The following is a 57,671-nucleotide window of genomic DNA, read 5'->3' on the forward strand; positions in this document are numbered from 1 at the left end:
TAATTAAAACCACCATTAAAGCCTGCATAAAATTTATCTACAAAGCCTTTTTTAGGTGCGTCATGGCCATCTGCGCTATGCTTGTTCTTTAAAAACAATGCTGCCAGGGCCGGGCTTAAGGTTAACGCGTTTACAGCCGATATAATAATAGCTATAGCCATAGTTAAGGCAAACTGCCGGTAAAATATGCCTGTTGAACCTACCATGAAACTAACCGGTAAAAACACCGCAGCCATAACCAGCGTAATAGATATAATAGCACCTGTAATTTCGTGCATGGCCTCGGTAGTTGCCGCCTTAGGGGTTAGGCTTGGGTCGTGTTCCATTTTGGCATGCACGGCCTCCACCACCACAATAGCATCATCCACCACAATACCTATGGCCAGCACCAGGGCAAACAGGGTTAAAAGGTTAACCGAGAAACCAAACAGGTTCATGAAGAAGAACGTACCGATAATAGCCACCGGAACAGCTATGGCTGGGATCAAAGTAGATCTGAAATCCTGCAGGAATATAAACACTACGATAAACACCAATATAAAAGCCTCCACCAATGTATGCTCAACCTGGTCAATTGACTCATCAAGATCGGTTTTGGTACGATAAAACTGATTGTATTTGATACCCGCCGGGAAATCTTTAGATAACTTAACCATCAGCTTATCAATCTCAATCTGAATTTGGTTGGCGTTTGAGCCCGACAACTGTATGATACCAATAATAATACCGTCGTGCCCGTTCAGGTTACTTACGCTATTATAAGAATAGGCGCCCAGTTCAACACGGGCTACATCTTTTAAATGCAATACAGAACCATCTGCGTTTGCACGGATAGCGATATTCTGATATTCCTCTGGTTTGGTAAGCTTACCTTTATATTTAATTACATATTCAAATGCCTCGTTACTGCGCTCACCAAATTTACCAGGCGCGGCTTCAAGGTTTTTGTCCTGTATAGCTGCCATTACTTCGGCGGGTGTAACTTTGTAAGTTGCCATTTGCGCAGGATTAAGCCAAACACGCATAGAGTAATCCTTAATACCACCAAATATACTGGCCGAACCTACACCCGTTATACGTTTAATTTCGGGCACAATGTTAATCTGTGCGTAGTTGGCTACAAAGGTCTGATCGTATTTTTTAGGATCTTCCGAATAGATGGCCATAGCACCAATGAAGCTGTTTTGCTGTTTGGTTGTGGTTATACCATATTGAACAACCTCGGCCGGTAACTGGCTTGTAGCCTGCGAAACACGGTTTTGAACGTTTACAGCTGCCTGATCGGGATTGGTACCCTGTTTAAAGTAAACGGTGATACCCAATGTACCATCGTTACTGGCGGTAGATGTCATATAGGTCATATTTTCCACACCGTTAATCGCTTCTTCTAATGAAGGCGTAACAGAACGTAAAATAGTCTCCGCATTAGCGCCCGGGTAAACAGCAGATACCAATACCGCCGGAGGGGCAATATTCGGAAACCGCTCCAAGGGCAGTTTTGTTAAACCAAGTACCCCTACTATCACCAATAATATGGAGATAACGGTTGAAAGTACCGGTCTTTCTATGAATTTTTGAAACATGATTTTAATTTTTTATTTCGGATTTCGGAAGTGCGATTTCGGATTTATTAGACGCCACCTATCATTTCGTAATTGAACGATACAAACGGCTACCAATTAAACCTTTCACCTTTGGCATTTAGCCTTTTACCTAAATCCTAACTCTTGATTCTTATTTATTAACTACAGCAGCAACCTTATCGGTAGCTTTTTGAGGTGCTATTACCATACCTTCGGCTAAGTGGTCCATGCCGCTTAGTACAATTTGGTCGCCGGCTTTAAGGCCATCTTTAACCAGGTAATTTTCGCCGCTTTTACCTACAATGTTGATAGGTACTTTTTTCACTTTATTGCTATCGGCAAGGGCGAAAACAAACACCTTATCCTGCATTTCGACAGTAGCCGACTCGGGCACTATCAATGCATCCGTATGTTGTAAGCTTAAACGTACTTTACCTGTATTACCGGCACGTAACAAACCATCGGGATTGGCAAAGTTTGCTCTGATGGTAATAGCGCCTGTGTTTTTATCAAACTGGCCGTCTATTACATCTATTTTACCTTGTTTGGCGTATTGGCTGCCATCGGCTAATAGTAATGATACGGTAGGCAAGTGCTGTAGTTTCTCTTTTAAAGTAGTACCGGGATACTGTTCTTTAAAGGCTACGAAATCTTTTTCGCCCAAAGAGAAATAAACATGCACATCATGCACATCAGACAGTTGGGTTAAAGCTTCCACGTCCTGCGGAGTAACCAGGCTTCCCTGCTTCTTCAGTAAACGACCGATATAACCGCTAACCGGTGCTTTTATTAAGGTATAGCCTAAATTAATTTGCGCGGTTGACACATTTGCCTTAGCCGATTCGATATTGGCTTTAGCAACCTGCAGGCTGGCTTTTGCGGTTTTTAACTGGTAATCAGATACTACCTTGTTTTCAACCAGCGGTGTAAGCTTGTCAACTTCAAGTTGCGCGTTACCTGCTGCTGCTTCGGCCGCGTGTAAGCTGGCCAGGGCGTTGTTTAAGGCTGCGCGGTAAGGCTGCTCATTTATTTTAAATATGGGCTGGCCGGCGCTTACAAAAGCACCTTCGTCAACAAATACCTTGTCTAAAGTACCGTTTACCTGCGGACGAACTTCTACGTTAACGGTACCTTCAATAGATGCAGGATATTCCTGGTAAGTAGTTTGTGTGCCCGATGCTATTGCGGCAACAGGTAGTGCCGGCGGTGGCGGTGCCTGCTGCGTTTGCGGCTTGGGCGAGCAACCATATAATGTGAGTGCTAAAAGCGCTAATGGGATAATTTTCATGATACTTAATTTTGAGGGTGATAGATTGTGATTCATTTTGTTGCCTTGCGGCGGGTAGATATATGTTGAGTTAATTGTTTTCATTGCTGAATTGATATATGTATGATTTTTATTGAAATGATAACCTTTGTTTTTAAGGCTATCGGTGGTGATTACTAACTGAGCTAACGTTTTGTAGCTAAATAGTTGCCGCGTTTTGTGTTTGATGACTTAACACTGTTTAGTAACGCTATGTAAAAGTTGATATCCATAGTTGTTTTATTATTTATTTGTTATTGAGTTTACTTTTATTTAACACTGTTAAATTATTTAACGATGTTATTTTCGAAGCAAAAAATTACTCAGGTTTTATCGACCTGATGATACCGGTAATGGCATCCATTAATACCTGGCGATTGATATCGTCTGATGAACCGCGCCGCAATAAGTTGATAGACACCAACCCATGTACAACAGACCAAAAAGTGTAATATTTAGTGCAAATAACATCCGATTCGGGATTGTCGATACGCATCACCTTGCCAATTACATCGGTGAACAAATCCCATGGCATCACAGATTCTTCCAGCTTGTTTATCTCGTCGCAACAGCAATTGGTAGTAACGCCAAACATAATCTGGTAAAGCTCTTTGTTGGCAAAGGCGAAATTCCAGTAGGCAAGCCACATAGCCTCCAGTTGTTTTTCTGGCAGCAAGTGTTGTTCGTGAGCTGTCCTAAGGTCTTTAGCTAATAATAAGTAACCTTTGCGGGCAAGTTCCAGCAAAATAGCTTCTTTATTAGCGTAATATTCATATATGATAGGTGCGGTGTATTCAATTACATCGGCAATTTTACGCATACTTAAAGCCTGCCATCCCTCCTCTTTAACAATCTGGAGCGCGGCATCCAGGATATTGATCCTGGTTTCGTCTTTTAAGCGTTGAATACGTTCTTTACTGGCCATTTTATTTACGCCTTAAATCATTTAACAGCGTTAAGCAAATATACAGCTGTTTATTTAGGCATAGTACCATCCATTTGTCAAATTGAGATCATGGAATTGTCAGGAGGAAGCCCCCTAACCCCCTAAAGGGGGAACTTTTTGATTTGCGAAGAGGCTTTTCTTAAAGCCTCCCCTTCAGGGGAGGTTTGGAAGGGCTATCTACTTTTTCACCAAATAGGCCAGTTGCCCCATGTGGTAGCCCTGGTGAACGGTTCTGTTGATGAGGATATTCAGTTTGTTGCGATGGGGTTCTTTTGCAAAATCTTCGGCAGGGATGGCGCTGTGTTTGGTAAACCAGTCTTCGGGCTGCATGGCATCAAATTTTTGTTTGAGGGTGGTGTTTACGTTGTGCCAGGCAGCTTTGATATCGGCTATCGGCGGTTTTTCCAGCCCGGAGGTATCGGAGTTTTTCAGGAAGATCTCATCCAGCTGCGGGTAAAGCCGCTCGCCAAGTTCTAAATAGGTAAAAAGGCCGTCGCTTACCGCGGTTAAATGCCCTAAAAGATAGGTGCCGCTATTACGGTCGGGCGCTGTGAAGCCGGCAATTTGCTCGTCGGTTAGTTTATCAAGCAACGCGTTAAGGCGGGTGTTTTGCAACTCCCAGTTTGATATGGCTATTTTAATGAATAAAGCGGTGGTTGTTTCCTGTTGAATTTCCATAATGGGATTTATTTTGATAAATATAAGGTTGTGTCACCGATAAATTGACGCTTATTCTTCAGCCCAATGTCACAAGTTGTAAGTACAGAAAAGAGACAGCTTTATGACTTCCGACTTAATGCCGTTGACTTAACAATAGATTATTTTGAAACTACCTGCCAGCCGTTAAATGGCTTTACCGTGGCGCAATTTGGGCTGCCGTCTTTGGCTGTTCCGGCTACGTTTGTTTTAAGCATTAACGCCGCATCTGCATTTAGCTGATCGATGATCTCCCAGGTTATTCCCGCCATCGGAATTTTGAGCCTCCTGTTCCAGGGGCTAACCTGCCCGGCCAGCGTGCCGATATCGAGGTAAATAAAGTTGCCCATGTATGGGCCTTGTATAAATGGCCCGCCAAATCTTGGCGAAGCATCTTTAAGCCTGTCGCCTTTTGTGGTTACCGTTAAATAAAAATTCAGGTCGCCCGAATCAGTTTTTTGGATTTGTACAGTTTCATATTTATTGCCCGATCCCTTTTGTAAACCAAAAGCTACCCCGGCAGTAGGTTTTTCGAGGATGATATGAAGCGATAGTTCCATGGTTTTATCAGATTTTGGTTAGTATCAATAAACAACGGTTAAGATACTGAAATCGCGAACTATATCTTTGATCTCTAAGCGTGATTTTGATATCATTCAATTTGTCTGAACCTGGATTAAGCAGATTCTTCAGATTTTTTGGATTTTAATTTTCTGTGAGAAAGGATCTGTTTTCAATAATCGTGGCCATCCCATAATCTGATAAATCGCGGTTCAGATAAAATCGTTTAATGTGTCCCTACATCATTCAATTTGTCTGAACTCGGATTAAGCAGATTCTTCAGTTTTTTTGGATTTTGATTTTTTTCACGGCCGTGAAACAAGCTATTTTTAAAAATCTGTGAAATCCAAAAAATCTGTTTAATCCGAGTTCAGACCAAACGTTTAATCGTTCAATCGCTTTATGTAATCTAAAAACATATACAACGCCTTCTTCTTCTCTTCGGTTAAATCAAAATCAATTTTTACCATCAGGTAATCAACTATATCAAAGTCATTGCGCATAGGCAGTTCTTTGAACAATTCTTGCCTATGGTCGAGGCCGTATTTAAGGGCGGCGTTAAATTCCTGCATAAAATCATGCGGGATTGGTTTGTTGGCTATCCAGCCTGCAAACATGAACGGCAGGCCGGTAAACTTTTGCCATTCTTCGGCCAAATCATATACATATTTATACTGGTCTTTTTTGCCAAAGGTACGGTCGCCAATTTGAACAAAAGCTGCATCTGGTTCGGTCGACAGGCCGTAGTTTGCTGCACCCTCAATTAACTCCGGACTTATTTTCCAATAGTTTTTAAGCAGTACACGCGCCAGGTTGTTAGATGAGCGAGATTCGGGATCAAGCTGCAGGTATTTAATATCGTGTACCGGGCAATTACTAAATATAAAAACCGAGTTTACCGCGCCTACGGCACCAATGCAGTAATCGGATACTATTTCCCAGTTGGGCAGGCTTAACGTGGCCGCCACGGGGATAAGGCCGATATCCGCCACGTCATCAATGAGTTTTTGGGCACAATCAGTCGGGGTGTCAAGGCTTAGTTCTATTTTGTCTACAAAACCGGTATGTTGAAGGCCGTATATAAAGGGTTTGGTATTAGTGTAGCTTACTGCTGATATTCTGATCTTTTTCACAAGAAACGTTCTCTTTCAGGATTGTTTTAAATGTTCGGCATTGTTAAAATCTACAATGGCAAATTGTTGGCCATCATAAACAACTTTGTATAAAACCAAATTTTGATGCGGAAAGTTATCCATTTCGCTTAGTGGCTTGCCGGTTAAAATACAAAGCAATAAACGCATGGCGCGGCCATGCATGCAAACCAGTACGGTTTTTTCTTCGGGATGGCTCATGATCACCTTCAAAGCCTCGCGCTGACGGATCTCTACTTCGTTAGGGCTTTCGCCGCCTTCAAATTTACTATCCAATTTTCCATCCAGCCAATCGCGCATAATTTGCAAAAAGGCTGCTTTATTTTCCGGCGTGGGCAGCTGACCTTCATGAATACCCCAGGCCAGCTCATCAAGGCCCGGAAGCTTTTCAAATGGCAATCCCCCATCCAAAAAAGGCTGAATACTTTGCTTTGTACGTTTTAGCGCAGATATATATGCTTTATCGAAAGGTACATCTTTATAAGCCGCAAAAAACAGTTGTGCCTGTTTGCGTCCCTCATCGTTCAGGTCGGTATCAACGCCCCTGCCCTGGATAATTCCCAATTTGTTGTATTCGGTTTGGCCGTGACGTACTATGTATAAGGTTTTTTGCATCTTTTAGCTGAAAGCTGAAAGCATAAGGCTTAAAGCTTTGTTATTGTTGTCGTATTAATTATGTTGAAAGCACAATGTTTCTCCTTCTTTTTTGCTTTCAGCTTTTAGCCTCCTGCTTTAAGCTTAGTTTATTACCGGCAGCTTGTAATATTGCGGCTTGGGCTGGGTTTCAGGAAATTCAAAATCATTGTAATCGGTAACTACATTATAAAGCGTATCGCGCTCAATAGGGTACCTGCCTACATGTTTAATCAGTTCCACCAATTGTTTGGTGCTCATGCCGGGGTGTTGCTCTTCGGCACCTGCCATCGAGTAAATTTTGGTGGTATCGTCAAGCGTACCGTCAATATCATCTACTCCAAAATTAAGCGAAAGCTGCGCCGTGGTACGGCTAATCATAGCCCAATAGGCTTTAATGTGATCGAAATTATCCAGGTAGATTCTCGCGACAGCATAATTACGCAAATCTTCAACAACAGTTGATTCAGGCACATGCGACATCTGGTTATCCTGATTGCGAAATTTCAACGGGATAAAAGTTTGGAAACCGCCTGTTTTATCCTGCAGCTGGCGTAAACGTTCCATATGGTCAACCCGGTGATGGAACTTTTCGATATGACCGTAAAGCATGGTGGCGTTTGAGCGGCCGCCCAACTTATGCCATTCCTCGTGTATGGCCAGCCATTGGTCGCCGGTACATTTATCTTTTGAAATCAGATCACGAACCTCGGGGTGAAAAATCTCGGCCCCTCCGCCCGGTATCGAGCCTAAACCGGCCTCCATCATCAATTTCATACCAGTAGCATAATCAATTTTGGCCTTTTTAAATATGTAATGATATTCAACCGGCGTTAAAGCTTTGATGTGCAATTCGGGGCGATGCGCCCGGATGCGGCCGAAAAGTTCCTGGTAAAAAGGCACATCGTATTGTGGCAGCACGCCGCCAACTATATGTACTTCGGTTACCGGTTCACCGTCGTATTTGGTCACCATGTTAAACATTTCGTCCATGGTATACTCCCAGCCTTCTGCCTTTTGTTTAAGCAGTCGCGAGTACGAGCAAAATTTGCAATCGTAAACACAAAGATTGGTAGGCTCGATATGGAAATTACGGTTGAAATAAGTTTTATCACCGTGACGCTTTTCGCGAATGTAGTTAGCTAAAACACCAAGATAACCAAGATCGCCCTGCTCATATAACGTAACACCTTCATCAAAGGTGATCCTTTCGCTGCGCTGTACCTTTTCGGCAATATGCTTTAAATCAACAGGCAGGTCGGGATTTTGTAATAATAACTGTAAATTATGCTCAGCTTCCATTCAAAAAACTTTGAACAAATGTACTAAAAAAGCGGAAAGCTTAAAGCCAAAGGCCTAAAGCAAAGGGCATCTTTACAATAAGATTATGAGGGGGGGAAAGCTTAAAGCCGAAGGCTGAAAGCAAAAAGCTAATTGGGGAAAGCCGAAAGCTAAAAGTATTTTCCTATCAGCTTTCGGCTTTAAGCTTTTTGCCTTCGGCTTACAAAGCGGTTATGGCTGTAATGCTCATCCCTCTAAAGCAATCGTCGGCGCAATTGCGCGGCACATAACCACAGTCGGAAATAAGGCCGTTGTTTTTTGCTTCAAATATGATATCATTGGTTGCGGCATCAGCCTTAAGCCATTCGGTACGGGCTTTTAAGTAAATGTCATCTATTGTAAGCGCATCGGCTGCATCATTTGGATGCGTATTTATAGTGGCAGCATCTTCATGCCAGGTTTTAACGGTATCTGCCTTATTGGTACCGTCGTTACGGGATTGTACTTTAATGTAATCACGCGATACTACCTTACCATTACTTACGGCTACTTTGATAGTAACACCAAAACCTACCCACGAACCAAAAGATGTTGTATAGGAATATGAGTTTTTGCTGCTGTTTTTGAAACTTATCCAGGCTTTGTAGCTGGCATCGTATTCGCTTTGTTTGGCGATGTTTTCTTTTTTACAGGCAGTAGCCGATAGTAGCAGGATGATAGTGAGCAGGTGCAGGTTTTTCATATTGTTTTTTTAACAATTACGCAAAATTTAAACAGCCCGCTACATTCGGGATCAAAAATAATTCCGGGTGCTCGTAAAAGAAAACCTTGAACGCCTGCACCAAACGGTTTATCCCGCGTGTTCCTCTTTCCTGTTATTTAACCATGCGCCGGCATATATATTAGCGTAGTACAGCCCATAAACAAACATGGCGCCAATTAAGCCCCCATCTAAGTATGGATGAACTAAATGATACGATAACGGATAAAAGTATTTGATCACCAAATTAACCAGAGCATAAACGAATAAAACAATAGATGCCATGGGGATGCCTCGAATATTCATATTTAATTTTTTTACCCTAAGATAATATTATTGTAAATTGGAATACTAAGTTTGCTGCAAATATTTTTCATGAAAACTGAAACGATAGCCATACACGCAGGCAACCATGTAGACGGATCATCAAAAGCCGTGATACAACCTATTGTTATGTCGACCACTTTTGAGCGTAACGAAGATGGTAGTTTTCCAGGCGGGCATATTTACAGCAGGGCATCGAACCCTAACCGGGCCTTGCTTGAAAATGTTATAGCCAAATTAGAGGGTGGCGCCGATGCAGCGTCATTTTCATCGGGTAACGCGGCGGGCATGTCGGTATTTCAGTCGCTGGCTCCGGGTACCCACATTATTTGCCCCGATGACATGTACCACGGTTTGCGTAATCAGCTTAAAAACCTCTTTGCGGGTATTTTAACCTTTGATTTTGTTGATGTTAATGATATAGAAGTCTTAACCCAACACATCAGGCCCGAAACCGGGGTGATTTGGGTTGAAACGCCATCAAACCCACTGCTCAAGATCACCGATATAAAAAAAGTGGTTGCCTTTGCCAGGGCGAACAACATTAAAGTAGTGGTTGACAATACTTTTGCCACTCCTATTTGCCAGCAACCATTGGCTTTGGGCGCCGATATGGTAATGCACTCGGCCACTAAGTACTTTGGAGGCCACAGCGACCTGATGGGCGGCGCATTAATTACCGCCGGGAAAAACGATTGGTGGGCCAAAATACGCCAGGTACAGGAAATGGGCGGCGCTATCCCCTCCCCAACCGACTGTTTCTGGCTGGTACGCAGTATTAAAACCCTGCCCTACCGTGTTAAGGGCCATGTTCACAATGCGCAATTGTTAGCTGAGTTTTTAGAACGGCACCCCAATGTAGAACAAGTATTATATCCCGGCCTGCCATCACATCCGCAGCATGAAATTGCTAAAGAACAGATGCTGGCCTTCGGCGGCATGCTATCATTTATTGTTAAGGGTGATGAAAATGATACGCACAATATCATCAATAAATTAAAAATATTTACCAGGGCAACCAGCCTGGGAGGTGTTGAAAGTTTAATTGAGCACCGTGCAACGATGGAAGGCCCAGATACAAAAACGCCATTTAACTTATTGCGGGTTTCAGTCGGGTTGGAACATATTGACGATTTGGTGGAGGATTTGAAGCAAGCCCTGAGTTAAGGCTTGCTTTTACTGCCATATGCATTTAGCGAGACGCCTGTCCGCGCGGTTTGTCGTAATAAATTAAAAATCATTTCTTCCCATATTCTGCTGCCATCTCATTAAGCTGCCCGCTGCTGATGGTTTGCCCGCCATTACTGATAACTACACGAAAACGAAAAGTCACCGCCTCGCCTTTATTTAAATGCAAATTCTTTGCCGATTTACCATTCGTAAAAATCTTCTCACCTAAAGGGTTAGCCGCAAATAAGCCATAACCCCTGGCATGCCAAAATGTGGGATAATTAGGATTTTGAGGATGATCTATAATAGCGATACTTACCGAATCGGCACCCATTTTACCGTAAACCTTGCACCATACGCCGCGGCTGCTCCAGGCATCGTTACCTGTTTTGCCAGCGCTGGTTAAGTAATTGCCGTTGGCCACTTTATCGGTGCCGGCTTTAACTATGGTTACATTGCCTTTATCGTCGGTAAATTTTTGGTCTTCAGTAGCAGGCATCTGCAGGTCATGAGCCAGGCGCAGGCCAAGCAGGCCGTCTTTAGCATCGGTAAAAGTTGCATCCACACTGGCTTTTAGTGTAGTAATACGATCTATAATGCGCTGATTGGCTGTTCCGCTGAATTCAAAACGGGTGGTTTCTTCTAAAATGACATCTTTTTGCTGGTTAGTCCAGTTCGCGTGGTACGCCAATACGCCGGTTGTGCCGCTTTTGGTTTCCAGCACCTTGTCGGTACGGATCCATCCGTACAAATTCTTCTTCTCTTTATGAATCGCGTAGGAGTTATTCCAAAAATCCAGTCCGTTCAGGTTTTCAAAATTAAACCAAAGGCCTATGTGATGTGGATGGTCGGTTGGATCTCCGGGTTTTGGATCAAGTGGAAAGCCACGGGTAACAACAGTGCCATTAGCTGTGCGTAAAGGATATAAAACCGGTTTCTCAAGACTATCAGGGTACAGGAAACTTGTAAACGGCTTACCGCCGATAAACACATCTACCTTACGTTCCTTTTTTGACTCTACAACCTTTACCGGCTCGCTTTTTTGAGCGGCTACACCTGTGGCAAAAGCTATTGAGGCTATCATTAAACCTGTTTTTTTTAAAGTATTTATCATCATTACTTATCAATATTTAAAAACTTTACCGTTTGCCATTACTTCCTGGGTGCTTTCATCAAACGTTGCCTTAACACCGGTGTGTACCGCCGCATTGGTCATGATATTGGCAATAGAATGGCTGTACCCAGCTTCCACCGGTGCATTGGGTTGCTTACGGCTGCGCACGCATTCCATCCAGTTGCGCACATGGTTTGAAGTAAGCACATCGCCGCCGGTGTTAGCCGATGCTACAACCTGTTGTGTATTTGCCAGGCTAATCTCGGGCAGCAGGTTAGCTTTCATGCCCATGGCCGCAGCCATTTTTGCCGTGAGCCCGCCATTTGGCGATACCTTATTGGTGATCAGGTTCAATTCGCCTCCGTTGGAGTAATATATCTCGGCGGGATGTTCATCTCCGTTATGCATGCGCGAACCAAAGGTAACCTGGAAACCGGTTGACAGATCATCCAGCGGACCATAGTCAAAGGCTGCCAAAATGGTATCCCAGTTGCGACGGCCATCTTTCCACATATAAATACCGCCGTTGGCAACAACGCTGCGCGGGTGCTTCAAACCGGTAAACCAGTGCACAGTATCAATCTGGTGGCTCATCCACTGGCCGGGCAATCCGGAGGAGTATGGCCAAAATAAGCGATATTCCAAATATTTGCGCGGATCGAAAGCCTCATATGGCCGGTTCATGATAAAGCGTTTCCAGTCGGTATCTTCTTCTTTTAACTTACTAAGTAATTCGGGCCGGCGCCAGCGGCCTGGCTGGTTAACGTTCCAGGTAAGCTCGACCATGGTAATAGGCCCAAACTTACCCGAGCGGATAAAATCATTGGCAGCGTGATAATTATCCCCGCTCCTGCGCTGCGATCCTATCTGCACTATTTTTCCAGATTCCTTAACGGCCTTAAGCGCCGCGCGGTTATCCTCCATAGTTTCGGCAAATGGTTTTTCCACATACGCATCACAGCCTGCTTTAACAGCCTCAATGGCATGGCGTGCATGCTGAAAATCGGCCGTACTAATAAATACCGCGTCGACGGTTTTGCTATCGTACATCTCCTCGTTATTGCGGTAGGCCTTTACATCGCTTTGCATTTTTTCTTTCCATACAGCGGCACCTTCTTCGCGGCGGTTTTTCCAGATGTCGGATACGCCAACCACTTCGAAATTAAGCTCTTTATAATGATTCATGAAGCTGGGGATGTGCGAACTTTTATGCCTGTCGGAAAAGCCGACAACACCAACCCGAACACGGTCATTAGCACCAATAATGCGTTTGTAGCTTTTGGCGCTCCACGCGTTTTTAGTGATCAATACGCCTGCTCCTGCTATAGCAGCCTGTTTTATAAATGTACGACGAGAGTTTTCCATACTGTAAGGTTTACTGTTTTTTCAGTGTAGATATAAATTGGTTTAAATAGCGGTTTGTGGTGCCGCGATATCAAATATCGAAGAAATACCGCATAATGCATTATTCTTTTTTGTAAGAAGCGTATTACAATGTATAAGGTGAACAAGCCGGCTAATGCCCCGGATATAACAATAAGTACTTCACTATCAAATTTTTATCCTATTAAAACCTTTCACGACCTAATATTTTAATCCTTTAATATATTCAATAGTAACAGGAATTTGCGTTGCGTACGATGGGCTTTCATCCTCAATAAAATAATGCCTTACGCCCGCTTTCCTTGCTGCTTTAAGCACCGCCGGGATATCGATTTGACCGGAGCCAAGGGCTACATCGTTTTTAGTATCGGTGCCCCCGGTAAGGTCATTGGCTACGCCTTTGCGAATATCCTTAAGGTGCATCAGTTTAATGCGGGTTGGATATTTTTCTATCAGCTTAGCCGGGTCCTGCCCGCCGTGGAACGACCACAACAGGTCGATCTCGAATGATACATACTTTGGGTCGGTATTTTTAGCAATATAATCAAACAGGGTTCCGTCCTCGTAAGGGCCAAACTCATACCCATGGTTGTGGTAGCAAAATGTAATCCCGGCTTCTGCAAGGTATTTGCCAACTGTATTAAAATCAGTAACGGCTTTTTTGGCATCTTCCAGGTTAAACTCCTTACCATGCGGAATCCAGGCTACCATCACATATTTGGCGCCTAACGCTTTAGCCTGTTTCACCACCTGGGCCGGGCTTTTCACTATATCATCATACCCTGCTCCTATCGACGGAATGCTGATTCCTCTCTCGTTACAAAGCTTACGGAAAGCTTCGGGCGTCATGCCCTTGGGTTCCTGTCCTTCCAGTTCGGTTATGCCCATTGCTTTAATGGTATCCAGTACGGATATTGTAGCTTTAGACATACTGCTTCGGAAGGTATAGGCTTGTACACCTATTTTACCGACAAAAACCGGTTTGCCGCTTTGAGCAAAAGCATTGGAGGTTAATAAGCCTAAACCTACACAGGCGTTTATTATAACTGATGATGTTTTCATATGTGGTGTTTTGTATTATTGACCGAAGCGAATATCGCTTAATTTAAGGATGCCATCATTTGGTTTGGTACGTTTAATGGCAAAAACAAATACATTGTGTTTGCCGGTAACCTGCTTTTGCACATCGCCGCTTAACCAGGCTAGTTTATCCCAACTGCCGGTATCGCCATAAGTTGCCAAACAAATAACGGGGCCTGCCTGTGAATCCATCCGCACTTCAATCTCGCCATCAACACCCTTCGATCCGTATTGGAAGCTCATTTTTTTGATATCGGTTAAATCCACATCCCTGAACAACACAAACGATTTATGGTTACCCAGCGACAGATCGTCTTTAAAACGATTGAATCCTTTTAATTCATCAGCATAAACTGCTTTTACATCGGCATTGCGTAAAGTTACCACATCGGTGCCTGTAAGCGGACCAACCACCTTACCACCTTTATCTGTATAGGATGCAAACAGCGTGTACTGCCCGCGCGGCTCAGCGTCGCTAAATTTCAGGTTCAGGCTACCAGTAAGCGGTAAAGGCGTTGCTTTGCTTTTTCTATCGGTTAATGAAAATATGTATTTCACAATCTCTTTGGTATCGGCCGCCGAAAGCTGCGGGTGGGCGCTCATGACATGCTCGGTTCCCCAGCTCCCTGCGCCACCTGCTATGATTTTTTTGGATAGCTTATCAACCGATCCTTTTTGTGTTTTATACCGGTTGGCTATCGCTATAAAACTTGGCCCTACAGCGGTCTTATTGGCCAGGTGGCACGATTTACAATCGCTATTGGCCATCAACGCCTTGCCGGGATAGCTTATCTCGTTGGCCGACAAAGCAGCCAGGCTTTGCACCGTTTTACCATCGGTTGACGGCTGCGGGTTATAGATGTAAAATAACTTCACCCGTTTAGGGTCTATCTTACCGTCTTCTTTATCCTTCACCACCACATGGTATTTAAAGGGCTGCCCTTTTTGGATGAATGATTTGTTACCAGTGCCGGCAATGGTAACCACCGGCCGGGTATTGCCAACCCTCACTATAATGGTATCACGCCCTGTAGCACCGCCTTTATCGGTAACTTTTAAAATAGCCTTGTAAACACCCGGCTTAGTATAGGTATAGCTTGCCGAGGCGGTTGCAGCGCCCACCGTTTTACCATCAAACAACCACTGATAGGTTATTTTATCGTCATCATCCAAATCTTTACTATTCTGGCTGTTAAAACCTACGGTTAGCGGTGCCTGGCCTGATATCTCTTTTTTTACGGGCATTTCCTTCAACTCGGCAGTAAGGTATTTGGTATGCTGGTAGTAGGCTTGCATAGCGGTATCGGTAATACCGGCTTTGGCAATTGGCGCGCGGTTGCCGGTGTTGTATTCAATTTTCACCAGGCGGGCATCTTCATTTTGCGCACCGTACACTGATCCATATTCCAGCATATATAAACCACCGTCCGGGCCAAATTGCATATCAATAGGCCGCCTGAAATCGCCATTGGCGGGCATAAAAGCTTCGTTGCGTATATAGTTTTCGTTTTCATCAAACGTGAGGCTTATTACCCAGTTGCGCATCCAGTCGGCAACAAATAATTTACCGTCGTAATAATCAGGGAACTTATTGGGATTTTTAACATTGGCATTATACTTATAAAAATCGCCACCTATAGCGCAGCGCCCGCCTAATCCCAATTCCGGAAACTCATCCGATGCAGCGTAAGGGTACCAGATCATGGCTGGCGTAGCCGGTGGCAATACACTTAAGCCGGTATTATTGGGCGAGTTATTTACCGGGCGTTTAGGATCAAACATTGGCCCCGGTGTGCCCGTAACAAAATCCCAGTGCGAGTAGGCAAAGTTGTTGCCCACAAAATACGGCCAGCCAAAGTTGCCTGCCTTGCGTGCCTGGTTAAACTCGTCATATCCACGCGGACCACGTGGCGAATCGTTACCGGCATCGGGCCCTATCTCGCCCCAGTATAAAACCGAGGTATTGGGATTCACCGCAATGCGGTATGGGTTACGGCAACCCATCACATAAATCTCCGGTTTAGTTTTGGCCATGCCTTTGGGGAAAAGGTTTCCTTCGGGTATGGTGTAAGTGCCATCAGCCTCGGGATGAATGCGCAGTATTTTGCCTTTAAAGTCGTTGGTATTGCCTGCGCTACGTTGGGCATCCAGGCTAAAATGCTCTTTCCCGGGGCGTTCGTCCAGCGGTGCGTAACCATCGGCCGGGAACGGGCTCGAGCTATCGCCTGTAGACAGGTATAGGTTACCGTTTTTATCCCAGGCCAATGAGCCGCCGTGGTGTGCGCCGCTTACTATTTGTACCGGCACTTTTAACAAAACTTTTTCCGATTTCAAGTCGAGCACGTTAGCCGGGCTCAATTTAAAGCGTGAGAGCTGGAAGTTTAACGGCTCAACGGTTTGTCCTTCGGGCATGTAATAAATATATACAAACTGGTTAGTTTCAAAATTTGGGTCAAGCGTTAGGCCAATAACCCCGGTGCCTCCCTGGTAAGTGATGGGGAATTTATGGATCACTTTAAACTGGTTGGTTTTGGTATTATAAACTGAAAAATTACCCATCAGCTGGGTAAAAAATACGCGGCCATCTTTAGCCGTAGCCAGTTCCATAGGCGATGCCACGTTACTAACCAATACCGTTTTAATGAAGCGGGTTTGATCGGGCGATACTTTAGCGTATGCTTTACCGTAATCCAGCGGTTTGCCGTTGCCCATGGCATATTTAATGCCACCAAGCATCTGCCCTAAAAACAGCGGATCGCTATAGCTTTCATCAGTATGCCCGCAGCCAGTGTAAAATGAGCGGCCCCCATCAAACTCATGAAACCAGGTGATAGGATGGTTTGCCCCATTGGTACCCCCATCGTAGGTATTTTCGTCAAGGCTGGCCAAAATATGTATCCCGCTATAGATGGATTTGTAGTTGTACCACTCGTCGGTACGCTCCCATCGGGCAGGCAAACCGGCCGTTATCGGGTTTGTACGGTCGGTAACATCTATAGTAGCCGTACGGATATTGGAATTATTGGGATGGCTTGAAAAATAAGCGCCCACCAGTTTACCATACCATGGCCAGTCGTACTCGGTATCGGCAGCCGAATGGAAGCCTGCATATCCGCCCCCGGCCTGTATGTACCGCTCAAACGCTGCCTGCTGCGCGGCGTTAAGTACATTGCCCGTGGTACATTGAAATATAACGGCATCGTATTTTTTAAGATTCTCGTCGGTAAAAGCTTCAGAATTGGTTGTGGTATCAACATCGAAGTTGTTTTCTTTACCCAGCTTTTGGATAGCGGCGATGCCAAACGGGATACAGGAATGATGCCAGCCTAATGTTTTTGAGAAAACCAGCACATGCTGCCGCGGAACAGGTTTTTTAAACGAATACAGCCCAAAACTGAGCCCTATCAATAAAATACAGGTGAGTTTTAATTTTAATGACATGAGTTGAGAGATTTAGTTGATGCACATTTTGTTGCCAATAAGCCCGCCGGCAATAACCCTTAAAAGCGCTGCAAGAATGGGCTGATAAGGCCCGGTGATAAATATGTATTATGTAACGGTAAAAAAGTACCGGCTAACTAATTGGTTCAACAATATTAACGATTTAGCAAACCACTGTGTAATAAATACACCCTTATTTCGCTCTCGCGGCGCATTGTAAATGAATTGTTACCCTTGGTTTGCTGAAACGATTTACAACCTGTCGTAAACTACCCTAAACTTTGTCGCATACTGCTATTTGCGCAATTAGCCCCTGGTGTTAAATTTGAATTATGAAAAACTTAATGCTGCTATATATTAAGATCACTACTTTTATAATTATACTTATGACAACAGCGACCACCACCCAGGCACAAGATGCCGGTAAATATGCCCAGGTAAACGGCATAAAAATGTATTATGAAATTCATGGCACAGGCCATCCGCTGGTATTAATTCACGGTGGTGGTTCAACAATGCATACTTCATTTGGTAAAATTATGCCCCAACTGGCCAAAACCCATATGGTTATTGCGGTCGATTTGCAAAATCACGGACGCACATCTGCCAGAGATATTCCCGAAACTTTTGAGCAGGATGCCGATGATGTAGCCGAACTGCTAAAACAATTAAGCATTAAAGATGCCGATGTTATGGGTTTTAGCAACGGCGGCAGCACTACCCTGCAATTGGCTATCAGGCATCCCGAATTAGTGCATAAACTGGTTGCCATTTCGGCACTTTATAAACGTTCCGGAACGTTCCCCTGGTTTTGGGACTTTATAAACAAAGCAGACCTATCTTCGATGCCACAGATTTACAAAGATGTTTACCTGGGCATACCGGGCAATACCCAGGCCGGGTTACAAAACATGCAAGATAAAGATGCCAAACGGATGCAGACCTTTAAGGATTGGAACACCGACGATATCAAAGCCATCCAGGCTCCTACCCTGGTCATCGTAAGCGATCAGGATGTGATTACACCAGAGCACGCTATAGAATTGTCGCGGTTATTGCCACATGGCCGGCTCACCATAATGCCCGGCAGCCACGGCGCTTTTATGGGCGAGGTTATGGCACCAAACCCGGATAGTAAGGTACCGCAATTATTTGTAGCGATGCTTAATGAGTTTTTAGAAGCAAAATAAAATGCAGCAGGCTGATAAAAAACAAGTATTTTTTATCCAGGGCGGAGGCGATGGCGGCTACGAGGCCGACGCGAAGCTGGTTAACTCGCTACAAAAGTTTTAGGAACGGATTATGATCTCAACTATCCCAGCATGCGAACCGATGATACTGCCCCGGATTTTGGTTGGCTGAAGCAAATAGGCAACGAAATTAATAAAGCTGGCGAGGGTGTTATTTTGGCAGCACATTCACTTGGCGCATCGTTGCTGCTTAAATACCTCGCTGAAAATATATTTCCCAAAAGTTTAGCTGGTATTTTCCTGTTAGCTACGTCTTTTAGGAGTGGCAAAGAGGAATGGAAACAAGGATTAAAGCTTCAGGAGGATTTTGCCGAAAACCTTCCTGAAGGCACCCCGATATTCTTTTACCATTGCCGCGACGATGAAGAGGTACCGTTTAACTATCTCGAATTGTACAGGCAGAAACTCCCGACGGCCACTTTTCGCGAAATTGAGAGCGGTGGACATCAGTTGTGCAATAGCATTGACCTGGTAGCAAACGATATAAAAAACTTATAACGGCCACGCTGCCCCGACAACAGAAAAACCTGCACTATAAAAGCTTTCACCCATCCAGTTTCCTTAAAAACGCCTCGGCATTGCTCATGTGCAGTTGCCACTTTTCAGATGGCATTTTATCAAACATTTTTGCCAACATCCCCAATAATATTAACTCATCAATTGTTGCATTCATAACAAGATTTTTTTCTGAACCTGGATTGAACAGATTTATCAAATTTTTTGATTTTTTATTATCTTAATGGCTATTTTACTCAGAACTCAGATTTTTTTTAAATGTTGCAAAAAAAATGTCCTTGTGGGTTTAGAACCCACAAGGACAAGACAAATAGTTCTTGACTCTTAATTCTTGACTCTATTTCCGGGCAGTTGGTTTCCACTTTTCCTGTAGTTCCTTAATAAAATATCCGCCTACAACGCTGCGCGCCTGGAAACCTACCTGTTTGCCATCGGTGGTTTCGTGCCAATCGCTTAGGGGTACGCGGGTTGGGGTTTCCATGGCGTATTTGTAAACCGGGGCAACAAGGGTCTTAAAATCGTCGTTGCTTTTGGCCAGGGTGGCTGTCCATATAATCCAGTCGCTTTTGGTATAAGTTTTACGACTATCCAATGGTAAGCCAAATTCGTTTTGTTTGCTGAGATAAAATTTAACCTCGCGGTCGTAAACCGATTGCGGGAACAGGTTTAAGCCAAGAATTTTATCCCATACAATATTATATTTCTGGCTCCAGGTTTCTGGCTTTTCAAACACAAGCGAGTAATGATCACCGGCATCGGCAAGTTTCATCCATTTGGCAACCATTTCTTTGGCTATAGCCCTGTATTTGGTACTGGTGGCTTTATCGCCCATTAAATCGGCCAGGTGAGCGTAACAGCCCACTCCCACTATGGCTTTGGCAGATAAGTTTGCGTTGCGCGCCAGGTGACCGGCAAAGTCATCGGTACACAATTGGTTTGCCGGGTCGCCGCCTTCACGAACCAGGTAGTTAGTCCATGCGGTTAAAGTTTTCCAATGCTTTTTGGCATAAGCAGGGTTATTACCATTTGCTTTAACAAGGGCCGCTGTAAGCGCCAGCATATTGCCCGACTCTTCAACCGGCATACCTTCGCCATAAGTTTGGCCGTTTGCCAGTGGGTAGGTACCTAAATCATGCGCCGCAAAATCATGCGGAAATTTACCGGTTTCGCTGAAATAGAAAATACCATTCAGCATACCTTCCATCAGTTTTGGATTGTAAATGAGGAATAATGGCGCCGAAGGATAAGTTACGTCAACAGTGTTAATAGATCCATTACTAAAATTCTCTTTCGATAAAAATAAGAGTTCGCCCTGCGGACTTTTTACCAATATATGAGCGCTTATTGCCTGGCGATAAGCCAACGCGCAAAGTTTAGCATATTTATCACCACCTGCTTTTAGAGCATCGTGATACATCAGTGCGTTAAAAACCGCGCAGTTTTTAGTAATCACGGGGTAATCGGCTGCTGCTTTAGCCAGCAGCTGGTCAATAGTTTTAATTTGCGCGTTTTGCCAGTATGGTTTTAAGTTTACATGAAAATACTGAACGGGCGTAATATCATCGTAGCCTAATTCAACAAAATGTTCAACCGTTGTTTTACCTACTTTACCAAATGGCACTACCGTATTTAGTACCACATCTGTACCTTCTTTTACAGTTGATTTACTGTCGTTTTTAAAAAACGAAGTCACCGCTTCATCACCTGTGCTGATATACTGGGTGGCAGCGGCCGATTTTGGCACCGCAACATACATATATCCCCAATCTATCCGTAAATCGTCACCGCGTTTTTGTAAAATAGGCTGCTCAATAGTTCCTGCTTTTAATACCGACAAAGTGCTTGTTTCATACTTTTGGGTTGTAACAGGCTGTGATGGTTTGTTACGGGCAATATCCGCAGATGCGCCCAAATAAACCTGTACGTTGTGTGCCTGCCCATTGTTTGACTTTACCCTGTAAGTAATGTACGATATTGGCCTTGCCATCAAATCAAGGTTATTCATTAACAAAGGTGATGTAAACGTTACCTGCAAATCAATTTTGCCGCACTTAAATGCATACATGGTTTGGGTAGCCGTAACCTCAACGTGGGTTTGTTTAGCTACCTGGATATCGGCATGTTGGGTAGCTTTTAGTTCATCGGCAAAGCCAGCATCAAGGGCAGCACCGCCTCCGGTATTGGTACAATGCAAAGCCAATACGTTTTCGCCTTCCTTCAGTTTACCGGCTACATCATCCTTAAGCGGCATCATTTGCAGATCGCCGTTGGCGCCGCTGCTTACGTTTATTTTCTCGCCATTAAGATATACTTCGGTTTCATCATCGTGGTGAAGTTTCAGGAACAGTTTATTAATGTCTGCTTTATGGAAGGTAAACACGCGGCGCACCCAAATGTCGCGGCTTGTCCACACTGTTTTGCCTTGCTTGGGGTCGTCGCTAAAAGGCGCAGTACCCGTTTTCCATGCTGTATCGTCAAATTTTCCGTCGGCCCAGTTATCTGATGGCTTTGTTTCGGTATACTTTACTTCGTAAGGTTTTTCATCGCCGCCGGGTACCAGGGTTTTGTAGTGTACCGGTTCCTTACCCATAAAACGGTAAACCTCGCCATCCACCTTTATCAGGCCCAAAAGTGACTGATCCTTTCCTGTCCAGTGGTGAGTTGTTGATTCATTTAAATCATCGGTAGACGACCAGATACTGAAATAAGGATTGTGCGTAATAAGCGGATAAGCCGGCGCCTTAACATCCTGCGCCCGGGCAAACAGCCCCAAAATTGAAATACAAACGGTTAATGGAAACCTCTTCATGTGTTTTAGTAGTGTTATTATATAGATTGATAAGTACCAACGGTAAATATTTGGTTTTCTTTTTCAATTAATAAACGCTTTTACCAGAAAGCGTCAAATAGACGATTAATTGATACGAATTGTAGAAAGCGGATGTGCAGATATGCAGATTTTAGATGTGCAGATGAAAAATTATTTGAGGATGTGAAAATTTGAAGATTTGAAAATGAACTAAGTCTTAGTGCTCCTTTACTTCATTATTCGAAATTCAGACAAAATTCTGTCAATCTTTAATTCGATAAATTCAGTTTTTTTAATTACGGCATTGGCAGAAATCAAACCGTCATCTCATTTAATATCATCCCATCATCTGAAATTTAAAATCTGCACATCTAAAATCTGCATATCTGCACATCTGAAACACCTACTTAAACAAATCGAAACTATAACTTGCGGTGCTCCAGAAATCGTCTAAGGCGATGATCCTGGGTTTGAAAAAGGAGATTAGTGCGGGCCAGTCGTTTTGGTTAAATACGCTTACGTTGGGCAGGGTTTTGATGATACGGCTTACTGTTTTATCGTTATCATCGATAGTGTGCAGCAGCCAGTCCCATTCCTCGCCTATGCTGGCGTCAAATACTAATTTAAGTTCTTTAAACTGATCAAAAACGAGTTCTTGCATGCCCAAATCGGGATGCGAAATTTCGATACCAACAAATGCAGACCTTTTATCAGCCTGCATTTTAAAATGCAGGTGTTTGATGCCCGTTTTATAATTAACCCAGTTAATGCGTAAGCCATCGGCCGATGGCTGCGGCGCAATATATTGGCCAAAAGCTGTCCAGAATGCCTGTTTAATTTGTGATGCCTGATCGCGCGAGTACAATAGTTGTTATATTTATTACGCGGCGAATTTATAGATTATTTTGTGCTTTGTATAAACGCTACCACCTGCGCCTGTTCATTTGCCGAAAGGGGCCCGCCGGTATAGTCCCACTTTAATTTGTTGTTATCGTAGGTCAGGCGTCCTAAAAAAGCCGGGTTAAGTACATCTTCTACCAGCGGTAGGCTATCCCCTATTTCGGGCGCTATTTCCTGCAGTTCCAATAAGTGGGCTACACCATGGCTGTCGCCTTTATATAATGCGTAAACGCCCGTAAAATCAAGGCTGTTGTTTGACGACTGGGTTTGTACCGGCTCAATGATGATACTTATAGGGCTTCCGTTGTCTTTATTGATTTGATAGCTTACTGTACGTGGCATAGTTTAGTTTTTGTTTATTAGTTGTATTACAAGTTAGCGCGAAAATTGTTCGGACGGATGAGACATCAAAAGAAACTAAATCAAATACCTGCCGCCATTTCAATTGATGACATTAATTTAAATTTAATGTCAAAGTAATGAGGCAGATAAACAAAAAACAAAAATTATGTTTTATAATTTACCTTAAAACACTATCTTTGCGACCTGTTAAAAATCCTAATGCGGAAGTGGCGTAATTGGTAGCCGCACCAGACTTAGGATCTGGCGCCGCGAGGCGTGGGGGTTCGAGTCCCTTCTTCCGCACAGCAAGTTAAAAGCCCGGTCAATTTGATTGGGCTTTTTGTTTAAACCAACTTAAAAAGCTACGAGGCTGATCTAATTTCGGTAGCGTTAGTCGTCTATACTATTCAAAAAATTGCTCCCAATACCAAAGTTCTGTATTTGGACTTTTTCGAGAAACGTATCTGAGGAAATCAACTTTATCTTTATTACTGATTCAATTTTCTTCGATCCCTACAGGATTACTTCTACCAAAAGACATTTTTGGCAATAGTTCGATAACTTCATTAAATTCAAACAAACTGTCAGATATAACGTATGGCTCCCAGGCCCCTTCGCCATGCGCAGCAGCATAAACCGTAAATCGACTGGAACCTGAGTCTACAAATATTGAATCCCCCGATTGATCTTTTGCGATTACTATCCAACTATTATTCCAACTTCCTTTTGTCTCATCTGCGAATGATTTGCCAGCATGGTCATAACTGTAACCGACTTGTAATTCTGCGATTTTCTTTGGTTTGAAAAAAACTATCTCATCGTATCCAATGTACAAGTCGTACTGCGCGTCGATAAACTTTAAAATTTGTTTTGGCATCGTCATACAATCATGGCTTTGGCTTGTAAATATATTTAGTTATCAATAAAATATCGTCAAAGCATCCTGTTATAACCCTACCTGGTGCAACGGAAGCATTTTGTGGAATCCCTTAAGCTCGTCAACTTAGTAAGTCAGCTTTTTTGGGTATTAGTCTTATATTTGACTCATGCTGAAAAGAATAAGAAACTATTTTGTTAAAGATACGCAGCCTGATTGCTCTTTGAAAAACAAACTTCGATTTGAAAGCATCCATTCTGATAAACGGTTTGATTCATTACAAAATATTTACAAAAGATTGCTCAGCCACGACCAGTCTCTGACAGATAGTGAGATTTTAATAAACTACTCGCACTTTTCCAAAAAAATACAAACCAATACATTTGCAGCGGCAGAACTTGAGTTAGCCTCTATATCTGTGTTATGCTATTTCCGGCCGGGGCTAACTGATATTTTAATCAGAAATGGATTGTTGGCGATAGTTTATTCATTAGGAGAAAATATCGACTTTGATGAAGTTGTAAATTTCGTACAACATCGAATATTAGCAGTGAGCGCAGAACCCTATGGCGGTTGGCCACAAGAAGAAGGTATTAAATGGCTTAGTGAAATATTACCTGAAAGTCGTGATTCGGTAAAAAAAATCCTCATAGATGTAATAAAAAAGAACAAAGAAGAATTGGATTCCATGTGAGATTACCAATTAATGGGTATCTCTTTAATTATCAATAAAATATCTTCAATGCGTTCTAACTCCCGCACAGGTTCCCCTCTCCTGTATATAACAATATAGGAGCATTAAGGGACACAAAAAATTAGTCCTAAAAATCAAAACTCTAATACGTTTTCATCAATTTTGAAGAGGTATTGAGTTGATCTTTTTGCTACCGGATATCGCCTATTTTCATGTCCACAGATTAGCTTTTATAAACTACCCGCTCGCCATTTACCGTTGCAAAACCCTTATTCACGACAATATTAATACCGCTTAGCATAGCGCTTTCTACATTGGCGCCTATCCTGGCAAAACCAAACAGCTTCGCCCCTTCCCTTATCAGGTCGGCCCGGGCCAGGCTCACCTGGTTATGGAGAATTTCGCGGATGGCATTCGCTACTTCTTCGGGCGGCAGGTCATCAGCATCCCGTTTATCGTCATCAGTTTTGGCAACGCGATAGATGCTATATTTTTCGGGATTCTGATCTGCTTTCCAGAAATACACATTGCCCCCTGTGGTTTTGGTTTGGGTGAGGTTCATCTGCTCAAATACTCCATCCAGGTGATTAACGTATCGTGCAGTTACCCGGTTAATTCCCCATGCTGCCAATACACGCCTGATGAGCAGATCCTTGCTTATCGGCGATTCTGCTTGCAGCACATTAAACACCTGTGCTTTGAGCTTGCCGCGGTTATGCTGCATGATAAAATCATCGACTGTCAGGGTATGAACAGTATCTAAGTAGCTAACCTCATATGCTTCGGCAACTTTTGAAACAGCCGGGGTTGCAGGCCGGGCTTGTGTTTCGGGAACAGCCTGGTTAAATGATGGTTTGTTATTTAAGTCTTCGGGCCGGGGTGGTACCGGTTTTGCTTTTTCCGTTACCGCCGGTTCGGCGGCTTTCTTTTTACTTTCTTCTGCTTTAGTAACGGCATCCATTATGCCGCTGATAACTTTGTCCGGCTTCTCCCACCATTCTGTCGACCAGATCTTGTGCACATTCCATCCTAACGATTTTAACACATCAACCTGCACTATCTCCCTGTCGCGCGAGGTGGTTGCCGCATGATAGTTTTTGCCATCGGTTAAAACGCCCAAAATATATGCCGATGGATTTTCCTTATCCACAATGCCAAGGTCGATCCTAAAATCAGAACACCCTATCTGGCTATGTACTTCATACCCCTGTTTACGAACCGATTCGGCTATGCTCAGTTCAAACCCGCCATCTTCTTTTTGTTTTACCGATGCGCGTGGCGGCAAAGCGCTTTTTCCCTTTTCGGCATAAGCTAAAAATGCTTTTAGCCCTGCAACTCCTTCGGATGATGTACGGTTAAGATCTATCTGATCTGACCTTAAAGTTGAAAATACTTTCATCTCGTACCTTGCCCTTGATACGGCTACATTTAGCCTGCGCCATCCGCCATCGCGGTTTACCGGGCCAAAATTAAGGCTTACCCTACCCTTTTCATCAGGCCCGTAGCCAATAGAAAACAGGATCACATCGCGTTCGTCACCCTGAACGTTCTCCAGGTTTTTGATAAACAAGGGTTCACCGGTTTCCAGGGCGATCTTTTCCAGGTCGGGCCTAAGTACAAAGACCTCTGTCAGCATATCATCTATCAGCAACTGCTGCACCGAACTAAAAGTTACAATACCAATGCTCTTTTTGGCCAGCAACGGATCAGACAATCGCTTAATCACCTCATCAACAATCGCTTTGGCTTCGTATTTATTTTGCCTGCTCTTGCCTTTATCGTAATGCCCCTCTACAGGTACAAAACTTACTTTACTGGTAATATCATCCGTTGATGGGAAGGTAAGCAGCTTATTATCATAATATTTGGCGTTGCTAAACGCAATTAAACTTTCGTGCTTGCTCCTGTAATGCCACAGCAAGTGTTGCGATGGCATGGATAGCGCAAGGCAATCGTCCAGGATGCTCTCCAGGTCTTCCTTCTCCACATTGTCCTCATCAAAGTTATTGGTGGCAAAAAAGCTGGTCGGCGGCATTTGTTTAGGGTCGCCTACTACTATTACGTTTGTACCACGGGCAATGGCGCCAACTGCTTCGCAGGTGGGCAACTGTGATGCTTCATCAAATATCACCAGGTCAAACTTAGGGTTGCCGGCATCAAAATACTGGGCTACCGATATCGGGCTCATCAGCATACAAGGAGCCAGCCGGTGCAATAAATTAGGAATGCCATCAAATATTTTGCGGATAGACATAGCCCGCCCGTTATTCCTAATTACCCGCTGCAACATGCCAATTTCTGAGCTTTGCGAAGCCTCCTGCGTAAATGAAGGGATGTTTGCTGCCAGCCTTGCGTATAACTCCTGCCGGGTGAGCATTTCAAACTTGCTGCTCACCTCACGAAACTTCCTTATTTTTTCGCCAAACAAACCACTGTTAAAACTGGCCAGTTCCGGGTGCATACTCAATATATATTCGGCGGCCGAGCGGTAAAACCCTTTCTGAAACTGCCTCACCAGGTCGGCATTTGTCATATTACCTTTTTCGTAAGCGGTAAGCAAGGGGTCTAATCCCGCGGCCAGGGCTTTGTCCCGTGTCGATGTCCAGTTGTACCAATCTTTCAATTCGTCAAGGTGTTGCACCCACTTAACGGCCTCATCAATCAGGTCGGCAGTGTAATCACCGGTAACAACAGGCAACGTGGCAAAGTTTATGCCCAACAGTTGTTGAATTTGCCCTTCGGTAGTAGTCACTTGCTGTGCCGTAGCCAGTAAACTGCCTAGCGTGCCGGAGTTTTGGATAATAAACGCCCTGCTGCCTTCGGTAAACTCACGCGATAATGCCGCACGCCACTCCCTCAACTGGGTGGCACCTACAAGCGTTCCTGCGGCGCGGTTAATACTGATAACGGCATCGCTTATACGGATTAACGCGTCCCAGTCGGGATCGCCATTTTTCCATAAAAAGCCGAGCAGGCCGGGTAAAAAAGCAGATTTGTCAATCACATCCTGTTCTGCCCGGAAGGCTATCACCTGCTGCAAGTCCTCGGCAATAGCCGATTTATCAATTTGCCCCGTGACTGAAAGCGCGCGCATGTTTTTAACAATTGCCCGCTGGCCCAGCCACCGTGGTAAAAACCATTTACCATAAGCAATATTCCATTCAGATAAAATTCTTTGGGCTGGTATAGCTAAAACCTCCTTTTGGTACCGGCCAAGCAAGGCCGAACGTAGTTTATCGCGCTGTTGCCCGTGGGCCGCAATCCCTACCACCTGGGCAAAAGTTTGCTCCAGGAAATCGGCCTGCAGCAATGATGCCGGGATATCGGACAATTCAAGCAGTAAGCTTACCAGGGTATGTAATGACTGTTGTTGCTCCTTGCTTTTAACCAACCCGTTTATTTTCAGCAACCTGCTTACACCAATAAGCTGGCTTTGGTATTGACTCAGGAGGTCAAGCAGGTGCTCTATCAATTGACCGGCGTCTTGCTTTACCTGGTTATTATATTGCTGCAAACGCATGTATTGCAGGGCATGGTTGGCAGGCTGGCCTATTAGTGCACCGGCTACCTGTAATTCTTCGGCCACATCGTGCCAGGCAGTTAGCTTTGCGGGGCTTAGCTGCGCAATCGCGCCTGCTGCGAAAAATACCTTATCCTCCCCTTTTTCAAAACGACTATAGCTGCTAAACAAATCAAACAACGAATACCCGAACGGATATTTTTTATGCAGCACTTCAACATAAGTATTCAATTCATTTCTCAGCGCAAACAGGCGGTCGGCCTCGTCGCGATGGCTTTCGGGGGCGGCTTTGCGGGCTACCTCGGTAGCTGCTTTCAGTTGCTCCAACACTGCTGTTTTTTTTGATTTGTTGGAATGCAGCTCGAGGCAAAAATCACCTATACCTATTGATTCCAGCCTGTCTTCCACCACCTCAAGAGCGGCTTTTTTTGCCGCAACAAAAAGCACCCGCTTCCCGGCATATAGGGCATTGGCTATAATATTGGTAATAGTTTGCGACTTACCGGTACCCGGAGGCCCGTGCAGCACAAAGCTTTTTTCCTGGCCCGAACTTACAATGGCCTGCAACTGCGATGAATCGGTACTGATGGGGAGCGCGATGTTTGCCGGGTGCAGCTGGCTATCCTGTATCAGCGACACATCGGCATTTCCCTGTGCCTGCCACTCCAGCTTGCCCGATACCAGGCTGGCTACCACCTTATTGCGATAAAGATGATCGGCGTTGTTATGAATATCGTTCCAGAGGATAAATTTACTGAACGAAAAGGTTCCCAGCACCGCCTGTTCCTCTACATCCCATCTTGATTTGGCCATAATGGCCTGCCGTACAATATTAAATATCAGCTTTACATCTACCCCGCTTTCGTCTTTAGGCAACGTATCCAGGCCGCCAATGGTGATGCCAAAATCCTGCCTTATCATTTCCAGCAGGGTAATGTTCACCATGGTTTCCTCGTCGCGGCTGCGAATTACATAGCCTTTTTGAGCCGATTTACGGATGATCTCGACCGGAATCAGTAAAACAGGTGCATACCTTGGCCGCTCGCTGGCATCAGTTTCGTACCATCTTAACAAGCCCAGGCCGATATAAAGGGTGTTAGCTCCATTCTCCTCGATGGATAACCGCGAGGTGCGGAATAAACTGGTAAGGCCGTTGGTTAGCTCCGGCTCAGGCAAAAAACTACGGATACGTTTTTGACTCAGCTCGTGTTGGATCAGCTCGGCGATCGGGTCCGATTGATGCAGCGCCTGGTACATGCCGGCATCGCGTAGCGAATTATCCCAATCGGCCGGCCTTGGCAACACCTGGAATTCCTGCCCATCGGCCAAGGCATCTTCCAGTTTACCTACGTTCACGGTCATAAATTGTACTACGCTTTTGGTTATCCGGATATTGAGGAGGCTGTTACGCAACGTAAGGTCGAGTAATTTACGCTCCCAGAGGCGCTGTTTCGAAATCTCAATATGATCTACATTTTTCAGTTTTTGCCCGGCGTAAATTTCCTCGGGCAGGGCATTGGCACGCTCCTGCCGGTTTTCTTCAATAATCTCCCAGCCTGCAGCGGTTTTTACCCGCAAGGGCAGCGGCCGTATGCCGCTAAAGCGGGCACGCTTAATATCTATAAACAATATAAATTCACTGGTATTCAGCATCTTTTGCCCGGCCGATGCCGCAGCCGAATCAAATGAGGTATTGTTGCCCGCATTCATGCAGGTAGCTTCTACAATGGCTATCTCGCTTATGCCATCCGCCGTACGTTTGGTAATAAGCGATGGATCATCGTTAACAGCATCGGCAAATGACTCATCAACCAGCCAGCCGCCGACAAAGGCGTGCCCTTTCACTATTATAATAATCGGGTGGATACCAACAGCCTCCATACAGGCGGCATATAGCAACGATAGATCGAGGCAATTGGCCAGCCTGTTGGCAAATATGGCATCGCACAAACGGATGCGCTGGCCGCTTTCTTCAAAGCTGGCAGGTACGGTGCAATATATTAGTTGCTGCTCGGCAATGGCCTCGTAAATGGCGGCCATTTGCTTACGAACCCTATCGGGGCTGCGGCTTTGGTAATCATCAAATGAAGGGTTATCCGTCCAGCTTTGTAAAATGGCAGATGCCCGGCGAAGGATCTTCGGTATTTCCGGGTGATTGGGCGTTACAAAAGCCGCCAGCATCTCGGGCAGCAAGCCCAGCCCGTTCCATTGGTCATAAGCAAGCAGTTCTATCGGGCGATTTTCCGACAATAGCAGTTCATCACCATTACGGATAATAATATTTATAGTACCCGATACCTTCTCGGTTAATTCGGCCAGGTATTGGGCTGAAAGGTTGAGCTGTATAGCACCTGTTTCAAAGGCATCCCCTTGTTTTACATACCCGTAAATCCTTTTCCATAAAGGCGCAAAAGCCGGTTCAACAGTAATTTCAACTTCCAGGGCATTCCACTCAGCCCGGGTGGTGTTGTTAATTACCAGCGACCGGATTACCGGCACATGGTTTTGCTGAAGGGCGAAATTGATTACAGGGGTATATGTAAGGTTGATATCTGTTGCTGTTAAAATACGCGTGCTCATATTAGTTGAAAAGATAGATATTTATTTTTATCTGTTCCATATTAAACGCTGCGAATGTGTTTTTTTAATATACCCAGCTAAAATATGGGCATGGGGGATTGGTGGGAACACATGATTCTCGTATAAAAAAGACGTTGTGATTTCGATAGTATAGTGTATTCACAGCATTACTTAATCACCTTCGATTCGTTACTCATATAACACATTCAATATTTACACAAACATTGGCTTTCAACGCTGGTTAAGACTCACCCAGCTACGCTGCGCCCGCCACTCTCTCTTCGGCTTAGCCGGAAAGAGGGGCTTGGAAATTTATTACTTATTTTTTATAACGTATTTATATTCCATGTTCAAGCCCCTCTTTCCACCGCAGGTGAAGAGAGGGTGGCGGGCGCAGCCTCGCCGGGTGAGTCTTCGCCGCCATGCGATATACGTTATTCCCCATTCAGAATTTCCACCGGGCATTCAGCTACACCTTAAATTTTACATTTCTTAAAAAGCAACCATTTACCCTTTTTTAGAGTAATGACTAATAAAATCAACTACATCTTAAATTAAAACCTATGAAAAATTACAAGTTACTTCATGCAATGATTGCAGTGTTTGTAAGCATTGTGCTGTTGGGCTCCTCATGCAGCAAAAGTTCAAACCGGATTATACCAACGCCCCAACTAACCGGGGTGGTATTGACCGATAATGCCACCTTCGGAAAATTACTTACGGATAACAACGGATTCTCGCTTTATTTTTTCTCTAAAGATGTAAGCGGCGCTTCGGCCTGTGTAGACGGATGCGCTACTACCTGGCCCGTATTTTACAAAGCAGGACTCACTATTGGCGCCGGCTTAACATCATCAGATTTTGGTGTGATTGACAGGCCCGACGGCAGTAAACAAAGTACCTATAAAGGCTGGCCATTATATTATTACAGCAAAGACCTTAAAGCCGGTGATACCAATGGTGATAAGGTTGCCAACCTTTGGGTCATAGCCAAGGCCGACTACACCATTATGTTTGGCAACGCCCAGCTTATCGGTCTGGATAAAGCCCAGTACAACGACCAAGGCATTGCAGGCACCGGAGCATCGCAATTTATAACTGATGACAAGGGGATTACATTGTACATGTTTAGCAAAGATGCATCCAGCAAAAACAATTTTACCAAAGCCGATTTTAGCAATAATGCCGCGTGGCCTATTTTTGAGGTTACCGGGGTGGCCAGTATCCCGTCAATTTTTGATAAAACCCAGTTTACCACTATTAACGTATTCGGAAAAACGCAGCTTGTTTATAAAGGGCATCCACTATACCATTTTGGACAGGATGCCGCAACACGGGGCAATACCAACGGCGTAAGCTTCCCGGTGCCCGGCAGTGCTATCTGGAAAGTAACCAATAGTACAACAGTAGCTTTATAATTAACAAAAACCATTTTAACCGGGCGGGTGACATTTATCACTCGCCCGGTTTTATATTTCCTGGGTTAATTACAATTTCAGTTCGCCCCAACCCTGCCGGTAAGTACGGCGGATGTATTGGTTGGCGGGTTCAAAGTTGGTTACGCGCATGTTTTCGCCGTCCCAATTCAAGCCGGTGTACCTGCCGCTGAATTTGTAGCCTTCCATGTTGCCATAAACCGGGTCGTTGCGTTTTATTTTCTCGCGCAGGTTAAAGGTGCGCAACAGCAGGTTGCCCATGAGCACTGTTTCGGTAAGCGGGCCCGCATAACCCACAAATGGCGAATCAACTTCCATTTTGCCGTAGCCGGCTATACTGGCATCAACCCATTGCCACCAATGGCCATCCATCCCACCAGCAACGCGCGGGTACTTTTCGGGTACGTTTATATCCTTGTTTAAGGTCAGCGGCAGCAGTCGGGGGTGACTGCCTCCCCAACCACAGGAAACTTTTCCTTTGGTGCCTATAAATAATGTACAGCCTTCAAAATCATTTTCGCCGGGAAAATCGCCCAACGCTTCATTCATGTTTAAAGCAGGGTCAAGCTCGTTAAGGCGTTCGGGCGTTATGCCGCCATCCATCCAATGCAGATCGAGGTTTTTACCGTTTTGCTGTTTAAATTTAAACTTGATTGAACTGGATACCGGCCCGCTTTCGGGGTAAATACCTTCCTTAAAAATGCCGCTGTAAACGGTGCTGGCGCTGCCCGAGACTTCGGTTGGGTAACCCAGGCCAAGCAGTTTAAAAGGCGGCCCCATAATGTGGCAGCCCATATCGCCCAGCGCGGCGGTGCCAAACTCCCACCAGCCGCGCCAGTTAAAGGGCACCAGGTTGTCAATATAGTTGGTTTGCTTTGCAGTACCCAGCCACAGATCCCATTTGAGTTCTTTAGGAATTGGCGGACTTGTTTTTGGCCAGGAAATGCCTTGCGGCCAAACCGGCCTGTCGGTCCAGCAATATACTTTCTCAATGTCGCCTATCAGGCCGGCTTCAAACCATTCGCGCATGGTGCGCATACCATCGCAGGATGCACCCTGGTCGCCCATTTGAGTTACCACCTGGTATTTTTCGGATGCCTGGGTTAGTATGCGGGCTTCGTAAATATCGTGTGTTAATGGCTTTTGCAGGTACAAATGTTTTTTCAGCTGCATAGCGCTCAGCCCAACCAAAGCGTGGTTATGATCGGGTATGGCCACGGTTACGGCATCAAAGTTTTTATGCTGTTTATCAAACAACTCGCGCCAGTCATGATAATAAGGCGCTTTGGGGAACTCTTTGCGGCGCGGCGCAGCCTGCCTGTCGTCAACATCGCATAAAAAGGCTATAACGGCATTCTTTTTAGGCGCGGTAGCAAAATGCTTAATATCGTTCTCAGCCTCGCCGCCGCAGCCTATTGCAGCAATGTACAGTTTATCGCTTGGCGCCGTGTAGCCTTTGCCACCCAACACAAAACGGGGTACGATATAAAAACCTGCGGTGGCTATAGCGGCTTTTTTTATAAAGTCGGCCCGGCTTATGCCATTGTTGCTTTTTGTGTCATCCAATTGCTCCATGGTTATTATTTATGCAATGGTTTAACAGCTACTTCCTTAAAAAAAACCACATCGTCATCGCCATGGTTTTGCAAGCCTATGTAGCCCTCGTTAGGACGGGTGCCGCGGAACGGTTCGAAATCGAATTTACGCGCAGGTGTTGGGTCGCCCTCTTTATAGTCGGTTACTTTTTGGCCGTTAACAACAACAATAGTTCGCGGGCCATCCAGTGTAATTTCCATGGTATTCCATTGCGGACCGGGCTTGCCGGGTTTGGCCAATGGTTTGGTAAGTGAGTACAGGGTGCCGGTAATATGATAGTCGTCCTCCTTCGAGGTTTCGGGGTGGTTGTCTATCTGCACTTCATAGCCATAAAATACGGGCATCCATTCCTCGCGCGGTTCCAGCGGTATGCGGATGAATACGCCCGCATTACTGTTAAACTTTTGCATTTTGTAAACTACCCGGATAGTGCAGTTGCTGAATTTTTCCTTCGTCCAGTACAATAAGCCCATGCCACCGTGGCTGCCGGTTAAGCCATCCTTTACATAGCGGCTGCCTTTGCCAACCTGTTTCCAGCCGTTAAGGTCTTTACCGTTAAAAAGCTGTCGCCAGCCATCTTTATTTTGCGCTTTGGCATCCGTTGAAAATAAAATAATAAGTGATAAACAGGCCAACAGGCCTTGTTGAAAATGCTTTTTGATCATGGCAGACAGGAATTAAATAGCTTGTAACTGGTTATACTAAGGTAGAGATATTTATTTGAAAGATGCAAGGAAACCTTTAGACTGACACAGGGCAAACGCATCTAATTGGGTTAACATAACTTAACATATTTTAGATATATTTTTATATAAATATTTGACAGTCAATATTTTGTCTTTTTGCATGGTTAACACTAAACTGATCGCGCAATCCATTAACTATTAGATGCATTTGCCTTGTAGACTGACATGTTTATCACCAATTTATCAACCCGCGCGCGGTGTAATAAACCAGTTATCACCCCTTTTTAAGACTGCGGATTTACGGCAAACCAACTGCAATTCAAACAACAATATTAATTCCCCGATGGTATATCAAGGGGCACGCCCTCTTTTAAAGGAACGCCAAAATCGGGCGATCCATCTTTTTTCCAACCAAATTTTTGCGCCCTGGGCGACCGGTCATTACCACAGCCCTGGCCTGGTTTGGAGTTGGCGTGGTACAATATCCAATCCTCCGTTCCGTCAGGAGATTTAAAGAATGAATTGTGGCCGGGTGCATAAACACCATTTTCCGGCGATTGCTTAAACACCGGTTGGACCGACTTTCTCCATGATGCGGCATCCATTAAGTTACTGTTTTTTGATGTCGTGAGCATACCAAGGGCATAATAATCCGTCCAGCAGCCGCTGGCCGAGTATACCAGGAACAGCTTATCGTTATGTTTTAAAATCTCGGGACCTTCGTTTACGTTAACATGCGGCGGGTTTGATTGCGCGCCCAGGTCGCCATACTTTTCCCAGTCAAATTCGGGGCTTGATATTTTTACCCGCGGGCCTTCAATGGTGCAGGCATCTTTCATTTTGGCGATGTAGATGTTTTGCTGCACATTAACATCGCCTTTCCAGCCCGCCCAGATCATGTATAACTGTCCCTTATTTTCAAATACCGATACATCGATGGCCCATTTGTTGGTGCTGTCGCCTACTTTTCCTTTAAATGTCCAGGCACCTTGTGTAGGATCAGTGGCGGGATTTTCGAGCACATAAATCCGATGGTTGTTGTTATTGCCATCATCGGCAGCAAAATACATATACCATTTGCCTTTTATAAAATGAAGCTCGGGCGCCCAAAGTTCCTTTGAATAGTTTGTGCCCGCCGGTGGCACCCAGATTGTTTTTTTAACGGCTGTTTTTAGCTGCGTGATATATTTAGTTTTCCAGATAGCCAGGTGACTACCTGTTGAATTGGTATAATAGTAAAAGCCATCTTTGTAAATAACCCAGGGATCGGCCCCGGAAGGCAGCAAAGGATTGGTAAAAGTTTTTTGCTGGGCAAAGGCCGATTGGGTCACAACCATTAATAAAAGGCAGATTTTTATAATGTTTTTCATGCCCTAATATAGAACACAATTTTTTATATAATTTATAACCGTCCTCTTTCATCTTTGGAGGCATTATCATCTTTTCGTTGAACCTTGTTTTTTGAGCCAAATGACCGATAATAGGTAAGCTTGATAATGGGAAAGTTCCTTGACTCGCCGTTATACCGTACCCATACCTGCGAATTAAAAGCATCGCGGGTAAGGTGGCCGATATAAGCGTAATAGCTTGCCGATGATAACAGATCGGTAACTGATAGCTGAAAACTGCCTTTATTATTATCCAGCTCCTTTTTTATCCCCAGGTTCAGCATCCCGTTTCCGTTGCTTCTTGAGGTAGCATAATACGCCGGTGAATAGGCATAACCGGAAACCTCCACCGAAATGCTTTTAGGAAGTTTAAACGTTTCGCTAAAATCAACCGACCCGGCAAAGTAGGTTTTGATAAAAGTTTGCGGCGTATAGTCCACTTTGTATTGCCGCCAGCCGCCAACAAAACCATAACGCCCCTCCCACCAGCTTGTTATTTTTACCGGGACGCTGGTTTGCAGGGTAATGTTATTTTGATAAGGTGCGTTTTGCGGGGCAAGGTAAACCAGCCCTTTAGATGGCCCGGTAGAAATTTGCGTTTGTAATATCACATCTTTATCGCGGCTGAATAAAATTGAAAACTGGTAATCATGGTAATTATAAGCCAGTTTAATATTATCGGTAATGGTAGGTTTTAACGCAGGGTTGCCGGTAAAAACAGATACCGGGTCATTATAAGTTACGTACGAAGCCAGGTCGCTGTACGACGGGCGGCTGACGCGTTTGGTATAGGATAACTGCAACTCGGAATGATCATTAAGTTTCCGCGTAAAAAACACACTCGGAAACAACTTCTTCAATTTCCGGTCGATATCATATTGGGCATTGCTGGCGTTATCGGTACTGTTGTGTGAGTATTCATAGCGTGCGCCAATAGTAAGACTGGTAGCGGTATCCAGCTTCGCATTCAAAGTTGCGTACCCCGCGCCAATCACCTCCTTTGTAACCAGGTTATTGGATACCCCTACACTGCTTAGTACCCATTGGCCGTTTTGCATGTTTTCTATCCCGGATACACTGTTGCTTCGGGTAAAGGTGCCTTTTACCCCTGCTTCTAATTTCAGGTTTGGGTTTATTTGTTTTGAGTAATCTACTTTAAGTACCGATACTTTTATAGCGGTACTGGCCAGGTCGCGCTGGCGGGGGGCATACAGGCTGTCGCCGGCTCCGGCCAGGTTACCATAATTATCAACAAAGGTGCTTTCAACATTAGTTTGCCCGTTGTTTTTGTAATAAATATAATCGGCGTCAAAATTTATTTTTTCGCCTTTACTTAGTTCCCGTTCCAGGTAAATGGAGCCAATGGTATTGTAAGTGTGATTAATGCCATCGAGGTAGGAATTGAACAGCAAAACAGAATCGGGCTTAAGGGCATAATGGCCATGGTTGTAATTATTGTTGTGGTTACTTCCCGCCGCAAAATAAATACTGGCGCCAAGGGTTGTCTTTTGATTAGGCCGGATGTCGGCACCAATTTCAGCATCCTGGTATTTGGCTATTGGTTTGGCAAGCCCTGTGTACAGAAACTCGGTTTGGCCACCTATGGCTGGTACAGTTTCCGTCCCACCTGCAAACAATTCACTATGCCCGCGATCATGAGCATACGAATAAGAAGCGCGCAGGCCCGCCTTACCCGTATTGTGGTTGATTGAGACATTTGCCGAGCCCTTTTCGCCCCGGCCATATCCTGCCGTGGCCGTAACAGACCCGCTTGTACCTTGCTGTTTATTTTTTTTGGTAACAATGTTAATAAGCCCTGCATTGCCGTCGGCGTCATATTTGGCGGGCGGGGTATTTAATAGCTCTATTTTTTCAATATCATCAGCGCTTATGCCGTTTAGTAAAGTAAGTACCTGCGGCATCGACATCCGCATCAGCTTGCCATCCAGCATAACCATTACTCCCGCCTTCCCGTTCAGGGTAATGCTGGTGTTTTGGGGATTGACGATTACGCCGGGCGAACGTTGCAATACCTGTAAAACCGAACTGCCTTTTGTTAGTATACTGCTTTGAACATTTACTACCATCCCACCGGGCTCCTGCTGCACCAAAGGCTTATCGGCCCTGATCGTAACCTCGCTTAATTGCCTGGATGCCCCTTTTAGCCCGATAATGCCCAGATTTTTGGCTGGCCTTATGCCGGCAAGCTCAAATACTGGCGACGACCATGTTTCATGAGTCATATCACTTACTTTGACAATGTACCGGCCCTGGCTAACAGGTTCAAACCTGAAAGCACCTTTATCGTCGGTAAGCGCCGATTTTATCAGCGCGTTATCGGTACTATCCAATAATATCACCGTTGCAAATGAAACAGGTTGCCCGGTAGCGTCCACAAATTTTCCCGATACCTGGGCAAACAATGCCTTGCAAAAAAAAGTTAGTAAGCTGATGATTAAGTATTTCATAGGTCAATTTCAAAAGGTTGTATGACCAAAGGAATACAAACCAACTACCGCAGAAAAATCCGATTGACCAGTGTACTACCTTGATTGACGAAATACATTACAAGCGCCGAAGTTGATTAAAACGGTCCGTATTTATTATAATTTACCGGTTATACACCAATAGGTGCATTTGGTCAATTAATTAAGGCCGTTGAGATTACGGCCATTAAAAAATAATTCATTTAGCTGTATCTTTAGCTATGCCTCAAATTCAATCTAAACAAAACTGGCTTATCAGGTATAAGTTATACCACCTGCCTTTTTGGTTTTTATACAATTACCTGTGGTGGGTATTTTCCCAGGGCGATCCTATTGGCGTGGCGCGCAGCATCTTTTTCTCTCCCTACACGATAAAATTTAGCTTTTACCTGGTATTCCAGGCTTTAGCGGCGTATTTTAACCTGTATTTTTTGATGCCACGTTATATGGAAAAGGGCAAATTTGCGCAATACATAACTTACGAGTTATTAACCATCATCGTGGCTGCCATGCTGATTGTTCCGGGGTATTTTTTAAGCGCCATTCTATCGGGTAAAACAATGGATGATTTATATGGTAGCGGGCCTCATAACTTTTTTACCCTTTTCCTGGCCAATCCGTTGCCATCAATAGTGGCCAGCAGCACTCTTGCCATGAGTATTAAGCTTACTAAAACCTGGGCACAAACGCAAAAAAGGCAACAAATGCTGGAAAAAGAGAAGCTTGAAACCGAGCTTAAATTTTTAAAATACCAGTTTAACCCTCATTTTTTGTTTAACAGCATCAATTCCATATTTTTCCTTATCCACAAAAATCCCAATATGGCTTCGGCTTCGCTGGCCAAATTCTCTGAATTGTTGCGGCATCAGCTTTATGAATGCAACGACCAGCAAATCCCCCTTCAAAAAGAAATATCCTATCTTGAAAATTTTATCGAACTGGAAAAGCTGCGACATGATACCGAAGTGCAAGCTGATATAGCGTTGACAACACCTTTTGCCGGCAGCCTGGGCATCGCTCCCTTTATTTTGATGACGTTTGTAGAAAACGCTTTCAAGCACGTATCGGCCCATGTAAATGGCGGCAATTGGATCAGCATAAAACTTGAACTGGAAGGGCAGCGGCTTAGCTTATTTGTAAGCAACAGTACAGCCCCCGGCGAGGCTAACCAGGCGATAAAATACGGCGGTATAGGGCTGGCCAATGTTAAACGGAGGCTCGATTTAATGTATCCTGGCATTTATGAATTGGATATTGACAGCCAACCCGATACTTTTACGGTAAAACTACAACTAACGCTTGCTGTGCTCCAAATATCACCAACCATGCAAATGGCTTAATATGAATATCAATTGTATAATTGTCGATGATGAACCATTGGCCCGCGAAGGACTTGGGAACTACGTACGCGAGGTAGATTTTTTACAGCTGGCCGGCACTTGCGAAAACCCGCTTGAGCTTATGAAACTGCTTGACAGGCAACCCGCCGACTTGATTTTCCTGGATATCCAGATGCCCAAAATGAACGGGATAGAGTTTTTGAAGATTATGCAAAAACCGCCCATGGTAGTTATAACTACCGCCTACCCCACTTATGCGCTGGAAAGTTTTCAGCTGGATGTGCTGGATTACCTGCTTAAACCCATCACCTTTGAGCGTTTTTTTAAGGCGGCCAGCAAAGCCCGGGACTATCACCGGTTGCTAACCAAACCAGTATCGGCAGACATCAATAAAGCCGAAAGGCAGGACGATTACTTTTTTATTAAATGCGGCAGCAAATATGAAAAGGTGCCGCTGGAAGAAATCCTTTACGTAGAAGGCATGCAGAACTATGTGAACATTTTTACGCTGAAAGGTAAATATGTAACCATGCTATCCCTTAAAAATCTGGAGGAAAACCTGGCCGGCAAGGCTTTTATCAGAGTGCACAAATCATACATTGTAGCTATCAACAAAATTGATGGTATTGAAGGCAATGAGATATTTATCCAGGCCAGCAAAATCCCTATAAGCCGTAATTATCGCGAGCAGGTGATTGGGCAGGTAGTTACCAGCAGGCTTTGGGATAAAAAATAACAATCGGCAGTCATAAACGTAAATGACTCCGTAGCCCAGGTTTAAAACGATTTACAAAACGCAGCAGGATAAAATTTAAACCACAAAGAAAACCCAATACTTTTTTGGCACGAAATTGGTATTAACTGAATCATGCAGATAGTACACATCAATACCGAAAAAACAGTTAAACACATCAAAAATTCAATTGTTGATCTGTTTACCAGGGAAGTAATAACCCTTAAGGCTATTCATAAACAATTAATTGGCAATAAACAGGTTAACAACCAGCAATTTACAGGCTTTATTGCCTGATCAGCATATATCACCTACCTATGAAAATGAGCTTCTTTTTTAAGAAGCTTTTTTTGTTTTAGGGGGATTTTTACGAATCCAGACTTGCGAAGTTTTTAAAACTTCGCAAGTCTTCTGCCTCATGTCATCCGCGGGATTTTGGCTTCTATCCAATATCCTGTATCTTTTTATACGCACCTGTATAGCAAAATAACATACACCCGCCGCTACTACCGCCAGCCTCCACCCAATGCCCGGTATAAATTAACGACAGACTGTAGCTCCTGCAGTTTGTCGTTAACACCGCTTAGCTGTGCTGCCAGCAGGTTTTGTTCGGATGTTAATACATCGGTATAATTGGTGGCCGAGCTGTACCGCAATAGCTCCTGTGTATACTCAACCGATTTTTGCAAAGCGATGATCTGCTTACTGCGGGCATCCTGTTTTTCAAGGGCGGTTTGGTGTGCATATAATGCATTGGATACCTCCTGCCCTGCTACCAGCAATGTTTTCTGAAAGCTGTTAAGCGCTTCCTGCTGCTGCGCCTGCGCAGTGCGTAAACGCGCTTTGTTCAAACCCTGGTTAAAAATGGGCTGGGTAAGGCCCGCGGCAATATTGTAAAATATGGAATTGACAAAAAAGTCTTTAAGCTGTAAGGTAGATAAACCTCCCGAAGCTGTGATGGTAAACGAGGGATAAAAATACGTTTTAGCCACGTTGGTATTCTCAAACGCGGCACGGAAAGCGTATTCGCTTTGCTGTACGTCCGGGCGGTTAGTGAGCAGTTGTGTTGGGATGCCCGCCTGTAATTCGGTGGCCATGTTCTGGGTAGCCAAACTGCCGCGGTTTACCGCGCCCGGCGGCCTTGATAACAGGATATCTAAAGCATTTTCGGTTTCGCGGATACTGCGCTTTAAATCGGGAATGGATACTTCGGCGGCATAGCGGTTGGCTTCGCTTTGCACCACAGCGGCCCCGTTTACCACTGCGCCGGCCTTAAGCTCCTTCATGGTCTCCACATCTTTAATGCGGTTTTTGAGGGTTTCCAGTGTAATTTCCAGCTGTTTGTCCAATGCCAACAGGGTAAAATAGTTATTGGCTATGTCGGCAATCAACTGGGTTTGCACGGCCCGCTTAGCGGCATCGGTTTGTAAAAAAGTTGCCAATGCCGCACGTTTTGTGCTGCTTAGCTTCCCCCAAACATCGGCCTCCCATGAGGTTGTTAGACCAGCCTGGTAAGTAGTAGTTAAGGTGTTAACAATGGTACCGGCAGGATAATTTAAGCCTGCCGATGATTGTTTTGACCGGGTTACACTGGCATTGCCGCTTAACGATGGATAAAACGCGGCCTTACTTTGCTGTAATGTTGCCTGCGCCTCCAGTATCCGCTGAACAGCGGTTTTAAGGTCCAGGTTATTATTCAACCCTTCCTGTATCAGCGATCTAAGTATAGTATCGGCAAAAATTTTTTGCCAGGGCATAGCCGCTATCGTGGTAGTATCGTTAGTTTGCCCATCGCGGTAAAGTCCGGTTGTGCCTATATCCGGCCGGTTATACGTTTTCGTTACTTTGCACGATAGCACAACGCCGAATAGCAGCGTAAAGGGCAGTATATATTTAAAACTCCGTCTGTTCATTTTATATCTTTTACTAAATTAACGGGCAGGTACTACTTCCGCCTCATCATCTTCATCTTCGGGTTTTGGTTTACGGCCAACTTTTTCTTGCAGGGATTGAAAAATGATAAACAGAATAGGGATAACAAACACCCCAAATACCGTCCCCACAAACATCCCCCCCACAGCGCCTGTACCTATGGATTTATTGCCATTTGCACCAGCCCCTGTGGAAAACATCAAGGGCATAATACCAAATATGAAAGCAAAAGATGTCATTAAAATCGGGCGCAAACGGGCTTCGGCGCCTGCTATAGCAGCGGGTATTAAATCCATACCTGCCCGGCGTCGCTCCAAAGCAAATTCTACTATCAGGATAGCGTTCTTTGCCAGCAAACCGATGAGCATAATGAGCGAAATTTGCAGGTAAATATTACTGCCGATGTCAAAAATCCAGGCAAAAAGGTACGTACCCGCTAAACCAACAGGCAGCGATAATAATACCGCGAACGGCAGGATATAGCTTTCATATTGCGCACTAAGTAAAAAGTACACAAACACCAGGCAAAGCATAAATATGTAAGCCGATTGCGTGCCGGTGCTCAATTCCTCGCGGGTAAGGCCCGAAAATTCGAAATCGTAACCGGCAGGGAGCGTTTGTTTGGCAACTTCACTAATGGCCTTTATAGCATCTCCTGTACTGTACCCCGGATTTGGCGAGCCGGAAACCGATATGGCCGTAAATAAGTTAAACCTCGAAATAGACTCGGGACCAAACACCCTTTTCAGCGTTATAAACGATGTTATTGGCGCCATGGCACCAGCCGCATTGCGTACAAATATTTTACTCAGGCCAATTTCGTTGGCCCGGTAATCATAATCTGCCTGTACCATAACCCTGTATTGCTTGCCAAAGTCATTAAAGTTTGATGCGTATAACCCGCCGTAATAACCTTGCAGGGTATTTAATACGCCTGTTACGGTTACACCAGCTTCTTTGCATTTTGCCACATTAACATCTACCTGGAACTGTGGGAAGTTTGGATTAAATGATGAATTAAGGTTTTGGATCTCCTTACGTTTTTTTAACGCCGCCTGGAAGGTATTACTTACCTTATACAATTCATCAACAGTATGCCCGCCTTTATCCTGTAGCTGAAATTCAAAACCATCGCTGTTACCAAACCCCTGTAAGGTTGGCGGCGAAAAGTAAAACACGTTGGCTTCCCGCATACCGCTTGTTTTGGCCGAAAGCTGGCCAATAATGCTTTGCAGGCTTTGGCTTTTTTCTTTACGTTGATCCCAGCCCTTCAGCTTCATAATCACCATGGCGTATGCACTGCCCGAGCCGGCAATAAAGTTAAAGCCCACCAATTTAAGCGTATTAACTACCGATGGGATGGTATGGCCGATACTGTCTATCTTATTGGCAACAGCATCGGTACGTTCCATTGACGAGGCCGGCGGCAAGCTGATGGCGGCAAACACTGTCCCCTGGTCTTCATTGGGCACAAAGCTGGATGGGGTTGTTTTTACCAGGTAAATCAGGATGGACGAAAACACCACCACCGCTGCAAGGGCAATCCATTTACGACCTGCCAAAAAGCTTACCGATTTTTTATATTTGTTGGTTACCGCATCAAACGAGGTATTAAACACCACATAAAAATGGTTGATGAAACCATGTTTTTTTGTCCCTTTTTCATGTGGCTTTAAAAATAACGCGCACAATGCCGGGCTTAAGGTTAGGGCGTTTACTGCCGATAGCAAAATGGCTACAGCCAGCGTAATACCAAACTGCTTATAAAATACGCCTGTTGAGCCCGAAATAAACGTAACCGGTAAAAATACCGCCGACATAACCAGCGTGATGGAAACGATAGCGCCCGAAATTTCGTTCATGGCATCTACAGATGCTTTCCGGGCCGATTTATAACCCTGATCGAGCTTGGCGTGCACAGCTTCTACCACCACAATGGCGTCATCTACTACAATACCTATGGCCAGTACCAATGCAAAAAGGGTAAGCAGGTTAATGGTGAAGCCAAACAAGTTGAGGAAAAAGAAGGTACCCACAATAGCCACAGGCACCGCTATAGCCGGGATTAATGTTGACCTAAAATCCTGCAAAAACACAAACACTACTATAAATACCAGGATAAATGCTTCTATCAATGTACTGATCACTTTTTCTATCGAGGCATCCAGGAAACTGTTGGCATCAACCAGGTAAGTTATTTTCATCCCCTTAGGGAATTTTTCGGCAGCGGCCTCCAGGATCTTTTTCGATTCGTTGATCACATCGCGGGCGTTTGACCCTGCTGTTTGGCTGATAGCCACCCCTACCGAAGGCAACCTGTTGGTTTGTATCTCGAAAGAATAATCCAAAGATCCCAACTCAACACGTGCCACATCATTCATACGCAACAACTGCCCGTTACCTACCGATTTGATGATGATATCGCCAAATTCGGCAGCGGTTTTTAGCCGCCCTTTATAGCGGATAACGTACTGGAAGGATTGTTTGCTGTTTTCGCCAAATTTACCCGGGGCAGCCTCTATATTCTGCTCGTTAAGCGCTTCGGTAATATCATCTGGTATAAGATTATAGCGCGACATCACATCGGGTTTTAACCAAATGCGCATCGAATAATCTTTTGAGCCAAACACGTTGGCATTACCAACACCGGTAACCCGCTGAATTTGCGGTACCAGGTTTATTTTGGCATAATTTTGCAGAAAAGTTTCGTCGTAAGTTTTATTCTCGCTGTATAGCGAGAAGATAATCAGGTTGCTGCTCTGACTTTTTGCTACCGTAACACCCGATTGCGTAACCACCAACGGCAGCAAACTTGTAGCACGCGATACCCTGTTTTGCACGTTTACCGCGGCAAGGTCGGGATTGGTGCCCACCTTAAAGTATACGGTGATAGATGCCGAACCATCGTTACTGGCAGATGAAGTCATGTAGGTCATGTTCTCCACCCCGTTTATCTGCTCCTCCATCGGGATAATCACACTTTTGAGCACTACATCGGCGTTGGCGCCGCTATAAAAGGCCTCTACCTGTACAGTAGGCGGTGCAATATCCGGATATTGCGAAATTGGTAAGTTTATTAACCCTAAAATACCCAGTATTACCAACAAAACCGAAATTACGGTGGAAAGTACCGGGCGTTCTATAAATCTTTTAAGCATAGTATAGCTGTTGTAAATGAATTGAGGGATAAGAAACGCTATTATTTAACGCCGCCGTAAACCGACCCGGCGCTAACTTCATTTGGCTTAATTTCGGTACCATCCTGCAGGTTACCCGAACTTTCCAACACAATTTTATCGCCGGCCTTTAAGCCATCGGTAACTACATAAAACTGGCCGGCCGTATTATCCATCACTTTAATGGCTACATTTTTTATTTTATGCTGATCATCAACTACGTAAACAAAGCGTTTGTCCTGTAATTCATAAGTAGCGCTTTCGGGCACTAATAAAGCCGATTTTACAACATTAGGGATGCGTACTACCGCGCTGCTGCCACTACGGATAAGGCCGCGCGGGTTTGCAAAATCGGCACGTACATTGGCTGCGCCGGTTGCGGTGTTAATTAAACCATTCACGGTCTCAACTTTACCGGCATGCTCATAAGTACTGCCATCGGGCAATATGAGCGAAACCGGGGGCAACTGGTTCAATTTGGTTTTAAAAGATGTTTTAGCTGTACTGTCGCGACTAAAACCAAGCAGTTGCTTCTCGTTCAGAGCAAAGTATACGTAAACATTTGAGGTATTGTAAACCGTAGTAAGCGGATCTGTTGTGCTGCTGGTTACCAGGCTGCCCAATTTGTACGGCAACGCGCCTATAACGCCATTCACGGGGCTGGTGATGGTGGTGTACCCTAAATTCACTTTGGCATTTACCAACGCGGCTTTAGCCTGGGCAAGCGCCGCCGCTTTTGATTGCTGTGTATACTCGGCCGATTCCAGTTCATAATGGCTGATAATATCTTTCTCCACCAGTGGTTTTACCTTGTTCAATTGCATTTTAGCCAGTGCCAGATCAGCTTCGGCGGTTTTAATACCTGCCTCAGCAGTACGCACCTCCTGCTCATATTGCGGGGCGTTTATCTTAAACAGCAATTGCCCTTTGGTTACAATGGAGCCTTCATCAACATAAATTTTTTCAACATAACCATCCACCTTCGGCCTTATCTCTATATTTTGCTGCCCCTGTATACTTGCGGGATAATCAACATTTAACGTGGCCTGGCGTGGTTGTACCTGAACTACTTTGTAATCCAATACCTGCTGTCCCTGGCTGGCGGCCTGTGTATTTTTATTACCACAAGATGCAGTTACTAAAACAATGGCCGGCAATAAATACAGGGCATAAAAAAAACGTTTTGTTTGGATTTTTTTGGAAGACAGGATAAGCAACATCATTATAAATTAAAATCATCAACACTACCGCGCACGGCAAAGCAGCCGCTAAATTCGGATATAGTTTCAATATAGATGCTTAAGAGGGCTATATTGTTACAGTAGGACTGAAAGATTGTTTGATTAGATGATTACAAATCGTTTTTTAACGTCTAATACAACTTATCTATAATTAATTTGAATCACTGTGAACCTCATATTCAATGTAAAACTTTTGTTGGTTGTACACCGGCTTAAAAGGCACTTTGGCCCATGCTTCTTTGGCCTGCCCGTCTGGGTCGCAATCAGGGTCATAGCCAATATCCATTACCAGCACGCGGTTTTGCGTGTTTTCTTTTAGCTTTTTATAAAGGTTCACCGCCGGCATTTTCCAACCGTTATTTTTGGTAATATTTGGATCGGTGCGATCGACAGGGATCATGGCTACAAGGTCCTTATGGATGATTTTATCATCAAGGTATTCTTTTAATGTAGCGTTGTGGCTACAGTGGTGGCCCACTTTATACAACACCGTATTGTTCAGCAGGTAATCTAAAGAGAAACCTGCTTTTACTTTGTCCTTATCCCATTTAATATCTTCCCATGAAAGCCAGTTGCCGGTTTGGGCATCGCCAACAAATAATAAAACCTTACTACATTCAACCAGTTCAAAGGCCAGCACCAGGCTGCTATTGTTGGTGTAGGTATCCAGGTAAAGGGATAAGCGCTCGGCCTGGTCAAGCCATTCATCGTCTATGGTACGCCAGGCATTTTTTTTCATCTGGTATTCTTTCGAAAACAATTTTGATGTTAGTTTTCTATCGTGCTTTTTGTCGAATGGAAAATTCCCCTCATCTGAATCTACAGGCTCGCCTGTAAAGTTTTTCATTGCCGATAGATAGCCTTCGGCAAGATTACTTATTGCTGCAAGCTTGGTATCATAAGTTTCATCCTTATTAGGATTAATATCAAACAGCAAATTGCTGTTTCTTGGCGGCCCCAGTACATAAACCTTAACCGAGTTTTGAGGCAGGGCGGGCAAATCCAATACAGATCCCGGCGACAGGTATGAGATGGTTTTACCAAGTTTGCGCAAATTATCAATACCCATTTGCGGCACTACCGGCGGGCGTTTTACTTTCTTTTCGGCTTTTGGTTCTTCAGCATCATCGGCTGCCAGATAAAAACCCAAAACATCACTGATTCGGCTGGAAGCAAGCGAGTGGCTTTCGTTATTATTTTTTGCGAGTTCGGCCACAATTTTTTGGAGGTTATCTGTCACTTTACGCTGCCCGGCAGCAATTTTGCCGGCTTGTTCATCTTTTGGATCATCAAGCCATGATAGCCATACATTATTGATACCGGTTTGCTGAAAAACCCCGAAAGCATGTACATATCCCGACAGGTGATCATTATGCTGGTGCGTACCGACTACAACATCAAGGGGCTTGCCCTCCAAATCGTCCTTAATAAACCCGGCTATAGTTTGAAGCCTTTGCTCAGATTTATCTGAATTGCGAAACGAGCCGCAATCAATTAATACCGAACTTTCGCTCCCATCTTTTTTAAATTTTAACAGAAAGCAATCTCCAAGTTCGCCAACCTGGAACATTTTTATATTTACGCTAAGGTTACTCATGATAAGGTTTTAATGAAAATGTAAATTGGCAAAATTTATAGTACTAAACCCGTTATCGTCATCGTACATCGAATCGGAAAACGAAAGGGCTGCATCGTCTTTACCTTGCTGATAAGCCAGCTGCTTGGTAAACCTGTCCTGGCTGGCTATATTTTTTGTAACCAGGTAATTAACCTTAAAATCTTCGGCCATATTAAAAACAATAGTACAACCGCCCCTGAATTTCATTTTGTCAACAAGAGGGGTGCCTGTTTTTAAATCTACCTTGCCTGTTTCAATTAATATAGTTGTTGATTGGGTTATGGTTACTATTACTTGCTCCAATATCATTCCGTCGCGGCCTAAACGGTAAGCCGGCCTTATTTTATGGATTTCAATAGGTAGCATGCCGCTTTCCCGCTCCTGTTTTAGTTTAATGCCATCCAGTTCTTTATATCCAATTACAGTGGTGCTTAAGCCCAGCTTAGGTAACAGGCTTTCCAATTCGGGGCCGGATAAGATAGCCGAGGGCATGTTGCTCTGATTTTTTTGAGGCTTACCAACCAAAAAATCGTGGAAAGCGGCCTGTATAACTTTTGATTGCGTATAAATTTCTTTACGATCGGCCAGGTTGGCTAACGTGCGTACCTTATCCCTTAAAAAGGAGGCCATTTTCCCGAGGCTATTCCGATCCAATGGCCCAAAATTATCTGGCGTACACCATCTCAGGCTCTCTTCCGAAAAAGTATTTACATGATCGGGAAATATGCCCCAGCTCCTGAAAGCATCTATAAGCGCTATGCGGTAATTATTGTCATCGCCAGGTGCAAAATCAATATCGGCAGTAACCAGGGCGCGTAAATATTCGCCAAATGTAATGTCAACCGGCGGGCAGTAATCCAGTGCGCGGATTGCTACCTTCATTAAATGCTGGGCTATTTCACATACTTCCTGCGCAAGCCTGGTAGCCAAATCAAGCTGTAGTACGCCCTGAGGCAATACGCCAGAACCATTTGTGGCTATCCTGATTAAATCCTGGGTTTTAAAATTATAAATCTTGATGAGGGCATCAAAAAAGGTAGATACCAAAACCGATCCTAATTCATGTGCCTCGGTGCGGGTTTGGTAAAGGGTAGGATCTGGTTTGCTGCGCTTCCAGTTACCATCTTTATCATTACCGCCTATGGCACTCCGTAAAGCCCCCCTGCCATGCGCCATGGCGTTGCCAAATTGTGTGGCCAGTTCGCCCAGGTAAGTAAACTTATCTAAACTGCCATCAGATTTTGAAAACTGGTTAATTACCAGTTCATTAATGGTAAATCGCTGTAATAACGCAATAATATCGGCAAAGGCCTCATGAAAAGCCGGCACATCGGGATTTGTGTTTTCGATAAACCGGGGGTGGATACTATCTAAAAGCGCGTGGGTAACCTCATGCGATACAATATCGGGCGAGAGGCATGCAAATACTGCCCCATTTGGAAAATTGGCGCCCTGTATTTGCTGCGCTGCTTTAAAATAGCCAAACAGGATGGCTTTTTTATCAGTGGTATAATAGGCATTGGCAGCCCTGAACGCGTGTGGGTACAACCGTATGCGCTGAACATAACTTTCGATAGGGCGGCCGTTTTTACCTTTTACCGGGTTGCCCTGGGCATCTTTAACAATGCGAGAATTCCAGATTAATTTTCGGCCTAATGATTGTTCAAAATACTCCAAAGTTTTCATGGCAATTGTGTAAACAAACTGCTGATGAAACTGCGGGTTGCCTTCGCTTGGGGTTAAGCCGTTTTGCGATAAAACCTCTACCGAATCCAGGTTTACCGGCTCATAATAACAATTGCTTGGCGGATCGATATCTATCACTTCAAAGTATTCGCCGGTTGGCCCTGCATTTTCGGGCTTATCCAAATTTTCCCATAGTACCCGGTAGGTCGTCTGGTTAAATTTCATGGTATCCAGCTGAGTTGAAAAGCCCGGATCAAGGGTATATCCCCTTAAGTACCGGTAAACCAATTTGACCGCCATATTGCTTATGTTTAGTGTTTAGGAACTATCGTTTGCCATAGTAAAGTTCTGATAATGATTAATATATACAACAGGTATTTTTACGGTATTTTACAAATATTTTCCGCACCGCACCCCTCCTGTGGTGACATTCAAATGCGCCCAATAAATCTTCATTTGTATAAGGCTATCCCATAAACAAAACAGCCTGCCCCTATTAAAACTTAGCGGGCAGGCTGCACAAAATACCAATATGAGGTTACTGTTACTCCAATGTGTTTACCCCTTTAATGGTGGTTTTGGTTTCCTGGTGCATATCAAATACCGTTACACTGTTTTTGCCTTTAAGCAACCAGTTTGCCGGGCAATATAAATGAAACTGGGGCCCAACATTCCAGTAGCGGCCCAGGTTGTGGCCGTTTACCCAGATAACTCCCTTTTTAAAGTTACTGAGATCAAGGTAGGTATCGGCTACCTTACTTAATTCAAAACTGCCTTTGAAAAATACCCCGTCGTGAAATCCTTCGGGATATTTATTTTTTAACGAGGTGACGAATTTTTCGTCCATCGGCAACTTAAAGATCTGCCAGTTGGTGAGGGTCATCCCATTCAGGGTAACGCGGTCGGTAATACCTTTGCGGTCAATCATGTATTGGGCAAAGTTTATATGACCCATATTTTCTACAAGGATTTCCAGCTCAGGGTCCTTTACATCCGTTTTTGGCAGCTTGATTGTCCACTTGCCGCCATCGCGATAAACGGTATCAACCAGTTTGCCATTTAATAAAACAAGTGCGTAATCATGGGGCTCGGTAATGGTAAGGCTACCGCTTTTATGGCCAACAAGTTTTGTACGGTACAATATAAAGCCGCTATACTGGCCAAGGGCTTCCATGGGTAGCGGTTGCGGCGATTTAACAGCCACCGGCAATTCTTTCCAAACGGTAGTAAAAGGTGCCATATCAAAAGCCGGTATCTCGACAGTCGGTATCGATTTTGGAACTTCCGGTATTTTGTACTTCACATATTTTGAAATCAAATTGCGCAGCGCAAAGTATTTTGGCGTTGGTGCTCCCTGCTCGTTGATGGGCGCATCATAATCGTAGCTGGTGACATCGGGCTGAAACTGGGTGGGGCTAAACGCGTTTGCGCCCGCATTATACCCAAAGTTGGTGCCGCCATGTACTACATATAAGTTGAAAGAACGTTTATGTTCAAGCAGATAAGTTACCTCTTTCACAATACCATCGGTACCTGGCTTTTGCCATTTTTCTGTCCAGTGCGTTAACCAGCCTGGATACGACTCGCTGCTAAAGGCCGGAACATTGGGGTTTTGTTTGGCCGCCTGGTCAAAATCGGCATCGCTGCTGCCGCTATCCAATCCAATAGCTGCGCCGTCAACACCGCCAGCCTCCAGCATAAAGGCGGTTGGGCCATCGGCGGTATAAAATGGCACGTTGATGCCATTGGTAACCCAAAGCTTTTTAAGCGCTTTAATATAATCGCGGTCATTGGCATAGCTGCCGTATTCGTTTTCAACCTGTACCATCAATATTGGGCCGCCGCTGGTACATTGCAGGCCCTTTACCTGTTGCGAAAGTGCAGTCACATATTTTGTTACCGCCGCCATATAACGCGGGTCCATGCATCGTATTTTAATATCTGGAATTTTTAAAAGGTATGGTGGCAGGCCGCCAAAATCCCATTCGGCACAAACGTACGGACCCGGGCGCAATAATACCCACATACCCTCCTGTTTACATATGCCGATAAATTCGGCAATATTCCTGTTTTCGGTTGTAAAATCGAATACCCCCGGCTGATGTTCCAGGTAGTTCCAGAAAACGTAAGCGGCTATGGTATTACAGCCCATGGCCTTTGCCATTTGGATGCGCTGGCGCCAGTACATTTTGGGAATCCTTGCCGGGTGCATTTCGCCACTGATGATCTGGAATGGCTTACCATCAAGCAAAAAATCGGTTTTGCTTAACGAGAAAACATGCCTTTGCTGCGCACCGGCAATACCTGCAGATATGATAAAAAGAAATAAAAGGAGAGTTTTTTTCATGTGTGATGTAAATAAATTTAAAGCAAGCCCGCTGTGCCACAAATTTAAAATAACAAATGATTTTTGATCTGCCTTACACAAACGTTTGTGTGTTGGTTCATTAGTTTACTGGTTCATTAGTTCATTGGTCTTTTCCGGCGGAGCGTAACTAATTATCCCCCACTTTACAACTCCGGCTGTTCTGTAAAATGTGGTAAAGTAAACCGGAAACAGGTGCCTTTGTCAACTTCGGTATCCACGCTGATGGTGCCGCCATGGGCTGCTATAAAATCCTTTACCAGTAACAGACCCAGTCCGCTGCCTTTTTCCATATTGGTGCCTAAAATGGATGTCCGGCCGCCATTGCCAAAAAGCATCGCTTTGGTGTCTTCAGACATCCCTATGCCGTTATCACGGATGCAAATCTCTACCATGCCAGCCTCAACACAGGCGGAAACTTTTACAGCGCCGCCGCCATGCGGCGTGAATTTAATGGCGTTGGTAACCAGGTTTTGCAAAACAGAACGGAACATCAAAGTATCGGCCATGATATAAATATCATCGTCAACCCCGTTTTCAAGACTAATTTCTTTCTGGCTGGACGTTTCGCGCAGCAAGTCAAGTGATTCATTGATGCCATGGGCCAGGTGCAGCTTTACGGGTTGGAAACTTGTTTTCTCGCGTTGATTTTTGGCCCATTCAACCAACTCATTTAGTTGACTGAGAATTTTGTTAGAAGTGCGGTTGATGATACCCGATAACAATTTGATTTGTTCGGGTTTTAGCTTATCGGCATCTCTTTTTAAGTTTTCTGATGAAGCCAGCAATGATGTTAAAGGGTTGCGCAGGTCATGCGAGATAACCGACAGAAACTTATCTTTTGACAGGTTAAGTGCCTTCAACTCATGGTTCAGGTTTTCCAGCGCAATGGTACGTTCATGTACGCGCTGTTCCAGTTCCTGGTTAAGCTGGATGAGGTCGTTATTAATCAGTTGCAATTTTTCTTCCTGCTGTTTCAGTAAGTGGTTCTTCTGGTATAACTCGGTGAAAACAGCCACTTTTGACCGCAGGATATCCGGGTTGAACGGCTTCCTTACAAAATCTACCGCGCCGGCTTTGTAACCCTTAAACACGGCAGCCTCTTCGTAATCATGCGCCGTTATAAAAATAATAGGAATGCGTCGTAGCTTATCCCGCTGATAAATAAGCTCGGCGGTTTCATATCCATCCATCATCGGCATCTTTACATCCAGCAGGATAAGTGAAAAGTCATCCTCCTTCAGCAGGATGCGGAGCGCTTCGCGCCCTGAAGTAGCGGTGGAAAAAGCATACTGATCTTTTTCCAGCACTACCCTCATCGATAGCAAATTATTTTCATTGTCATCTACCAACAGGATCTTGATGATACCGGTATCGTCCATTTTACGCGTATAAAGTACTTTGTTATCGATATGGTTATTTAATCAGCCACACCCGCATCAGGGACAGCAGCTGATCGGTTTTTACCGGTTTGGTGATATAATCTGATGCACCCGAGGCGATACATTTTTGCCTGTCGCCTATCATGGCTTTGGCGGTGACCGCTATTATCGGCAGGTTTTTATTCCGGGCCTCTTTGCGGATGATCTGGATCGTCTCGTACCCGTCCATTTCGGGCATCATAATGTCCATCAACACTATATCTATTGTTTTGTCCTTGTTCAATATTTCCAGCGCTTCGCGTCCGCTCTCGGCAGTAATCGCCTCTATTTTCGATCTTTCAAATACCGCGGTTAAGGCAAACAGGTTACGTACGTCGTCATCAACAACCAGTACTTTTTTACCGTCAAGTATATCGGCCTGGTTGCGCACACTGTCAATCATTTTCAATTTACTCTCGCTAATGTACTTTTTATCAACATGCAACAGTACCAAAATCTCTTCTAACAGGTAAACGTGCGACGAAGAAGTTTTAGCGATGATTTTGTGGTTAAGGCGTTTAAGCAGGATCAATTCATCCTGTGTAAAATCACGCGCTGAATGCAGCAGGATGGTAGTTTGCTGTTGTTTTAACAGGTTTATTTTATTGATCAGGTCGAGCCCGTTGGCATCCGGCAGCACAAAATCCATGATGATACAATCAAACATTTCCTTTTTAAGTACCGACAATGCTTTTTTAGCTGTAGCTGCGCCAACAACCTCCACCCTGTCGCTTGATAATAATTCAGAAAGCCTGCCAAGCTCACTCTCGTTATCCTCTATCACCAGCACCCGCTTTTTGGCATGCTCGTGGAAGCTTACTATACCCGTAATTAAATCCTGCAGCGATGTATTTGAAAGTGGTTTAAGGCTAAATGATTTAGCGCCAAGCTTATGCGCCATCACCCTGTTATCCTCTCCCGATATAACATGTACAGGGATATGCCTTAAATTGATATCGCTTTTCAGCAATTTAAGGATCTTCCAGCCGTTTGATTCGGGCATATTTACATCAAGGGTGATGGCAATAGGATTGTATTTGAGGATGTTATCAAAAATCTCGAGGTAACTTATTGCCACCAGTACTTTTATACCCATATCATGGGCTTTATCTATCAGGATCTTTGTAAAGCGAAGGTCATCCTCAACAACAAGTAACACCTTATCTTCGGCTAAAATATTGTGGCGGTCATCATCTATCACCATTTCGGCTGTTTCGGCCAGGTTGGTACGCAGGTGCGATACAGAAAGGTTTTCTTTGATTTTTATTACCGGCGTTTTCTCTTCTTTATATTTTAGTGGCAGGTAAAGGGTAAATGTACTGCCTTTGCCCAATTCGCTGCCCACCGTAATCGTTCCGCCTAACAACTCGGCGAAGCCTTTACTGATAGATAAGCCAAGGCCAGTACCACCGTATTTACGGCTGGTTGAACCTTCGGCCTGCTGAAAGGCTTCAAAAATGATCCCTTGCGTATTTTTGGAGATACCGATTCCGGAATCCTCGATAGAAAAGGCGATTACCTCGCCCGGGGCGCCAATTGGATTTTCATGATCTGCCGCAGGGCGGAAAATATGAAGTTTAACCCGTCCTTTTTCGGTGAATTTAAACGCGTTTGAGAGCAGGTTTTTGAGGATCTGGTTAAGTCGCTGCATATCTGTCTCCATCATTTCGGGCAGGGTTTCCTCTACCTCGATCTCAAACTTCAGGTTTTTAGCCTCGGATATCGGTTTAAAGGTTGACTCGGCAAAGGAGGCTATCTCTTTAAAGCTAACCGGCATCACATCCGCCGCAATAACGCCCGATTCAATCTTCGAAAGGTCGAGGATATCATTAATCAGCTGGATAAGGTCATCCCCGCATGAATGGATGGTTTTGGCAAACATTCGCTGCTTTTCGGTAAGGTTACCTTCGGGGTTTTCAAACAGCTGCTGCGCCAAGATCAGCAAGCTGTTAAGCGGTGTGCGTAATTCATGCGACATATTGGCCAGGAATTCCGACTTATATTTAGACGTAAGCGTAAGCTGCTCTGCCTTTTCCTCCAGTGAGCGGCCTTTATCATGCAGCTCGTCGTTCGCCCTTCTTAACTCTTCCTGCTGAGCCGAAAGCTCACTGGCTAATGACTGCGATTGGCTCAGCAATTCCTCGGTACGGGTATTGGTTTCAATATTGTTTAACACGATACCGATACTTTCGGTAAGCTGATCCAGGAAGTCGATGTGGGTATCGCTGAAGTTTTCAAAAGACGCCAGTTCGATAACCGCTTTTACATTGTTTTCGAAAAGTACCGGCAATATCACCAGGTCGATAGGCGCCGCATTGCCTATGCCCGAACTAATTTGTAAATATTCATTTGGTACATTGGCAAGCCTGATCCTTTCCTTGTCCGTAGCGCACTGCCCAACCAGCCCCTCGCTCAGCGAAAACTCCTGGTTGATGAGTTTGCGGCTCTTTTGGGCATAACCTGCAAAAAGTTTCAGTTTGGGCTCGTCCGCGGCTTCGGGCTGCTCCAGTATATAAAACGCCCCGTAACGGGCGTTCACCAGTTCGGCAAGCTCAGATAGTACTTTGTTGGCCACCGCGTTCCGGTCGCGCTGTCCCTGAAGCATTTGTGCAAATTTAGCTAAGTTTGATTTCAGCCAATCCTGCTCGTGGTTACGTAAGGTTGTCCCTTTCAGGTTGGCAATCATCTGGTTAATGGTATCCTTCAAAGCTTCCAGCTCGCCTTTGGCTTCCACGCGTATGGTACGGGTAAGGTCACCCTTGGTTACTGCCGAGGCTACTTCAGATATGGAGCGCACCTGTACGGTAAGGTTTTGTGCCAGCTGATTTACGTTTTCGGTCAAATCCTTCCAGGTACCGGAAGCGCCCGGCACGCTGGCCTGGCCACCCAAACGGCCCTGCACACCTACCTCGCGGGCTACGGTGGTTACCTCATCGGCAAATACCGCCAGGGTATCAATCATTTCGTTAATGGTATCTGTAAGCTGGGCCACCTCGCCTAAAGCATTGATGGAGAGGCGTTGTTTAAGATTTCCTTTGGCAATACCGGTAGCCACCTTGGCAATACCACGAATTTGCCCGGTAAGGTTAGATGCCATCTGGTTTACCGAGTCAGTTAAATCTTTCCAGGTACCGGCCACACCTTTTACATGCGCCTGGCCACCAAGCTTGCCTTCGGTACCTACTTCACGGGCAACACGCGTTACTTCGGATGCAAAGGAGTTAAGCTGATCCACCATCGTGTTGATGGTGTTTTTAAGGTCCATGATCTCGCCCTTTACGTCGATAATAACCGTTTTTGAAAGGTCGCCGCTGGCCACCGCCTTGGTTACCTCGGCAATGTTACGCACCTGCGACGTTAAGTTACTCGACATCTGGTTTACCGAGTCGGTCAAATCCTTCCAGGTACCTGCAACACCCGGCACAAAGGCCTGGCCGCCAAGGTTACCGTCGGTACCTACCTCCCGCGCTACGCGCGTTACTTCGGATGCAAAACCACGCAACTGATCAACCATCGTGTTAATGGTTTCTTTCAACTGCAGGATCTCGCCCCTAACGTCAACCGTAATTTTTTTAGATAAGTCGCCGTTTGCAATCGCAATCGACACGTCGGCAATATTCCTTAATTGCGCGGTAAGGTTACCCGCCATT

Annotated in this window: 39 protein-coding genes and 1 tRNA gene (2 of these 40 only partly in view); 9 read left to right on the plus strand and 31 right to left on the minus strand. The window is 44.7% G+C overall.

The window, feature by feature from the left end:
- From ACFGVS_RS06985 to ACFGVS_RS07025, 9 genes are all read right to left on the minus strand, one after another.
- A protein-coding gene (locus ACFGVS_RS06985) for an efflux RND transporter permease subunit (RefSeq protein ID WP_274213019.1) crosses the window boundary here: on the minus strand, positions 1-1,583 show its 5' portion. It extends 1,633 nt beyond the left edge of the window; only the first 1,583 of its 3,216 coding nucleotides appear in the window; its start codon is at positions 1,581-1,583; the stop codon falls past the left edge of the window.
- A gap of 151 nt (positions 1,584-1,734) precedes the next feature.
- The gene (locus ACFGVS_RS06990; protein WP_090648054.1) at positions 1,735-2,871 is read right to left on the minus strand and encodes an efflux RND transporter periplasmic adaptor subunit; all 1,137 of its coding nucleotides are present in this window, start codon (positions 2,869-2,871) and stop codon (positions 1,735-1,737) included.
- 337 nt (positions 2,872-3,208) lie between these two features.
- The gene (locus ACFGVS_RS06995; protein WP_274213018.1) at positions 3,209-3,814 is read right to left on the minus strand and encodes a TetR/AcrR family transcriptional regulator; all 606 of its coding nucleotides are present in this window, start codon (positions 3,812-3,814) and stop codon (positions 3,209-3,211) included.
- Between the two features lie 198 nt (positions 3,815-4,012).
- Positions 4,013-4,513: a DinB family protein gene (locus ACFGVS_RS07000; protein ID WP_439698020.1), complete on the minus strand. Its 501-nt coding sequence runs from the start codon at positions 4,511-4,513 to the stop codon at positions 4,013-4,015.
- 140 nt (positions 4,514-4,653) lie between these two features.
- Positions 4,654-5,091, minus strand: coding sequence for a DUF5990 family protein (locus ACFGVS_RS07005; protein ID WP_439698021.1), 438 nt, complete (start codon positions 5,089-5,091; stop codon positions 4,654-4,656).
- 384 nt (positions 5,092-5,475) lie between these two features.
- Positions 5,476-6,225, minus strand: a complete 750-nt coding sequence (locus ACFGVS_RS07010) for a menaquinone biosynthetic enzyme MqnA/MqnD family protein (protein ID WP_439698022.1) — start codon at positions 6,223-6,225, stop codon at positions 5,476-5,478.
- A 15-nt stretch (positions 6,226-6,240) separates the two neighbouring features.
- On the minus strand, positions 6,241-6,858 hold the full coding sequence (locus ACFGVS_RS07015) for a histidine phosphatase family protein (RefSeq protein ID WP_439698023.1): 618 nt from the start codon (positions 6,856-6,858) through the stop codon (positions 6,241-6,243).
- 123 nt (positions 6,859-6,981) lie between these two features.
- On the minus strand, positions 6,982-8,178 hold the full coding sequence (gene mqnE / locus ACFGVS_RS07020) for an aminofutalosine synthase MqnE (RefSeq protein WP_439698024.1): 1,197 nt from the start codon (positions 8,176-8,178) through the stop codon (positions 6,982-6,984).
- Between the two features lie 199 nt (positions 8,179-8,377).
- Positions 8,378-8,899 (minus strand): hypothetical protein, encoded by a 522-nt coding sequence (locus ACFGVS_RS07025; RefSeq protein ID WP_439698025.1) that lies wholly within the window; start codon positions 8,897-8,899, stop codon positions 8,378-8,380.
- Positions 8,900-9,292: 393 nt separating this feature from the next.
- Here ACFGVS_RS07025 and ACFGVS_RS07030 point away from each other — a divergent pair, with 393 nt between their 5' ends.
- A complete protein-coding gene (locus ACFGVS_RS07030; RefSeq protein WP_439698026.1) occupies positions 9,293-10,408 on the plus strand; it encodes a trans-sulfuration enzyme family protein in 1,116 nt (371 codons plus the stop codon).
- 70 nt (positions 10,409-10,478) lie between these two features.
- On the opposite strand, the gene ACFGVS_RS07035 is transcribed toward ACFGVS_RS07030, so the two are convergent.
- From ACFGVS_RS07035 to ACFGVS_RS07050, 4 genes are all read right to left on the minus strand, one after another.
- A complete protein-coding gene (locus tag ACFGVS_RS07035) occupies positions 10,479-11,528 on the minus strand; it encodes a PmoA family protein (RefSeq protein ID WP_439698027.1) in 1,050 nt (349 codons plus the stop codon).
- A 6-nt stretch (positions 11,529-11,534) separates the two neighbouring features.
- Positions 11,535-12,890, minus strand: coding sequence for a Gfo/Idh/MocA family protein (locus ACFGVS_RS07040; protein ID WP_439698028.1), 1,356 nt, complete (start codon positions 12,888-12,890; stop codon positions 11,535-11,537).
- Positions 12,891-13,109: 219 nt separating this feature from the next.
- Positions 13,110-13,970, minus strand: coding sequence for a sugar phosphate isomerase/epimerase family protein (locus ACFGVS_RS07045; RefSeq protein WP_439698029.1), 861 nt, complete (start codon positions 13,968-13,970; stop codon positions 13,110-13,112).
- 15 nt (positions 13,971-13,985) lie between these two features.
- On the minus strand, positions 13,986-17,429 hold the full coding sequence (locus ACFGVS_RS07050; RefSeq protein WP_439698030.1) for a ThuA domain-containing protein: 3,444 nt from the start codon (positions 17,427-17,429) through the stop codon (positions 13,986-13,988).
- 386 nt (positions 17,430-17,815) lie between these two features.
- Between ACFGVS_RS07050 and ACFGVS_RS07055 the strand changes: the two genes are divergently transcribed.
- Both ACFGVS_RS07055 and ACFGVS_RS07060 read left to right on the plus strand, forming a co-directional pair.
- On the plus strand, positions 17,816-18,619 hold the full coding sequence (locus ACFGVS_RS07055) for an alpha/beta fold hydrolase (RefSeq protein ID WP_439698031.1): 804 nt from the start codon (positions 17,816-17,818) through the stop codon (positions 18,617-18,619).
- 132 nt (positions 18,620-18,751) lie between these two features.
- Positions 18,752-19,177, plus strand: a complete 426-nt coding sequence (locus ACFGVS_RS07060; protein ID WP_439698032.1) for an alpha/beta hydrolase — start codon at positions 18,752-18,754, stop codon at positions 19,175-19,177.
- Between the two features lie 46 nt (positions 19,178-19,223).
- Here ACFGVS_RS07060 and ACFGVS_RS07065 read toward each other — a convergent pair whose 3' ends face one another.
- The 4 genes from ACFGVS_RS07065 to ACFGVS_RS07080 all read right to left on the minus strand — a co-directional run bounded on the left by ACFGVS_RS07065 (position 19,224) and on the right by ACFGVS_RS07080 (position 23,246).
- Entirely contained in the window at positions 19,224-19,352 is a 129-nt protein-coding gene (locus tag ACFGVS_RS07065; protein ID WP_439698033.1) for a hypothetical protein, read from the minus strand.
- A gap of 180 nt (positions 19,353-19,532) precedes the next feature.
- Complete coding sequence (locus tag ACFGVS_RS07070) at positions 19,533-22,004, minus strand: glutaminase domain-containing protein (protein ID WP_439698034.1); 2,472 nt, start codon at positions 22,002-22,004, stop codon at positions 19,533-19,535.
- A gap of 403 nt (positions 22,005-22,407) precedes the next feature.
- Positions 22,408-22,869: a DUF4268 domain-containing protein gene (locus tag ACFGVS_RS07075; RefSeq protein WP_274212956.1), complete on the minus strand. Its 462-nt coding sequence runs from the start codon at positions 22,867-22,869 to the stop codon at positions 22,408-22,410.
- Between the two features lie 35 nt (positions 22,870-22,904).
- Positions 22,905-23,246: a hypothetical protein gene (locus tag ACFGVS_RS07080; RefSeq protein WP_274212955.1), complete on the minus strand. Its 342-nt coding sequence runs from the start codon at positions 23,244-23,246 to the stop codon at positions 22,905-22,907.
- A 221-nt stretch (positions 23,247-23,467) separates the two neighbouring features.
- Here ACFGVS_RS07080 and ACFGVS_RS07085 point away from each other — a divergent pair.
- Positions 23,468-23,549, plus strand: a tRNA-Leu gene (locus tag ACFGVS_RS07085).
- 193 nt (positions 23,550-23,742) lie between these two features.
- Here ACFGVS_RS07085 and ACFGVS_RS07090 read toward each other — a convergent pair.
- The gene (locus tag ACFGVS_RS07090; protein ID WP_439698035.1) at positions 23,743-24,123 is read right to left on the minus strand and encodes a hypothetical protein; all 381 of its coding nucleotides are present in this window, start codon (positions 24,121-24,123) and stop codon (positions 23,743-23,745) included.
- 169 nt (positions 24,124-24,292) lie between these two features.
- Between ACFGVS_RS07090 and ACFGVS_RS07095 the strand changes: the two genes are divergently transcribed.
- Positions 24,293-24,817: a hypothetical protein gene (locus ACFGVS_RS07095; RefSeq protein ID WP_439698036.1), complete on the plus strand. Its 525-nt coding sequence runs from the start codon at positions 24,293-24,295 to the stop codon at positions 24,815-24,817.
- 223 nt (positions 24,818-25,040) lie between these two features.
- On the opposite strand, the gene ACFGVS_RS07100 is transcribed toward ACFGVS_RS07095, so the two are convergent.
- A complete protein-coding gene (locus ACFGVS_RS07100) occupies positions 25,041-30,917 on the minus strand; it encodes a DUF3320 domain-containing protein (RefSeq protein ID WP_439698037.1) in 5,877 nt (1,958 codons plus the stop codon).
- Between the two features lie 563 nt (positions 30,918-31,480).
- Between ACFGVS_RS07100 and ACFGVS_RS07105 the strand changes: the two genes are divergently transcribed.
- Entirely contained in the window at positions 31,481-32,335 is an 855-nt protein-coding gene (locus ACFGVS_RS07105) for a COG4315 family predicted lipoprotein (protein WP_439698038.1), read from the plus strand.
- Between the two features lie 69 nt (positions 32,336-32,404).
- Here the strand turns inward: ACFGVS_RS07105 and ACFGVS_RS07110 are convergent, their stop codons facing one another.
- The 4 genes from ACFGVS_RS07110 to ACFGVS_RS07125 all read right to left on the minus strand — a co-directional run bounded on the left by ACFGVS_RS07110 (position 32,405) and on the right by ACFGVS_RS07125 (position 38,491).
- Positions 32,405-33,928, minus strand: a complete 1,524-nt coding sequence (locus ACFGVS_RS07110) for a Gfo/Idh/MocA family protein (protein WP_439698039.1) — start codon at positions 33,926-33,928, stop codon at positions 32,405-32,407.
- A gap of 5 nt (positions 33,929-33,933) precedes the next feature.
- Complete coding sequence (locus tag ACFGVS_RS07115; protein ID WP_439698040.1) at positions 33,934-34,614, minus strand: 3-keto-disaccharide hydrolase; 681 nt, start codon at positions 34,612-34,614, stop codon at positions 33,934-33,936.
- Positions 34,615-34,967: 353 nt separating this feature from the next.
- Positions 34,968-36,005 carry a glycoside hydrolase family 43 protein gene (locus ACFGVS_RS07120; RefSeq protein WP_439698041.1) on the minus strand — a complete coding sequence of 346 codons (1,038 nt, stop codon included), beginning with the start codon at positions 36,003-36,005 and terminating at the stop codon, positions 34,968-34,970.
- 32 nt (positions 36,006-36,037) lie between these two features.
- Positions 36,038-38,491: a TonB-dependent receptor domain-containing protein gene (locus ACFGVS_RS07125; protein WP_439698042.1), complete on the minus strand. Its 2,454-nt coding sequence runs from the start codon at positions 38,489-38,491 to the stop codon at positions 36,038-36,040.
- Between the two features lie 239 nt (positions 38,492-38,730).
- Here ACFGVS_RS07125 and ACFGVS_RS07130 point away from each other — a divergent pair, with 239 nt between their 5' ends.
- From ACFGVS_RS07130 to ACFGVS_RS07140, 3 genes are all read left to right on the plus strand, one after another.
- The gene (locus ACFGVS_RS07130) at positions 38,731-39,849 is read left to right on the plus strand and encodes a sensor histidine kinase (RefSeq protein ID WP_439698043.1); all 1,119 of its coding nucleotides are present in this window, start codon (positions 38,731-38,733) and stop codon (positions 39,847-39,849) included.
- A gap of 1 nt (position 39,850) precedes the next feature.
- Positions 39,851-40,585 carry a LytR/AlgR family response regulator transcription factor gene (locus ACFGVS_RS07135; protein ID WP_439698044.1) on the plus strand — a complete coding sequence of 245 codons (735 nt, stop codon included), beginning with the start codon at positions 39,851-39,853 and terminating at the stop codon, positions 40,583-40,585.
- 132 nt (positions 40,586-40,717) lie between these two features.
- Positions 40,718-40,879: a hypothetical protein gene (locus ACFGVS_RS07140; RefSeq protein ID WP_439698045.1), complete on the plus strand. Its 162-nt coding sequence runs from the start codon at positions 40,718-40,720 to the stop codon at positions 40,877-40,879.
- 209 nt (positions 40,880-41,088) lie between these two features.
- Here ACFGVS_RS07140 and ACFGVS_RS07145 read toward each other — a convergent pair whose 3' ends face one another.
- The 8 genes from ACFGVS_RS07145 to ACFGVS_RS07180 form a co-directional block, all read right to left on the minus strand.
- Positions 41,089-42,495: an efflux transporter outer membrane subunit gene (locus ACFGVS_RS07145; protein WP_439698046.1), complete on the minus strand. Its 1,407-nt coding sequence runs from the start codon at positions 42,493-42,495 to the stop codon at positions 41,089-41,091.
- 18 nt (positions 42,496-42,513) lie between these two features.
- Complete coding sequence (locus ACFGVS_RS07150) at positions 42,514-45,672, minus strand: efflux RND transporter permease subunit (protein WP_439698047.1); 3,159 nt, start codon at positions 45,670-45,672, stop codon at positions 42,514-42,516.
- Positions 45,673-45,713: 41 nt separating this feature from the next.
- Positions 45,714-46,913: an efflux RND transporter periplasmic adaptor subunit gene (locus ACFGVS_RS07155; RefSeq protein ID WP_439698048.1), complete on the minus strand. Its 1,200-nt coding sequence runs from the start codon at positions 46,911-46,913 to the stop codon at positions 45,714-45,716.
- Between the two features lie 169 nt (positions 46,914-47,082).
- Positions 47,083-48,528, minus strand: a complete 1,446-nt coding sequence (locus ACFGVS_RS07160) for an MBL fold metallo-hydrolase (protein ID WP_439698049.1) — start codon at positions 48,526-48,528, stop codon at positions 47,083-47,085.
- 9 nt (positions 48,529-48,537) lie between these two features.
- Complete coding sequence (locus ACFGVS_RS07165) at positions 48,538-50,535, minus strand: hypothetical protein (protein ID WP_439698050.1); 1,998 nt, start codon at positions 50,533-50,535, stop codon at positions 48,538-48,540.
- Positions 50,536-50,779: 244 nt separating this feature from the next.
- A complete protein-coding gene (locus ACFGVS_RS07170; RefSeq protein WP_439698051.1) occupies positions 50,780-52,582 on the minus strand; it encodes a glycoside hydrolase family 35 protein in 1,803 nt (600 codons plus the stop codon).
- Between the two features lie 164 nt (positions 52,583-52,746).
- Positions 52,747-53,982 (minus strand): hybrid sensor histidine kinase/response regulator, encoded by a 1,236-nt coding sequence (locus ACFGVS_RS07175; protein ID WP_274212937.1) that lies wholly within the window; start codon positions 53,980-53,982, stop codon positions 52,747-52,749.
- Positions 53,983-54,016: 34 nt separating this feature from the next.
- Positions 54,017-57,671: the 3' portion of a HAMP domain-containing protein gene (locus ACFGVS_RS07180; protein WP_439698052.1), read on the minus strand. 1,994 nt of this gene lie beyond the right edge of the window; the window shows 3,655 of its 5,649 coding nt (coding positions 1,995-5,649); its start codon lies off the right edge, out of view; its stop codon occupies positions 54,017-54,019.

Origin of the sequence: Mucilaginibacter sediminis (genome assembly GCF_051903035.1) — a bacterium.
Lineage (GTDB): Bacteria > Bacteroidota > Bacteroidia > Sphingobacteriales > Sphingobacteriaceae > Mucilaginibacter.

Excerpts from the sequence above, each read along its gene's own strand:
- ACFGVS_RS06990 (WP_090648054.1), bottom strand. The coding sequence starts at position 2,871 with ATGAAAATTATCCCATTAGCGCTTTTAGCACTCACATTATATGGTTGC.
- ACFGVS_RS06995 (WP_274213018.1), bottom strand. The coding sequence starts at position 3,814 with ATGGCCAGTAAAGAACGTATTCAACGCTTAAAAGACGAAACCAGGATC.
- ACFGVS_RS07000 (WP_439698020.1), bottom strand. The coding sequence starts at position 4,513 with ATGGAAATTCAACAGGAAACAACCACCGCTTTATTCATTAAAATAGCC.
- ACFGVS_RS07005 (WP_439698021.1), bottom strand. The coding sequence starts at position 5,091 with ATGGAACTATCGCTTCATATCATCCTCGAAAAACCTACTGCCGGGGTA.
- ACFGVS_RS07015 (WP_439698023.1), bottom strand. The coding sequence starts at position 6,858 with ATGCAAAAAACCTTATACATAGTACGTCACGGCCAAACCGAATACAAC.
- mqnE (WP_439698024.1), bottom strand. The coding sequence starts at position 8,178 with ATGGAAGCTGAGCATAATTTACAGTTATTATTACAAAATCCCGACCTG.
- ACFGVS_RS07025 (WP_439698025.1), bottom strand. The coding sequence starts at position 8,899 with ATGAAAAACCTGCACCTGCTCACTATCATCCTGCTACTATCGGCTACT.
- ACFGVS_RS07030 (WP_439698026.1), top strand. The coding sequence starts at position 9,293 with ATGAAAACTGAAACGATAGCCATACACGCAGGCAACCATGTAGACGGA.
- ACFGVS_RS07035 (WP_439698027.1), bottom strand. The coding sequence starts at position 11,528 with ATGATGATAAATACTTTAAAAAAAACAGGTTTAATGATAGCCTCAATA.
- ACFGVS_RS07040 (WP_439698028.1), bottom strand. The coding sequence starts at position 12,890 with ATGGAAAACTCTCGTCGTACATTTATAAAACAGGCTGCTATAGCAGGA.
- ACFGVS_RS07045 (WP_439698029.1), bottom strand. The coding sequence starts at position 13,970 with ATGAAAACATCATCAGTTATAATAAACGCCTGTGTAGGTTTAGGCTTA.
- ACFGVS_RS07050 (WP_439698030.1), bottom strand. The coding sequence starts at position 17,429 with ATGTCATTAAAATTAAAACTCACCTGTATTTTATTGATAGGGCTCAGT.
- ACFGVS_RS07055 (WP_439698031.1), top strand. The coding sequence starts at position 17,816 with ATGACAACAGCGACCACCACCCAGGCACAAGATGCCGGTAAATATGCC.
- ACFGVS_RS07060 (WP_439698032.1), top strand. The coding sequence starts at position 18,752 with ATGCGAACCGATGATACTGCCCCGGATTTTGGTTGGCTGAAGCAAATA.
- ACFGVS_RS07065 (WP_439698033.1), bottom strand. The coding sequence starts at position 19,352 with ATGAATGCAACAATTGATGAGTTAATATTATTGGGGATGTTGGCAAAA.
- ACFGVS_RS07070 (WP_439698034.1), bottom strand. The coding sequence starts at position 22,004 with ATGAAGAGGTTTCCATTAACCGTTTGTATTTCAATTTTGGGGCTGTTT.
- ACFGVS_RS07080 (WP_274212955.1), bottom strand. The coding sequence starts at position 23,246 with ATGCCACGTACAGTAAGCTATCAAATCAATAAAGACAACGGAAGCCCT.
- ACFGVS_RS07090 (WP_439698035.1), bottom strand. The coding sequence starts at position 24,123 with ATGCCAAAACAAATTTTAAAGTTTATCGACGCGCAGTACGACTTGTAC.
- ACFGVS_RS07095 (WP_439698036.1), top strand. The coding sequence starts at position 24,293 with ATGCTGAAAAGAATAAGAAACTATTTTGTTAAAGATACGCAGCCTGAT.
- ACFGVS_RS07100 (WP_439698037.1), bottom strand. The coding sequence starts at position 30,917 with ATGAGCACGCGTATTTTAACAGCAACAGATATCAACCTTACATATACC.
- ACFGVS_RS07105 (WP_439698038.1), top strand. The coding sequence starts at position 31,481 with ATGAAAAATTACAAGTTACTTCATGCAATGATTGCAGTGTTTGTAAGC.
- ACFGVS_RS07110 (WP_439698039.1), bottom strand. The coding sequence starts at position 33,928 with ATGGAGCAATTGGATGACACAAAAAGCAACAATGGCATAAGCCGGGCC.
- ACFGVS_RS07115 (WP_439698040.1), bottom strand. The coding sequence starts at position 34,614 with ATGATCAAAAAGCATTTTCAACAAGGCCTGTTGGCCTGTTTATCACTT.
- ACFGVS_RS07120 (WP_439698041.1), bottom strand. The coding sequence starts at position 36,005 with ATGAAAAACATTATAAAAATCTGCCTTTTATTAATGGTTGTGACCCAA.
- ACFGVS_RS07125 (WP_439698042.1), bottom strand. The coding sequence starts at position 38,491 with ATGAAATACTTAATCATCAGCTTACTAACTTTTTTTTGCAAGGCATTG.
- ACFGVS_RS07130 (WP_439698043.1), top strand. The coding sequence starts at position 38,731 with ATGCCTCAAATTCAATCTAAACAAAACTGGCTTATCAGGTATAAGTTA.
- ACFGVS_RS07135 (WP_439698044.1), top strand. The coding sequence starts at position 39,851 with ATGAATATCAATTGTATAATTGTCGATGATGAACCATTGGCCCGCGAA.
- ACFGVS_RS07140 (WP_439698045.1), top strand. The coding sequence starts at position 40,718 with ATGCAGATAGTACACATCAATACCGAAAAAACAGTTAAACACATCAAA.
- ACFGVS_RS07145 (WP_439698046.1), bottom strand. The coding sequence starts at position 42,495 with ATGAACAGACGGAGTTTTAAATATATACTGCCCTTTACGCTGCTATTC.
- ACFGVS_RS07150 (WP_439698047.1), bottom strand. The coding sequence starts at position 45,672 with ATGCTTAAAAGATTTATAGAACGCCCGGTACTTTCCACCGTAATTTCG.
- ACFGVS_RS07155 (WP_439698048.1), bottom strand. The coding sequence starts at position 46,913 with ATGATGTTGCTTATCCTGTCTTCCAAAAAAATCCAAACAAAACGTTTT.
- ACFGVS_RS07160 (WP_439698049.1), bottom strand. The coding sequence starts at position 48,528 with ATGAGTAACCTTAGCGTAAATATAAAAATGTTCCAGGTTGGCGAACTT.
- ACFGVS_RS07165 (WP_439698050.1), bottom strand. The coding sequence starts at position 50,535 with ATGGCGGTCAAATTGGTTTACCGGTACTTAAGGGGATATACCCTTGAT.
- ACFGVS_RS07170 (WP_439698051.1), bottom strand. The coding sequence starts at position 52,582 with ATGAAAAAAACTCTCCTTTTATTTCTTTTTATCATATCTGCAGGTATT.
- ACFGVS_RS07175 (WP_274212937.1), bottom strand. The coding sequence starts at position 53,982 with ATGGACGATACCGGTATCATCAAGATCCTGTTGGTAGATGACAATGAA.